48 protein-coding genes and 2 tRNA genes are annotated in these 57,098 nt (G+C 72.5%); 18 read left to right on the top strand and 32 right to left on the bottom strand.

The features are described from left to right. Positions 1-34: 34 nt before the first annotated feature. A complete protein-coding gene (locus tag ABTZ91_RS06695) occupies positions 35-793 on the bottom strand; it encodes an IclR family transcriptional regulator C-terminal domain-containing protein (protein ID WP_352076031.1) in 759 nt (252 codons plus the stop codon). A gap of 308 nt (positions 794-1,101) precedes the next feature. Between ABTZ91_RS06695 and ABTZ91_RS06690 the strand changes: the two genes are divergently transcribed. After that, positions 1,102-2,166, top strand: coding sequence for an LLM class flavin-dependent oxidoreductase (locus tag ABTZ91_RS06690; protein ID WP_352076030.1), 1,065 nt, complete (start codon positions 1,102-1,104; stop codon positions 2,164-2,166). Positions 2,167-2,414: 248 nt separating this feature from the next. Then, positions 2,415-4,115 (top strand): glycosyl hydrolase family 18 protein, encoded by a 1,701-nt coding sequence (locus ABTZ91_RS06685; protein ID WP_352076029.1) that lies wholly within the window; start codon positions 2,415-2,417, stop codon positions 4,113-4,115. A 130-nt stretch (positions 4,116-4,245) separates the two neighbouring features. Here the strand turns inward: ABTZ91_RS06685 and ABTZ91_RS06680 are convergent, their stop codons facing one another. Then, the gene (locus ABTZ91_RS06680; protein WP_407077901.1) at positions 4,246-6,000 is read right to left on the bottom strand and encodes a putative bifunctional diguanylate cyclase/phosphodiesterase; all 1,755 of its coding nucleotides are present in this window, start codon (positions 5,998-6,000) and stop codon (positions 4,246-4,248) included. A gap of 624 nt (positions 6,001-6,624) precedes the next feature. Here ABTZ91_RS06680 and ABTZ91_RS06675 point away from each other — a divergent pair. Next, positions 6,625-7,884, top strand: coding sequence for a M6 family metalloprotease domain-containing protein (locus ABTZ91_RS06675; protein ID WP_352076028.1), 1,260 nt, complete (start codon positions 6,625-6,627; stop codon positions 7,882-7,884). An 86-nt stretch (positions 7,885-7,970) separates the two neighbouring features. Here ABTZ91_RS06675 and ABTZ91_RS06670 read toward each other — a convergent pair. The 4 genes from ABTZ91_RS06670 to ABTZ91_RS06655 all read right to left on the bottom strand — a co-directional run bounded on the left by ABTZ91_RS06670 (position 7,971) and on the right by ABTZ91_RS06655 (position 10,331). Beyond that, positions 7,971-8,044, bottom strand: a tRNA-Lys gene (locus ABTZ91_RS06670). Further along, positions 8,035-8,664 carry a bifunctional DNA primase/polymerase gene (locus ABTZ91_RS06665; protein WP_352076027.1) on the bottom strand — a complete coding sequence of 210 codons (630 nt, stop codon included), beginning with the start codon at positions 8,662-8,664 and terminating at the stop codon, positions 8,035-8,037. The genes ABTZ91_RS06670 and ABTZ91_RS06665 overlap by 10 nt, the downstream gene beginning before the upstream one ends. Before the next feature lie 131 nt (positions 8,665-8,795). After that, positions 8,796-9,152, bottom strand: a complete 357-nt coding sequence (locus ABTZ91_RS06660; protein ID WP_352076026.1) for a hypothetical protein — start codon at positions 9,150-9,152, stop codon at positions 8,796-8,798. Between the two features lie 126 nt (positions 9,153-9,278). Further along, on the bottom strand, positions 9,279-10,331 hold the full coding sequence (locus tag ABTZ91_RS06655) for a tetratricopeptide repeat protein (RefSeq protein ID WP_407077908.1): 1,053 nt from the start codon (positions 10,329-10,331) through the stop codon (positions 9,279-9,281). Between the two features lie 341 nt (positions 10,332-10,672). On the opposite strand from ABTZ91_RS06655, the gene ABTZ91_RS06650 reads away from it, so the two are divergent. The 4 genes from ABTZ91_RS06650 to ABTZ91_RS06635 are packed head-to-tail and all read left to right on the top strand — an operon-like array spanning position 10,673 to position 13,997. Further along, complete coding sequence (locus ABTZ91_RS06650; protein ID WP_352076024.1) at positions 10,673-11,017, top strand: hypothetical protein; 345 nt, start codon at positions 10,673-10,675, stop codon at positions 11,015-11,017. 18 nt (positions 11,018-11,035) lie between these two features. Next, a complete protein-coding gene (locus tag ABTZ91_RS06645; protein ID WP_352076023.1) occupies positions 11,036-12,526 on the top strand; it encodes a pyridoxal-dependent decarboxylase in 1,491 nt (496 codons plus the stop codon). Further along, a complete protein-coding gene (locus ABTZ91_RS06640; protein WP_352076022.1) occupies positions 12,523-13,188 on the top strand; it encodes a hypothetical protein in 666 nt (221 codons plus the stop codon). Before ABTZ91_RS06645 ends, ABTZ91_RS06640 begins: the two co-directional genes overlap by 4 nt. Then, complete coding sequence (locus tag ABTZ91_RS06635; protein WP_352076021.1) at positions 13,185-13,997, top strand: phosphotransferase; 813 nt, start codon at positions 13,185-13,187, stop codon at positions 13,995-13,997. The genes ABTZ91_RS06640 and ABTZ91_RS06635 overlap by 4 nt, the downstream gene beginning before the upstream one ends. Before the next feature lie 193 nt (positions 13,998-14,190). On the opposite strand, the gene ABTZ91_RS06630 is transcribed toward ABTZ91_RS06635, so the two are convergent. The 4 genes from ABTZ91_RS06630 to ABTZ91_RS06615 are packed head-to-tail and all read right to left on the bottom strand — an operon-like array spanning position 14,191 to position 19,103. Then, on the bottom strand, positions 14,191-15,522 hold the full coding sequence (locus tag ABTZ91_RS06630) for an AAA domain-containing protein (protein ID WP_352076056.1): 1,332 nt from the start codon (positions 15,520-15,522) through the stop codon (positions 14,191-14,193). 11 nt (positions 15,523-15,533) lie between these two features. Further along, complete coding sequence (locus tag ABTZ91_RS06625; protein WP_352076020.1) at positions 15,534-17,117, bottom strand: hypothetical protein; 1,584 nt, start codon at positions 17,115-17,117, stop codon at positions 15,534-15,536. Then, entirely contained in the window at positions 17,108-18,229 is a 1,122-nt protein-coding gene (locus ABTZ91_RS06620) for a hypothetical protein (protein ID WP_352076019.1), read from the bottom strand. The genes ABTZ91_RS06625 and ABTZ91_RS06620 overlap by 10 nt, the downstream gene beginning before the upstream one ends. Further along, the gene (locus tag ABTZ91_RS06615) at positions 18,162-19,103 is read right to left on the bottom strand and encodes a phosphatase PAP2 family protein (protein WP_352076018.1); all 942 of its coding nucleotides are present in this window, start codon (positions 19,101-19,103) and stop codon (positions 18,162-18,164) included. The genes ABTZ91_RS06620 and ABTZ91_RS06615 overlap by 68 nt, the downstream gene beginning before the upstream one ends. Before the next feature lie 144 nt (positions 19,104-19,247). Here ABTZ91_RS06615 and ABTZ91_RS06610 point away from each other — a divergent pair, with 144 nt between their 5' ends. Then, complete coding sequence (locus tag ABTZ91_RS06610) at positions 19,248-19,844, top strand: histidine phosphatase family protein (RefSeq protein ID WP_352076017.1); 597 nt, start codon at positions 19,248-19,250, stop codon at positions 19,842-19,844. A 60-nt stretch (positions 19,845-19,904) separates the two neighbouring features. Here the strand turns inward: ABTZ91_RS06610 and ABTZ91_RS06605 are convergent, their stop codons facing one another. Continuing rightward, positions 19,905-21,200: a tetratricopeptide repeat protein gene (locus ABTZ91_RS06605; protein ID WP_352076016.1), complete on the bottom strand. Its 1,296-nt coding sequence runs from the start codon at positions 21,198-21,200 to the stop codon at positions 19,905-19,907. A gap of 223 nt (positions 21,201-21,423) precedes the next feature. On the opposite strand from ABTZ91_RS06605, the gene ABTZ91_RS06600 reads away from it, so the two are divergent. Together ABTZ91_RS06600 and ABTZ91_RS06595 are read left to right on the top strand one after the other, a co-directional pair. After that, positions 21,424-21,897, top strand: a complete 474-nt coding sequence (locus tag ABTZ91_RS06600; protein ID WP_352076015.1) for a hypothetical protein — start codon at positions 21,424-21,426, stop codon at positions 21,895-21,897. A 192-nt stretch (positions 21,898-22,089) separates the two neighbouring features. Beyond that, positions 22,090-22,956 (top strand): fused MFS/spermidine synthase, encoded by an 867-nt coding sequence (locus tag ABTZ91_RS06595; protein ID WP_352076014.1) that lies wholly within the window; start codon positions 22,090-22,092, stop codon positions 22,954-22,956. Between the two features lie 50 nt (positions 22,957-23,006). Here ABTZ91_RS06595 and ABTZ91_RS06590 read toward each other — a convergent pair whose 3' ends face one another. Then, entirely contained in the window at positions 23,007-23,591 is a 585-nt protein-coding gene (locus ABTZ91_RS06590) for a hypothetical protein (RefSeq protein WP_352076013.1), read from the bottom strand. Between the two features lie 34 nt (positions 23,592-23,625). Between ABTZ91_RS06590 and ABTZ91_RS06585 the strand changes: the two genes are divergently transcribed. Together ABTZ91_RS06585 and ABTZ91_RS06580 are read left to right on the top strand one after the other, a co-directional pair. Next, on the top strand, positions 23,626-24,336 hold the full coding sequence (locus ABTZ91_RS06585; RefSeq protein ID WP_352076012.1) for a response regulator transcription factor: 711 nt from the start codon (positions 23,626-23,628) through the stop codon (positions 24,334-24,336). Further along, on the top strand, positions 24,333-25,718 hold the full coding sequence (locus tag ABTZ91_RS06580; protein WP_352076011.1) for a HAMP domain-containing sensor histidine kinase: 1,386 nt from the start codon (positions 24,333-24,335) through the stop codon (positions 25,716-25,718). Before ABTZ91_RS06585 ends, ABTZ91_RS06580 begins: the two co-directional genes overlap by 4 nt. A gap of 391 nt (positions 25,719-26,109) precedes the next feature. Here the strand turns inward: ABTZ91_RS06580 and ABTZ91_RS06575 are convergent, their stop codons facing one another. The 6 genes from ABTZ91_RS06575 to ABTZ91_RS06550 form a co-directional block, all read right to left on the bottom strand. Then, positions 26,110-26,937: an alpha/beta fold hydrolase gene (locus ABTZ91_RS06575; protein WP_352076010.1), complete on the bottom strand. Its 828-nt coding sequence runs from the start codon at positions 26,935-26,937 to the stop codon at positions 26,110-26,112. Between the two features lie 116 nt (positions 26,938-27,053). Further along, positions 27,054-28,700 carry a bifunctional aspartate transaminase/aspartate 4-decarboxylase gene (locus tag ABTZ91_RS06570; RefSeq protein WP_352076009.1) on the bottom strand — a complete coding sequence of 549 codons (1,647 nt, stop codon included), beginning with the start codon at positions 28,698-28,700 and terminating at the stop codon, positions 27,054-27,056. A gap of 87 nt (positions 28,701-28,787) precedes the next feature. After that, positions 28,788-30,470 (bottom strand): aspartate-alanine antiporter, encoded by a 1,683-nt coding sequence (gene aspT / locus ABTZ91_RS06565; protein ID WP_352076008.1) that lies wholly within the window; start codon positions 30,468-30,470, stop codon positions 28,788-28,790. 137 nt (positions 30,471-30,607) lie between these two features. Next, positions 30,608-31,432: a carbohydrate ABC transporter permease gene (locus ABTZ91_RS06560; protein ID WP_352076007.1), complete on the bottom strand. Its 825-nt coding sequence runs from the start codon at positions 31,430-31,432 to the stop codon at positions 30,608-30,610. After that, complete coding sequence (locus ABTZ91_RS06555; RefSeq protein ID WP_352076055.1) at positions 31,432-32,469, bottom strand: sugar ABC transporter permease; 1,038 nt, start codon at positions 32,467-32,469, stop codon at positions 31,432-31,434. Before ABTZ91_RS06555 ends, ABTZ91_RS06560 begins: the two co-directional genes overlap by 1 nt. A 158-nt stretch (positions 32,470-32,627) precedes the next feature. Next, positions 32,628-33,938, bottom strand: a complete 1,311-nt coding sequence (locus ABTZ91_RS06550) for an extracellular solute-binding protein (protein ID WP_352076006.1) — start codon at positions 33,936-33,938, stop codon at positions 32,628-32,630. A 203-nt stretch (positions 33,939-34,141) separates the two neighbouring features. Between ABTZ91_RS06550 and ABTZ91_RS06545 the strand changes: the two genes are divergently transcribed. Continuing rightward, entirely contained in the window at positions 34,142-36,838 is a 2,697-nt protein-coding gene (locus ABTZ91_RS06545; protein WP_352076005.1) for a cellulose binding domain-containing protein, read from the top strand. A 68-nt stretch (positions 36,839-36,906) separates the two neighbouring features. On the opposite strand, the gene ABTZ91_RS06540 is transcribed toward ABTZ91_RS06545, so the two are convergent. From ABTZ91_RS06540 to ABTZ91_RS06525, 4 genes are all read right to left on the bottom strand, one after another. Next, positions 36,907-36,979 (bottom strand) — tRNA-His (locus tag ABTZ91_RS06540). Positions 36,980-37,096: 117 nt separating this feature from the next. After that, complete coding sequence (gene orn, locus ABTZ91_RS06535; RefSeq protein WP_352076004.1) at positions 37,097-37,711, bottom strand: oligoribonuclease; 615 nt, start codon at positions 37,709-37,711, stop codon at positions 37,097-37,099. Positions 37,712-37,830: 119 nt separating this feature from the next. Then, positions 37,831-39,009, bottom strand: a complete 1,179-nt coding sequence (locus tag ABTZ91_RS06530; RefSeq protein ID WP_352076003.1) for a helix-turn-helix domain-containing protein — start codon at positions 39,007-39,009, stop codon at positions 37,831-37,833. A 307-nt stretch (positions 39,010-39,316) separates the two neighbouring features. Then, positions 39,317-39,811: a hypothetical protein gene (locus ABTZ91_RS06525; protein WP_352076002.1), complete on the bottom strand. Its 495-nt coding sequence runs from the start codon at positions 39,809-39,811 to the stop codon at positions 39,317-39,319. A 344-nt stretch (positions 39,812-40,155) separates the two neighbouring features. Here ABTZ91_RS06525 and ABTZ91_RS06520 point away from each other — a divergent pair, with 344 nt between their 5' ends. Both ABTZ91_RS06520 and ABTZ91_RS06515 read left to right on the top strand, forming a co-directional pair. After that, positions 40,156-40,677: a universal stress protein gene (locus ABTZ91_RS06520; protein WP_352076054.1), complete on the top strand. Its 522-nt coding sequence runs from the start codon at positions 40,156-40,158 to the stop codon at positions 40,675-40,677. 297 nt (positions 40,678-40,974) lie between these two features. Beyond that, complete coding sequence (locus tag ABTZ91_RS06515; protein WP_352076001.1) at positions 40,975-41,538, top strand: GPR1/FUN34/YaaH family transporter; 564 nt, start codon at positions 40,975-40,977, stop codon at positions 41,536-41,538. Positions 41,539-41,791: 253 nt separating this feature from the next. On the opposite strand, the gene glmS is transcribed toward ABTZ91_RS06515, so the two are convergent. Together glmS and ABTZ91_RS06505 are read right to left on the bottom strand one after the other, a co-directional pair. After that, the gene (gene glmS / locus ABTZ91_RS06510) at positions 41,792-43,609 is read right to left on the bottom strand and encodes a glutamine--fructose-6-phosphate transaminase (isomerizing) (RefSeq protein WP_352076000.1); all 1,818 of its coding nucleotides are present in this window, start codon (positions 43,607-43,609) and stop codon (positions 41,792-41,794) included. Between the two features lie 44 nt (positions 43,610-43,653). Beyond that, positions 43,654-43,929, bottom strand: a complete 276-nt coding sequence (locus ABTZ91_RS06505; protein WP_345488104.1) for a hypothetical protein — start codon at positions 43,927-43,929, stop codon at positions 43,654-43,656. A 249-nt stretch (positions 43,930-44,178) separates the two neighbouring features. Between ABTZ91_RS06505 and ABTZ91_RS06500 the strand changes: the two genes are divergently transcribed. Further along, entirely contained in the window at positions 44,179-45,801 is a 1,623-nt protein-coding gene (locus tag ABTZ91_RS06500) for a family 20 glycosylhydrolase (protein WP_407077907.1), read from the top strand. An 87-nt stretch (positions 45,802-45,888) separates the two neighbouring features. Next, complete coding sequence (locus ABTZ91_RS06495) at positions 45,889-46,851, top strand: hypothetical protein (RefSeq protein WP_352075999.1); 963 nt, start codon at positions 45,889-45,891, stop codon at positions 46,849-46,851. On the opposite strand, the gene ABTZ91_RS06490 is transcribed toward ABTZ91_RS06495, so the two are convergent. From ABTZ91_RS06490 to ABTZ91_RS06460, 7 genes are all read right to left on the bottom strand, one after another. Next, positions 46,841-47,458, bottom strand: a complete 618-nt coding sequence (locus ABTZ91_RS06490) for a hypothetical protein (RefSeq protein ID WP_352075998.1) — start codon at positions 47,456-47,458, stop codon at positions 46,841-46,843. The genes ABTZ91_RS06495 and ABTZ91_RS06490 overlap by 11 nt on opposite strands. A 189-nt stretch (positions 47,459-47,647) precedes the next feature. Beyond that, positions 47,648-49,432, bottom strand: coding sequence for an IucA/IucC family siderophore biosynthesis protein (locus ABTZ91_RS06485; protein ID WP_352075997.1), 1,785 nt, complete (start codon positions 49,430-49,432; stop codon positions 47,648-47,650). Then, positions 49,429-49,977 carry a GNAT family N-acetyltransferase gene (locus ABTZ91_RS06480; RefSeq protein ID WP_352075996.1) on the bottom strand — a complete coding sequence of 183 codons (549 nt, stop codon included), beginning with the start codon at positions 49,975-49,977 and terminating at the stop codon, positions 49,429-49,431. Before ABTZ91_RS06480 ends, ABTZ91_RS06485 begins: the two co-directional genes overlap by 4 nt. Then, positions 49,974-51,257, bottom strand: a complete 1,284-nt coding sequence (locus tag ABTZ91_RS06475) for a lysine N(6)-hydroxylase/L-ornithine N(5)-oxygenase family protein (protein WP_352075995.1) — start codon at positions 51,255-51,257, stop codon at positions 49,974-49,976. The genes ABTZ91_RS06480 and ABTZ91_RS06475 overlap by 4 nt, the downstream gene beginning before the upstream one ends. Next, positions 51,244-52,683, bottom strand: coding sequence for an aspartate aminotransferase family protein (locus ABTZ91_RS06470; protein WP_352075994.1), 1,440 nt, complete (start codon positions 52,681-52,683; stop codon positions 51,244-51,246). Before ABTZ91_RS06470 ends, ABTZ91_RS06475 begins: the two co-directional genes overlap by 14 nt. A 149-nt stretch (positions 52,684-52,832) precedes the next feature. Next, a complete protein-coding gene (locus ABTZ91_RS06465; RefSeq protein ID WP_352075993.1) occupies positions 52,833-53,720 on the bottom strand; it encodes a siderophore-interacting protein in 888 nt (295 codons plus the stop codon). 3 nt (positions 53,721-53,723) lie between these two features. Then, positions 53,724-54,776 (bottom strand): ABC transporter substrate-binding protein, encoded by a 1,053-nt coding sequence (locus tag ABTZ91_RS06460; RefSeq protein ID WP_352075992.1) that lies wholly within the window; start codon positions 54,774-54,776, stop codon positions 53,724-53,726. A gap of 262 nt (positions 54,777-55,038) precedes the next feature. On the opposite strand from ABTZ91_RS06460, the gene ABTZ91_RS06455 reads away from it, so the two are divergent. Next, complete coding sequence (locus tag ABTZ91_RS06455) at positions 55,039-56,598, top strand: hypothetical protein (protein ID WP_352075991.1); 1,560 nt, start codon at positions 55,039-55,041, stop codon at positions 56,596-56,598. Between the two features lie 64 nt (positions 56,599-56,662). Here ABTZ91_RS06455 and ABTZ91_RS06450 read toward each other — a convergent pair. Beyond that, a partial coding sequence (locus ABTZ91_RS06450; protein ID WP_352075990.1) for an FG-GAP-like repeat-containing protein occupies positions 56,663-57,098 on the bottom strand: 436 nt, incomplete at its 5' end.

The following is a 57,098-nucleotide window of genomic DNA, read 5'->3' as shown; positions in this document are numbered from 1 at the left end:
CCGGGACGGGCCCGCTCTCGCCCGGCCGCCGGCCTCAGATCGCCAGCGAGAGCACCACCGGAGCCGCCCTGCGGTTGAGCGTGTCGGCCGCCGAGCGCAGCCGGTGCGCGTGCTCGATCGGCAGGGAGAGCGCCAGGCAGCCCACGGCCGCGCCGGCCGTCAGCGGCACCGCCGCGCAGACCGTGCCCACCGCGTACTCCTGGAGGTCGAGGACCGGGACGGTCGGCGGCTGGCTGTCCAGCTTGGAGAACAGCACCTTCTCGTTGGTGATCGTCCGGGAGGTCAGCCGGGCGATCTTGTGACGGGAGAGGTGGTCCCGGCGTCCGTTCTGGTCGAGCTGCGTGAGCAGGCACTTGCCGACCGCGCTGGCGTGGGCCGCCGAGCGGAAGTCCACCCACTCGTTGACCTTCGGGGTGCGCGGGCCGTCGGCGAACTGGGTGATCTTCACCTCGCCGTCGATGTACCGGCTGATGTAGACGGCGGCGCCGACCGAGTCGCGCAGCTCGGTCAGGGTCTCCTGGAGCTTGCGTTCCAGGGCCTCGCGGCGGGTGGTGCCGGAGCCCAGGAGGACCAGGGAGTCGCCGGTGACGTAGGCGCCGTCGGAGACCTGCTCCACATAGCCCTCGCGCCGGAGCATCAGGAGCAGGGACGACAGATGGGCGACCGGCAGGCCGGTCTCCCGTGCGATCTGCACGTCCGTCACGCCACCGCCGTGCCGTGAGACCGTCTCAAGCACGCGCAGGGCGTATTGCACCGAGTGGAACGGTGCGGTGGGCTCGGGCTTCAGCGCCACGGTTTCCCCCTACCAGGTTGTGACCGCAAGCTTCCGTACCACGATAGCCGCCAAGGCCCCGCTGCGGGGCGGCTGTTGGCGAGAATGATGCGGTGCGCAGGCGCCGTACGCTGGGCCGCGCCACTCTGGCATATGCCATGGTCACAGCCCTTCGGCAGAGACTGAGGTCAGGGCCGTGCGCGGGCTCGTCCGCACGAGCGTTCGGAGCCGTTCCGGACGTGAAGATTTTTTCGGGGAATAACCGGAGACACCCTCCTGTTTGTGGTTTCCGTACGTACTGAGGTCACTGCGCAGGAAGGCACCCCACGGTGAGCGACGCGATTCGAGGAGAGGCGCACGGTACCGCGCCCGTACCGCTGTCCGTGCTGGATCTGGTGACCGTCGGCAGCGGGCACACCGCGAGCCGGGCCCTCGCCACCAGCGTCGGGATCAGCCGGCTCGCCGAGCGGCGCGGCTACCACCGCCACTGGGTGGCCGAGCACCACTCCATGCCCGGCGTCGCGTCCTCCTCGCCCGCCGTGATCCTCGCCCATCTCGCCGCCCACACCAGCCGCGTCCGGCTCGGCTCCGGCGGCGTGATGCTGCCCAACCACGCCCCCCTGGTGATCGCCGAGCAGTTCGGCACCCTGGAGGCCCTCGCCCCGGGCCGGATCGACCTCGGCCTCGGCCGCGCGCCCGGCACGGACGGCGCGACGGCCGCCGCGCTGCGCCGCACCGACACCCTGAACGAGGGCGCCGACGACTTCCCCGAGCAGCTCGCCGAGCTGACCCGCTTCCTGGACGACGACTTCCCCGACGGGCACCCCTACGCCCGGATCCACGCGGTGCCCGGCCCCGTGCAGGGGCCGAAGGGCCGGCCGCCGGTCTGGCTGCTCGGCTCCTCCGGCTTCAGCGCGCGCCTGGCCGGCCTGCTCGGTCTGCCCTTCGCCTTCGCCCACCACTTCTCCGCGCGCAACACCGTCCCGGCCCTCGACCTCTACCGGGACTCCTTCCGGCCCTCGGCCGTGCTCGACGCGCCGTACGCGCTGATCGGCGTCGCCGCGCTCGCCGCCGACGACGCCGCCGAGGCCCACCGCCAGGTGCTGACCGGCGCCCTGTCGATGCTGCGCCTGCGCACCGGCCGCCCCGGCCTGATCCCGACGCCGGAGGAGGCGGAGGCGTACGGATTCAGCCCGGCCGAGCGCGAGTTCGCCGACGGCTGGCTGGCGAACGTCGTGTACGGCACGGCCGACGAGGTGCGCGAGGGTCTGGACGCGCTCCAGAAGCGCACCGGCGCCGACGAACTGATGATCACGGCCAATGTGCACGGCGGGGAGGCCCGGCTGCGGAGCTACGAGCTGATCGCCGACGCGTACGGGCTGCCGGAGGCGTAGAAACCGGGGGAGTGGCGGGCGGGCTGGTCCACCTCGGAGGGCGGCCCGCCCGAGCGCCATAAGTGAACCTTAAACCGCTCGTCACCGATGGTGGCGGGCGGTTCTTTCGTGTGCGGAACCTCTCTGACAAGGGCTTTCTCGCGTCAATTGGTCTAGTCCTCAATCTGGTTCAGACCATTGACGCACTGTTCTTCCGCCGGATATCACTGCTCCAACTTCCGTACCGCCACCCCTCCCGGAGGCCGCACGTGCACCCCCGCAGACCACTGATCGCCGCACTCCTGAGTTCGGCCCTCGCCGCCGGCGCGCTCGCCGCCACGGCCTCCCTCGGCTCCGCGCAGGCCGCCGACACCACCCCCACCGCCGCCACCGCCTCCCCGGGCGGCGTGCGGATCGCGTACTACGACCAGTGGAGCGTGTACGGGAACGCCTTCTACCCCAAGCACCTCGACACCCGCGGCATCGCGAGCAAACTGGACGTCATCAACTACTCGTTCGGCAACATCCACCCCACCGACCTCACCTGTTTCATGGCCAACAAGGCCGCCGGTGACGACAACAACCCCAACGCGGGTGACGGTGCGGGCGACTCCTACGCCGACTACCAGAAGTCCTTCAGCGCGGCCGACAGCGTGGACGGCGTCGCCGACAAGTGGGACCAGCCGATCGTGGGCGTCTTCAACCAGTTCAAGGAGCTGAAGGCGAAGTACCCCCACCTGAAGATCAACATCTCGCTCGGCGGCTGGACCTACTCCAAGTACTTCCACGACGCGGCGAAGACGGACGCGAGCCGCAAGAAGCTCGTCTCCTCCTGCATCGACCAGTACCTGAAGGGCAACCTGCCCGTCGAGGGCGGCTTCGGCGGTCCCGGCACCGCGGGCGGCATCTTCGACGGCATCGACATCGACTGGGAGTACCCCGGCTCCTCCGGCGGCCACCTCGGCAACCACTACGGGCCCGAGGACAAGCAGAACTTCACCCTCCTGCTGGCCGAGTTCCGCAAGCAGCTCGACGCCTACGGCACGGCCAACGGCGGCAAGAAGTACCTGCTGACCGCGGCGCTGCCGGCCGGCCAGGACAAGATCAAGCACATCGAGACCGACAAGATCGGTCAGTACCTCGACTACGCCAACATCATGACGTACGACATGCACGGCGCCTGGGACGGCGACGGGCCGACGTACCACCAGTCCCCGCTCCACCCCTCCCCGAACGACCCGACCGACCCGATCGCGCCGGGCACCGAGAAGTACAGCATCGACAACGCCATCGACTCCTGGATCGACGGCAACCCCGCCTACGGCATCGCGGGCGGCTTCCCCGCGAACAAGCTGACGCTCGGTTACGAGTTCTACTACCGCGGCTGGAAGGGCGTCCCGGCCGGCACCACCCACGGCCTCGCGCAGACGGCGACCGGCGGCTCGGCCGCCCGCCCGCTCAGCCAGCAGGCCGGCATCGCGCACTACAAGGAGCTCGGCGGCATCGTCGACAACGCGGCGACCACCTTCTGGGACGACCAGTCGAAGTCCTCGTACTTCTACAAGGACGGCGAGTTCTTCACCGGTCTGAACCAGCGGTCCATCCAGGCGCGCGTGGACTACGGCAAGCAGCGCGGTCTGGCCGGCGCGATGATGTACTCGCTGCTCGGCCTGGACGAGAACGCCACCCTCCTGAAGCAGATCAACGACGCCCTCGGCGGCACCACCGTGCCCCCGACCACCCCGCCGACCACGCCGCCCACCACGACTCCGCCGACGACCGCCCCGCCCACGACCCCGCCGCCGTCCGGCAGCTGCACCGCCCCGGCGTACGTGGCCGGCCAGGTCTACACCGGCGGCTCGCTCGTCTCGCACAAGGGCCGCACCTGGAAGGCCCAGTGGTGGACCCAGAACGAGGAGCCGGGCACGACCGGCGAGTGGGGCGTCTGGAAGGACCAGGGCGCCTGCTGACCCTCGGCTGAACCCCGTACGACCACGTACGACCATCTACGAAGTCGTACGACCCCGTACCCACCGCGCGCACGACCACTGCCCCCGCCCGGAAGGTCCCTCCGGGCGGGGGCAGTTCCCTGTCCGATCCCTACCGCGCCCGTACGGACGACGGCGCGACGCCGATGAGGGCGGCGATGCCGTCCGGGGGGACCGGGCGCGAGTACAGCCAGCCCTGGCCGGTGTCGCAGCCGATCCGGCGCAGGCGGGTGGCCTGCCCCGCGGTCTCCACGCACTCGGCGGTGACCGTGAGGCCGAGGCGGTGGGCGAGCTGGACGAGTGCCTCGACGATCAGCTCGTCCGCCGGGTTGGCGTGCTCCTCGTCCTGGAAGCCGCGCACGAACGAGCCGTCCAGCTTCAGCACGGAGACCGGCAGCCGGCTCAGATAGGCGAGGTTGGAGTAGCCGGTGCCGAAGTCGTCGATCGCGATCCGCACGCCCATGTCGCTCAGCGCCTGCAGCGCCTGGAGCGGGCGGCCCGCCGAGCCCATCACCGCGGACTCGGTGAGCTCCAGTTGGAGCAGATGCGGGGCGAGCCCGGTCTCGGAGAGGATGCCGGCCACGTCGGCCACCAGGTCGGAGTCCCAGACCTGACGCACCGCCACATTGACGCTGACGAAGATCGGCCGGTCGCGCGGGTGATCCTTCTGCCACTGCCGTGCCTGGTGGCAGGCGGTCCGCAGCACCCAGCGCCCGAGCTCGACGATCGTTCCGTCCTCCTCGGCGATCCCGACGAACCGATTCGGCGCCAGGCTGCCGAACTGCGGGTGGTGCCAGCGCACCAGCGCCTCGACCCCGCGTACCGACCCGTCCGCCAGGTCCACGAGCGGCTGGTACTCGAGGGCGAACTCCCCGCGCTCCACGGCGGGCCGCAGGGTGGAGGAGAGCGCCTGCCGGGTCATCCGGTGGGCGTTGCGCTCGGGGTCGAAGAGCGTCCAGCGGGCCTTGCCGTCGGCCTTGGCCCAGTACAGCGTGGTGTCGGCGGCCTGCATCAGACAGGTGGCGGAGGAGCCGTGGGCCCGTCGCTCGACCACGCCGATGGAGGCGGAGACGGACAGGCGCTGCCCGGACAGGTCGAAGGGCTCCTGGAGCGCGGTGAGGACGGACTGGGCCAGATCGGCGAGCTGCTCGGTGCCGGTGGAGTCCTCGACCAGGATGGCGAACTCGTCCCCGCCGAGCCGGGCCACGAGATGGCCGCCGCCCCGCGTGTAGCCGTAGCTGTCGGCGCACTCGGTGAGCCGGCCGGCGACGGCGGCGAGCAGCCGGTCGCCGACCCGGTGGCCGAGGGTGTCGTTGACCGCCTTGAAGCCGTCGAGGTCGAGGTAGCAGATGCCGATCCGCCCTGTTCTGCCATGCCCGTAGGACTGGTACGACTCGTACGACCGGTCCCGGGCGTCCTCGTCGGCGGGCTCCTCCGCGGGGTCCGCGGGGCCCTCGGCGGCGGCGGTCTCCAGGGCGGCGGTGAGGCGCTCGAAGAACAGGGTGCGGTTGGGCAGCCGGGTGACCGGGTCGTGCATCTGGAGGTGGCGCAACCGGGCCTGGAGTTCGCGCCGGTCGCTGATGTCGGCGACCGAGAGCAGGACGCGCGGGCGGTCGGGCACGGGGGAGACGGTCACCTCGGCCCACAGGGAGCGGCCGTCGGGGTGCTTGAGCCGGCGGGTGCAGCGGAAGCGGGAGCGGCGGCCGCGCAGCACCTCGCGGTAGGCGTGCCAGGTGCGCCCGTCGGACCCGAGGTCGACCAGGTCGGCGGCGGCCTGCTCGCACAGCGCGGCGGGCTCGGTGCCGAGCAGGGTGCCGAGGGCCTCGTTGGCGGCGACGACGACGCCGTCCCGGTCGACCACGGCCATCGCGAGCCGGGCGGCGCGGAAGGCGGCGCGGTAGTCACGGAGTTCGGGGGCGAGGTCGGGATCGGGGCCGGGACGGGGGCCGGGACCGGGGCCTGGATCGCGACCGGGGTCGCGACCGGGATCAGGACCGAGGTTGGGACGGGGGCCAGACTCCGGACCGGATTCCGGACCGGGTTCCGGACCGGGTTCGGGATCGGATGCGGATGCGTGACGCTCTGTGAGCACCGGCTCCGCCGACGGGTGCACCGGTACTTCGGGGGTTCCGCTCACCGCTCGCTCCCGTAGTGCGTTCGGGCCGTACAGATGTGGTCGGAATGGTCGGCCAGGGAAAGTGTGCCGATCATAGAGGCTGGCCCGGGGGCCGTTCCAGCTCCCAGGCCCGCCGTGCGGCCCCGGCGGGCTGTGAGGCTTCCCACCCGCTCACCCGGCCGATCGTTTCTGCGCGGGTCTGACACGGGTCGACGGAGGTCTGACCGAATGTGACTTTCCGTGAGCTGTCGTGCGTCCGTGTCGCGTCGACCCGGCGCGTCCCGCTCACCCGACCGGGGCAGCGGAAAGGTGCGAAACATTACAAACCACCACAAGGTGGGTGTGGTGTCACGCTTTCCGGAGCCGGAGGTCCACGTGAGGGGTCAGCAGCCACCCGGGGGAGTGCAACGCTCGCGCCTGCGTGCCGGCGCGGCTGCCTTCACCTCGCTCGCGGCGCTCGCCGCGACCGGGCTCGTCGCCGGTCCCGCCGTCGCCGCGCCCTCCGCGGGCCCCTGCGCCCTGCCCCGTACGACCGCCCATCACTCGCTCGGCCTCGACACCTGGAACGGGTCCTATCCGCGGCCCACCCGCACCCTCGACGCCGTCATGGTCTTCCTGTCCTTCCCGGACTCCGACCCGCTGATCACCCCCGCCGAGCTGGCCGCCGACCACTTCCCCGGCACGGCCGAGTTCTTCGAGCGCGCCTCCTACGGCCGGTTCTCGCTGCGGGTCCATCCGCAGGCCGGCTGGACCCGGATGCCGCAGGACTCCGGCACGTACGCGATACGGCGTGACTGGAGCGCCGAGCACCGGGCGGCCTATCTGCGCGACGCGATCCGGGCGGCCGACGACTCCGTCGACTTCTCCCGCTACGACATCGTCTATCTGGTCGCCGACCCCGACGCGCCCGGCGTGGACTCCGACGCCACCAAGGTGGTCAACCTGGAGCAGCCGCTGGAGGCCGACGGTCAGGAGATCAAGCGGGTGGTCACGGTCTTCGAGCGCCACCCGCCGGACCGCAATGTGCTCGCCCACGAGACCGGCCATGTCTTCGACCTGCCGGACCTCTACCACCGGCCGTCCGACGGCAAGGGCGACTGGGACACCCATGTCGGCGACTGGGACGTCATGGGCAGCCAGTTCGGCCTCGCCCCGGACCTCTTCGCCTGGCACAAGTGGAAGCTGGGCTGGCTCGACCGCTCCCAGGTGGCCTGCGTCCGCGACCCCGGCACCCATGTGATCGGCCTGGAGCCGGTCGCCGCCGCGCCCGTGGCGGGCGGCACCCTCGGCACCCGCCTGGCGGTGGTCCGCACCGGCGAGGGCAGCGCGCTGGCGATCGAGGCCCGCTCGGCGACCGGCAACGACCAGGACACCTGCACCGAAGGCGTGCTCGTCTACCGGGTCCGCAACGAGGCGGCCTCCGGCGAGGGCCCGGTGGAGGTCGTGGACGCCCACCCGCGCACGGAGGCGTGCTGGGAGCGCTCGGTCTACCCGCCGCTCGCGGACGCGCCGCTGGCGGAGGGCGAGTCCTTCACCGTGCCCGGCACGGGCGTACGGGTGGAGGTCGCCGAGCGGACCCGGGCGGGCGTGTGGACGGTCCGCGTCACGGGCCCCCGGGCACAACCGGTGGAGTGAGCGCGACCTGTGCCGTGATCCCGGACCGGTCCATGGACGCGGACACGAAGAAGCCCCCCGCTTGCGCGAGGGGCTTCTTCCGTCTGTGCGCCGCCAGGGACTCGAACCCCGGACCCGCTGATTAAGAGTCAGCTGCTCTAACCAACTGAGCTAGCGGCGCCTGCTGACGTCGTAGACATTAGCATCCGGATCCGCCGAAGCAAAAATCGATACCCGCACGTCGGCCGCCGAAACCATCCGGGCGGCCCGGACGCAGGCCCAGAGGAGAACCTCGGGTCCGGGCAGCCACGGCCCGAGGGTGTCGGGGGCGACCAGCCAGCGCGGACCCGAGGTGTCCTGCGGGGTCAGCGGGGGCACGGTCACGGCGTCCCCGGTGCCGTGGCAGAGCGGCCGCGGCACGGTGTCCCCGTACTCCTCCCAGTCGAGCAGCGCCGGTAACCGCTGGGCCGTACCGGGCGCGGCGAAGAGCAGCATCCGGCCCCTGTGGACGGCGACGGGCCCGGAACCGGGGCCCTCGGCCCAGAGCCGGTCCAGCATCCGGCGCCCGAAGATCGGCTCCACGTTCACCACGTCGAAGACGCGGCCGCAGGACAGCACGGCCGGGGCGGTGGGCCGCTCCTGCCAGCGCGCGAGCGTGTCGCACGGGCGGGCGGTGGCGGAGGCGAGCCAGGCGGCGCCTTCCTCGGTGACCCGCGCGGGCTGGTGCCGCTCCTCGTCCGGGTCCCGCAGGAAGCGGAAGATCTCGTACGGAGTCGTCTCGTCACGCAGCCACGTCGTCATACGAGAAGGTCTACCGGCTGTGACCGTTCCGTTTCAGCGGGTTGCCGGAAACCCGGACAGGGCGGGGCCGGGGGGAGTATCGTGCGCCCCGGCATATGCCAGTGCGCTGGGCGGCCCGGGTGTCGGGCGGCTCACTCCTCCAGGGCGCGGCCGCCCGTACGGATCAGATCGCGGCCGAACTCGATCATCTTGCGGGCGTAGTCCTCCGTCCACTCCGCCCGCTCGGCCACGTCCGCCGCCGTCAGCCGGTCGAAGCGGCGGGGATCGGCGAGCTGGGCCGCCGCGATCGCCTGGAACTCGACCGCCCGGTCGGTCGCCGCCCGGAATGCCATCGTCAGCTCGGTCGCCCGGGCGAGCAGCTCCCGCGGATCCTCGATCGACTCCAGGTCGAAGAAGTGCTCCGGGTCGGCGGTCGCCTCGGCAGGCTCGAAGACCAGCGGCGCCGGCCTGACCCGCCGCTGCCCACTCCGCTCAGCCGGTTCCGCCATGGTCCTTCTCCTCCTCGCACACACACGGCCCGGACACCCGGGCCACCTCCCATTCTCCCGCGCCTGGCAAGACCACCCCAGGGCCAGAGCCCAACCGACGCTCACGGCGACGGGAGGTGGAGTCCTTCACATGCCGAGTGCGTCGAGTGCTTCGTAAACCGGCACGTCAGGGGCCGTCCGCCCGAGGCGTTCCTTCAGGTCCTGTGCTGCGGTGTTCACCCGGGCCGACTGGACACCTTGCGCGAAGGCGACGAACTCCTCAGCCGAGGCCACGGCGCCGTCCAGGTCGCCCTGCCGCATCTGTACGGTGGCGAGGTCGGCCAGCACCATGGCCCGGGTCCGCCGTCTGTCGATGCCGTGAATGTCCAGGGACAGGTGCAGCAGCTCTTCCGCGGCCGCCTGGTCGCCCAGCCGAGAGTGGATCTTGGCGGACTCGTGCGCCCAGCGGCCGGCGCTGTAATGCGATGCCCACGAGTCGCCCGGTGAGGCGGGAGCCCGCCCGATGGCCTCCTCGGAAGCCGCCAGCATCGCCCGAGCGGTCCGGACGTCGAGGTCCGCTGCTGCCGCCCGGGCGAGGGTGTTGCGGTAGTAGGCGAGGGCCCTGGGGTTGTCGAGCTTCTCTCCCCATGTCACGCACCCCTCGGCCAGGCGGACTCCCGATGCGAGGTGGCCGAGGTCCACAGCCTGATCGGCCAGACCGCGCAACGCGGTCGCCGCTGCCTCACTCTCTCCGGCTTCGGCAGCCAGCTTGAAGGAGTGGACGAAGTACCGCTGGGCCAGTCCTTCGTTCCCCTCGTCCTTGGCCATCCATCCGGCGAGATGAACCAGTTCCGCCGCAGCCGCGAAGAGTTCTCGGCCGACCGCCTCCGTGTAGGTGCCGTCGAGCCAGCGCTGTACGTCCTCGGTGAGGTAACGAACGGTCAGGTGGCGGGCATGTCCACCACCCAGCTCGGAAGCGGCATCGCCGAGTGTCCTGATCATGTGCCGGATGGCATTGACCTCGCCCAACCCCACACGCACGCCGCTGCTTCCGGACGCGCGGCGAGTCACGGCAGCGGCATCGGGGATGTCCAGCGCGGACAGCCCCACGGCGGCGGAAGCCGCTAGGAATACCCGGCGCTCCACGTCATCCCTCCCGAGGCGCATGACTGATGTCACCGTATCGCTTCCGTCCGGCATCTTCTCCTGCGAAAGATCGATGCCTAACACCTGTTCGATGAATGGCAGCCATTCCGTGGGGTGACGCTTCCCGGCCTCCCACCGGTACACCTGCTGGCGATCACAGAACCCCGCCGCCCCCCACCGCGCCATGGAAAGCGCATCCGCCAGGCCTTGCTGGCTCATGCGCGGCCGCCGCGCTCCGCGTGCGGCTCGGATTCGCTCTCCTATCGACATAGCTGTCCGATCCGTCGTCGCCTGGTTCACCGATGGCCTACATCTGGCAGACAGTGCGGCATCTGTCAACGGAACGTCATCGGCGATTGACTCACTGCGACCAATTCCCGACGGAGGAGGATGCCGTGCCCGAGGTCACCCACGAAGACGGTGCTGAGTGCCCCGACCCGCCGCCCGGCGCGCCGAGCCGTGCCCTGCGGCTGCGGGCGGCAGACGGCTGGGAGAGGTTTATGCGCCGTGCCGCCGCGCGACCCGGCCCTGAGAGCGAGGGCCGCGCGGATCGTGGGGGCGACGAGCCGCACCCCCTCCTCGGCAGCCGAGTCCGCGACATCGCGAGCGGAGGCGAGGGCGTGCTCACCGTCGTCACGCACGACGTGCACTCCGGCGGGCGCGAGGCCCACATCGCGCATGTCCGCGCCGCTTCCGGTGTGGAGTGGACCACCGCTGTCGACAACATCCGGATCCCCTGAGAAGTAAGGAGTCACACCATGCCTCTGCTCCATGAGGTGAGCCGCTCCAAAACCCTCGCACTCCTGGGTCGACTCCTCGCCGTCGGCGTCGACTTCAAGCTGGACGATCAGGTCACCCGCAGGCGGCTCGCACCGAGCGAGATGCGGGATCTCCTCGTCACGGATCTTCCGGACGAGTCGACCGGGGTCGACGAGGTCGTACGGGAGCTGGTCGACACCGTCCTTCCGGCGTGCAACAACGAGGCATCGCCCCGATTCCTCGGCTTCGGCCACACCGGTGCCGATCTCGCGGCGCTCGCCGGCGGTCTGCTCGCTCTGTTCGCGCAGCAGAACCTGATCAACCAGTCGTTCGCCGCGCCTTCGGCGACATTCACGGAGATCGCCGTCATCCGGTGGCTTCGTCAGCTGATCGGGTATGCCAACCGGCCCGTGTCGGACGTGACCACGGTGTGGGATGTCGGCGGCGTCGCGACGTACGGCGGCACCGGCTCCAACACCACGGCCATGATGCTGGCCCGCGAGAACATCGCCCCGGGCACCCTGCACCAGGGAGTCGGCGACGTGGCTCGGATGCACATCGTCGTGCCGTCCGGGATCGGCCACTACAGCGTCAAAAGCGCGCTGCAGTGGCTCGGCTGTGGAGACCGGATCATCGAAGTGCCGACCCGCGGATACCGCTTCGACCTCAGGGCACTTGAACAGACGCTGAGGGAACGGCGGGACGAGATCATGGCCGTCGTGGCGTACGCAGGGGACAGCCGTACCCACACGGTGGAGAACCTGTGCGCCGTCCACGACGTCACCCGGGCCGCCGACCCCCGTATCTGGCTCCACGCGGACGCCTGCTGGGGGCTGATGTGCGCCTTCCTGCCGGAACTCGCCCCCAGGCTGGCCGGGATCGAGGCCTACGACTCCGTCACTGTCGACCCGCACAAGGTCATGGACATTCCTTACGCGATGTCCGCCCTCCTCGTGCGCGAGCCCGCCGTGCTGCGCTCCATCTCCTCGTACTCGGACCTGATCATGCAGGAGGACTTCGCCTTCGGCCAGGTCACGCCGTTCATCGGCACCAAAGAATGGTCCTCGGCCAAGCTGTGGACCATGATGCGCGCGCACGGCCGTCGTGGTCTCGCCGACACGATGCGCCACCGACTCGTCGTGACCCGTACCTTCGCAGGCATGGTCGACGACCATCCGCGTCTCCTGCGGCTGAACGACCCGGACATGACCGCCGTCGCCTTCCTGTACCTGCCCGTCGACCACGACCCCGGGCATCCGGACGTCGACCGGATCAATGCCATCAGCAAGCGCATCCACGCCCGCATCCTGGAGGAGGGGCGCTGGCACTTCCACCAGTTCTCGCTCCCCGACGACACCGGGCGCATCCGGCGTGGCGCGACGCTTCACCCGCTCCGATTCATGGGCAACAACCAGCGGATCACCGAGAGCCACATGCGTGACGCACTCGCCTACGTCATGGGTCTCGGCCGCGCGTCGGAGCAGGGATGAACGCGCTCTTCGCCGCCGCCGCTGCGCTGCATCCCGTTCGTGGCGGTTATGCGCTCGCCTACGGCTCCCATGCGAGCCGTCCCCGACCCGCGTCCGATCTCGACCTCTTGTTCACCGGAACCAGGCTCCTGCCTGGCCGCGCTCTCGCACGGCTCATCGACGGTGTGAAGCAGCTCCACATCGACCACGGACTGCCGTTGGACGAAGAGGTCGGCTACGCCTCCAAGCTGTATGCCACCGAACGGGAGATCGCCCGAGCCGCACGACTGGACGGCTTCCTCGGCGTAAGCGATTACGCCGCGCCGGTGGGCGACCCGGACGCCTTGAACGCGCCGGCGTTCAAACTGCGACTCGTCCTCAACGCCCTCACCACACCGCACGTCTTCCTCACCGGTGACATCGATCTCTACCGGCGTCAGACCGCGGACGCCGAGCGAGGCTGCGCGCTCCTCGCACTGCGGATCGCCGCTGCCCGAAAAACCACGCTGGGACAGGCCACCGACGCCCTACTGTCGTCTCCCGAGGGGCTGACGGGAAAGCACTTCCTGGGCTATCGGCCTGGCCCGCACCTGTACGCGGTCGTTCGCCGGGGCATGGCACACCTCGAACGGGAGCACCTGGTCGCGATCGACCGCGACACGATCACCTGGAGGCCGACGTGACCAGCCGCGTCTGGGACGACCTTCCCCCCGCCGTGCGCCGCCGCCTCGCCGACCGGCTTGCCGCCGTCGGGCCGGCCGTAGCCGTCACGGGTGGCTTCACCCCCGGCGTACGGGTGCGGATGAGGGCGGCGTTCGGCCGCGACGTGTTCGTGAAGGCCATCCCCGCGACGGATCCGCTGGCTTCGATGTACCGCGCGGAGGCGGCGGTCAACAGAGGCCTCCCGCCAGGCGTCGGCCCTCGACTGCTGGCGGTGCTGGATGCGGACGGCTGGGTGGTTCTGGCGTTCCACTACGAGGAAGGGCGCCACCCCGATCTGTCACCGGGGTCCTCCGACCTGGCGTCCCTCATGGACGCCGTCGCGGCACTTCACACCACCCTCACCCCCTCGCCGTTCCCCTTGGCGCCGGACTTCGTGTCCCACCCCGTGGCCGAGCGTGCCGCCGGCCATCACGAGGCGATGCGTGGCGACACCCTGCTGCACTGTGACATCCGCTCGGACAACGTCCTGATCGGCGACCGCGTTCTCTTCGTCGACTGGGCCCTGGCCCACCGGGGGGCCGCCTGGCTCGACGTGGCGCTGATGGTTCCGCAACTGATCATGGCCGGACACGGCCCGGAGAGTGCGGAGGAGTGGGCGGCCAAGGTACCCGCTTACGCCGCCGCTCCCCAGGCAGCTGTGACGGCCTTCGCGTCGTCGATCACCGGCTACTGGGCGCAGCGTCTGGACCAGGGGGTAAAGGAACTGCGCCAGTACCGGCGACGCGCCGTGGAGGCCGGCCGCGCGTGGCAGGCATGGCGCAACGCCTGAGCCTTCTCGGGGCCGCCTCACGGCGTCCAGCTCACCCGGTGTTCCGCCAGGTGGGACAGCACCGCGTGGTTGGCCTCCCAGCCGTCCGGGGCTGTGTTCCTTGGCGCCTCCGGCGGCGTGCCGGACTCCGTCCGGCGAAGGGAGCCGGTCGCCGGGCCCGGAGGCATCGGGGGTTCGCGCGGCCATGCCCGCCTCACGGCGCCCAGCTCACCCGGTGTTCCGCCAGGTGGGAGAGGACCGCGTGGTTGGCCTCCCAGCCGTCCGGGAACTTCACCGTGACGCCCAGCTGGACCGGTTCCGTCGACGGGTGTTCGTCGAGGAGGTCGGCGACGCCCGCGCGGCAGACGACGACGCAGGCGTGGCGGTGCCGGGAGGCGAGGACGCAGAGGCGGCCGGTCTCCAGGTGGAAGGCGGTGGCGTCGGGGCGGCCGGAGAGGGGGTGCAGGACGACCGTGACGTCGTACTCGCGGCCCTGGAGGCGGTTCGCCGTGTCCACGGTCACACCGGAGACGCCCAGCTCGGCGAGGGCCGCCCGGACGGCCGCCGCCTGGTCGCGGTGGGCCGTGCCGACCGCGATCCGGTCGGGGGTGAGCGGCACCGGGTCGGGGGAGCGCTCGCTCACCGACACCCCGCCGCGGTCCAGGAGACGGCGTACGACCAGGGCGACCGCCCGGACCGCCTCCGGATCGGTCCGGGGGGTGTGCCGGGCGGGCAGTTCGAGCAGCCCCCAGCCCGACTCCGCCGCCTCGTCCAGGACCCGGTCCGGGCCCGAGCCGTCCGAGGGCACCCCGAAGGAGAGCCTGCGGTCGCCGTGGCCGGTGCCGCTGCGGAACGGCGTGTACGGATAGAAGGCGTCGGACACCAGCGGGGCGGCCGACGCCGGAAGCCGCCAGGACACCGGCAGGCGGTGCTGCGGCAGGTCCGGGTTGTGGGCGAGGAGGGTGCTGACGGCGGAGGCGGACGGGTCGTACGACAGGCCCGCCCACTGATCCGCGCCCACCACCGAGAACGGGTCCAGCTGCCCCGGGTCGCCCACGAACAGCGCCCGCTCGAACAGGCCGGCCACGGCGAGCAGCGCGTCCGAACGCATCTGGTACGCCTCGTCCACGATCGCGTGCGCCCACGGCTCCACGTTCTTCACGTGCGCCCACTTCGCGGCCGTCGACACCACCACCGGCAGCCCGGTCAGATCCGCCGCCTTCGCCGACTTCCGGACCTGCTCCAGGCCGTCGAGGGCCTTGTCGTACGGATCGGAGTCGTTCGAGTGGAGCCGCCCCACCGGCAGGCCGGGCCGCTTCTCCGCGATCCGCAGCACCAGATCGTCGACCTGCGCGTTCGTCTGCGCGACGACCATCAGGGGGCGGCCCGCGTCGGCCAGTTCGAGGGCGGCCCGCACCACGAGCGTCGACTTGCCCGCGCCCGGCGGGGAGTCGACGACCACACCGCGGGCGTCCCCGTACAGGGTGCTCGCCAGGATGGCGTCCGTCGCCCGCGCGGCTTCCGCGGACGGGTCGAAGGCGGTCACGGAACGGCGGCTCACAGCAGGTCCTCGGGGGTCACGGCATCGGGCGGTTCGACGGCGTCCGCGCGCGGCGGGCCGCCGTGGGTCCAGGGGGTCTCCTCCGGGTCCGGCAGCTTGGCGCCCACCCGCTGGTCGTGCTCGAACAGCGTCCAGACGATCCGCTCGCCCTTCTCCGGCACCGAGCCCTCCGCCGGCTCCTTCGCGCGGCCCATCCTGTCCGTCAGCCGCAACACCAGGGACCCGTCGGGCTCGCGCTCCACGAACTCGGCCGTCTGCGGCTTGCCGTCCAGCGACCGGTACACCTTCACGCCGCCGCCCAGGTGCGGCCGGTCGTCCGTGCGGACCGTGAGCAGCGGGCGCGGACGGTTCTTCTCCGTGTACGCCGGGGTGACCTCGACGACCTCCGCGACGAACGCCTCGCCCGACAGCCGCCGCCCCGCCATCACCAGCGGGTCGTCCAGCGCCTCCTGCGCCTCCAGCCGGCCCTGCGCCTGCTCGCGCGCGGCCAGCTTCTGCGCGGCGGTCACCGCGTCGTCCCGGCGCGGCTGCGGCGGCTCGCCCGCAGCGATCCGGTCCCGGTGGCCGGTGAACGACCAGCGGTCGCGCGTCCAGCGGTCGGCGACCCGCGCGCCCTCCGGCAGCTCCCGCAGCAGGTCGAGCGCCCGCCACACCGCCTCCCACGTGGGCTCCAGCTGGGACAGGACCAGCCGGCGGATCTCCCGCTCGGCCCGGTGCAGCGCGGCGAGGCCGTCCTCCGCCGCCCCGCCGTCCTCGGCCGCGCCGAGTGCCTGCCGGGCCCGGTCGTAGGCCTCGATCGCGGGGGCGAGCAGCTTGTTGTCGAAGGCCGGGTCGGTCGCCGGACCCGCCGGCGGGCACAGCAACTGCCCCCGCGCGTCCCGCCCGAGCTCGGCGCGCAGCGCCGCCTCGGCGCCCGACTCGCCGGCGGGCGGGTCGATCCAGGCGAGCAGCGCGCCCAGGTGCTGGTCCTCCAGAGAGGACTGGCCGGTGGCCCAGTGCCGGTTGAGCAGGTCCGTCGCCGCGACCAGCAGCGAGGAGCCCGGCACCCGGGCCCGCTCGCCGAGATGGGTCAGCCAGCGGCCGAGCAGCGGCACCCGGGGCGGCGCCGGGAAGGGCGTGTCCGGGTCCTGCTCCGCCGTCCGCCGGAACCGGGTCGACCGGCCGAGCAGGCGTACGTACTCGATGCCCGCCCGGCTCGGCACCACCACCTGTGGCGCGTCCGCGCACAGCTCGACCTCGACCTTGACCTTCTTCCCGGTCTCCGGGTCGGTCTCGTTCCTCTCCGCCGCCTCGACGTCCTCGGTGAAGGAGTCGACGTACGGCAGGACCTCGTCGGCCAGCTCGGCGAGGAACGCGAACCGCAGGTCACGATCGCGCGGCTGCGGTACGACCAGCAGCCGGGGCTCCCGCGGATCCGTGCCCACCAGGGCCCCGAGCGGCGCACCCGCCTCGCCCGCGGTCGTGAGCGGCACGAGGACCAGGGGCCGCCCGGACAGGTGCCGGTGGCGCACGGTGGCCAGCGGCTGCGCCCGGCCCGCCTCGACGGCCTCCATCCGGGCCAGGGTGGAGATCAGCGACATGCCGCCGCCTCCAGCGCCTCGGCCCGCAGCGCCCGCGCCCGGCGCAGCGCCCCGACCGCCGGGTCGTCGGGGTCGCCCGCCTCGCCCCGCGCCGCCGCCAGGACCGCGCCGATCGTCGTCAGGCCGCCCAGCTCGCCCCGCACCGACCGGCCGAGCGTCGCGACCACGTCCGCGGCCCGCGCCCGCTCCCGGCAGTGGAAGGCCAGCTCGCAGGCGGACAGGCACTCCGGCGCGTACGCGTGCGGCACGCACTCCACCGCCGCCGCCAGCTCCTCGGCCGAGCACTCCGCCACGTCGAAGGTCACGCCCTCCGGCAGCGTGTCCGCGATCTCCTCGATGCGGGTGAGCCGGGCGAGCTGGCGCCGGGTCACCGACAGCTGCTTGCGGACGTCCACCGCCGAGGCGGTCGGCAGGTTGGAGAAGTCCTTGGGGCAGACCAGCAGCACCGCGTGGGCCACCGCCGCGCCGTCCGTGACGGCGGCGACGTGCTCCAGGGCGAGCACGTAGACCGCCGCCTGACGGGCCGCCGCCCCGACCTTCGACGCGTCGGCGGAGCCGTCGATCATCGGGAAGGACTTGATCTCCACGACCGTCCACCGCCCGTCGGGGTGCACCACCACCGCGTCGGGCTCCAGATAGACGGGAGAACCGGCGACCTCCAGGGCCAGCATCGGATGGTCGAGGAGCGCCCAGCGGCCGGCCGCCGTCGCCTCGCGCAGCGCGAGCGCCGTGCGGGCCGCCCGGCCCTCGGGCCCGGCCGCCGCGAGCTCCGGCAGGTCCACCTCGGAGGGCTCCTCGATCCCGAGCAGCCGCAGCAGCTCCCGGCCCCCGTCCGCCTTCACCTTCGCCTCGAACGCGTTGCCCCGGGCGATCGCGAACTGCGACTGGCCGAAGCCCGACGGGGCGCCGAGCTTCGCGGCGAGCGCGGTCTTGTCGACCCCGGCGCCGTCCAGGATCGCCCGTCGCCGGCAGCCGGGATTGGCGGCCAGCGCGGCCAGTGCCCGCGCGTCCAGCGGACGCGGCACCAGGGCCGGTCCGCGCAGCTCAGCGAGCCGATGCCGGAGTGTCGTCTGCGGCGGCCGGTGCGGGCCGCTGCCCAGGGATGCGCTCACCCGCGGAAGTCTCCCATCCGCCACTGACAAGCGGGGAGTTTCGGCGGGATTCGCCCCTGAACATCCCGCCGGACGTCCCGTCGGGCCCACCACGGGACATCCCGCCGGACGTCCCGCCGGGCCCACCACCTGTCATCCCACCGGACGTCCGGTCGAGCACGCGGTCGGCCAGGCGCGTCGCGTACGGCGCGAGCAGCAGGCCCGCCCCCATCACGGCCGCCCCGGCGACCGCGTCCAGGAAGTAGTGGTTGGCCGTGCCCATCACCACCAGGACGGTGAGCAGCGGGTAGGCGACGCCGAGTGCCCGGAGCAGCGGCGTCCGCCCGTACCGCCACAGCATCACCCCGCACCACAGCGCCCAGCCGACGTGCAGGCTGGGCATCGCCGCGTACTGGTTGGTGAGCCCGCCGAGACCGCGCGGCGCGCTCGCCTCGCCGCCCCACCAGCCGTACGCGCTGAACCGCGCCATCGTGTCGACGAAGCCGTGGCCCGCGTCGAGCAGCCGGGGCGGGCAGGTCGGCAGCAGGGTGAAGCCGACGAGGCCGAGGAGGGTGGAGACCGTCAGCCAGGTGCGGGCGGCCCGGTAGTGCGCGGGACGGCGGCGGAACAGCCAGACGAGGACGGCCGGGGTGACCAGGTAGTGCAGGGAGGCGTACGCGAAGTCGGCGGGGATGCCGAGGGCCGGGGTCGAGGTGAAGAGACGGTTCAGCGGGTGCTCGGCGTCGATGCCGAGGGACTGCTCGAAGCGGAGGATGGCGAGGCCGTGGTCGACGGCGGCTGCCACGTCCCCGCGGGCGAGCAGCCGGCCGCAGGAGTACGCGGCGTACACCAAGGCGATCAGTATGAGCTCCGTCCACCAGCGTGGCCTGCGCATCCGTGATTCCCCCCGCTCGTCGCCGACCGTGGAAGGACGCCGGACAGCGGGCGGAGGTTGCCCGGAGGCCACCGGGAATTCGGCTGGAGGACGGGTGGGCGATGATGGAGGTGCACCTGTTCCGTGGACCCCTGGAGAGCCTTCATGGCACCGCGCATCCTGCTCGCCCGGCACGGCCAGACCGAGTGGTCGCTGCTCGGCCGTCACACCGGCAGGACCGACATCCCTCTGCTCGACGAGGGCCGGCGCGGCGCGAAGCTGCTCGGCGAGCGCCTCGGGCGCGGCCCGTGGGCCGGCTTGGAGGGCGTCGAGGTGCGCACCAGCCCGCTGGTGCGGGCCCGGGAGACCTGCGAGCTGGCCGGTTTCGGCACGCGGGCGGAGAACTGGGACGCGCTGATGGAGTGGGACTACGGCGCCTACGAGGGCCTGACCCCGGCGCAGATCCAGGAGCTGCGTCCCGGCTGGCTGATATGGCGCGACGGCGTCCCGGAGGGAGAGACGCGCGCCGAGGTCTCGGCCCGCGCCGACCAGGTCGTGGAGTGGGCCCGCTCGGCCGACCGTGACGTCCTCGTCTTCGCCCACGGCCACATCCTGCGCACCATCGGCGCCCGCTGGCTGGGCGAGGACATCTCCTTCGGCGCCCGCATCCGCCTCGACCCGACCAGCCTGTCGGTCCTGGGCTGGGCGTACGGCGCCCCCGCGATCGAGCGCTGGAACGACACCGGTCACCTGGAGCGGTAGCCGGTCACCCGGAGCGGTGGAACGCCTCTCCGGTGATCCCTGCCGCCGTGGCGCGGCGGGTCAGTACGCGGCGAGCACCCGGCGGGTCTCCGACAGCATCCGCCGGATCCGGGCGGACTCGACGCCGTCGAGGGAGTCCTCCACCCGCTCCACCTCCGCCGCGGCCTCCTCGGGGCGGCCCGCGTGCGCGAGGTCGCCGGCGAGCTGGGCCCGGTAGAGGGCCAGGTTGCGGGCGAAGTGGGGGTTCTGCAGCACCGTGGCGCGCCGCGCGTGGCGGGCGGCGCGGGACCAGTCGCCGAGCAGCGACCAGCACTGGGCCTCCAGGGCCTCCAGCTCGGGCTCGCCGAAGAAGGACATCCACTCCGGGTCGCGGTCGCCGGGGCCGCGCTCGAAGAAGGAGTGGGCCCGGCCGAGGGCCTGCGCGCAGGCCGAGCGGTCGCCGAGACCGGCCCAGGCCCCCGCCTCCCGCAGGGTGAGCAGGGCGAGCAGCCGGGCCGAGCCGAGCGGCTCGGCGGCCCGCAGTCCGGCCTGCGCGGCCCGTACCGCCTCCCGGTACCGCCCGGAGTCCCTGGCCAGGAACGAGGTGTTGCAGAAGGCGTGCGCCTCCAGGGCCGCGTCCCCGGCCACCCGGGCGGTGGCCAGCGCCTCGGCGTAGTGGGAGCGGGCGTCGTCGAGGCGGCCCGAGTCGTGGGCGAGCCAGCCGACGGAGATGGCCAGCTCGCCCGCGCCGTGGTGCAGCCGGTCGGCGGTGGAGCGGCGGGCGGTGACGCCCGCGTCGAGCAGGGCGTAGGCGGTACGGAGCGGCTGGGTGGCCCGCCGGTAGAGGCCGTCGGCGCCGTGCCGGTCGTCGAGCAGCCGGATCTGCCGTACCGCGTCCTCGACGGCGCGGACCTCGGCGTCGCCGACACGGTGGACGCCCCGGGGGGCGGGGATGGCGGCGGCGGGGCCGCCGAGTCCCAGCGAGGCGGCCGCCACGGTGACGGTGCCGCCGGTCATGAACGCGCGACGCAGCACGTCGCTCTCCTCATCGTTCCGGGTGGTGATGGCGAGGGGCGGCGGTCCCCCGGCCGCCGCCGCCACGGCGGCCGGCCGCCGGCCGCGCACGGCCTCCCGCGCCGAGAACCCCAGGTCGGCGAGGCTGAGCCCGGGGAACATGTGCAGGAAGACCCGCTCGTACGCGTAGTTCGGGCAGCGGATCTCGCCCGCTTCCACGCGCCCGATGTAGCGGGCGTCGCATGCGACCTGCTCGCCGATCTCCCGCGCCGCCCGGCGGACGAGCGCGGCGAACTCCGCCGGTGAGCGCTGCCCGCGGAGCCTGCGGAAGGCGAGATTGGGAACTGCCCGTGACAACGCCATGGCCGAGCCCTCTCCTGGTGCTGCCGGTGTTCCGGCGGGCAAGAACGTACCTGCTGTGACCGCTCGCACACGCGGAGTTTGGCAACAAATCGGATATCTCGCCCGCGATCTGCCATGAACTGCCATCCTTTGCGGCGGCGTGCCGCCGTAGCCGTTGACGCGCACGGGCGTTGAACCATGCGGAGAGACGGAACGTGTCTCCTCAGGAGCGAGGAGGGGTCCCATGGTGGAGACCGGAGCGATCGGGGTGACCGGATCGCAGTCGACCGAGCGGCACACGCCCACGCAGGACGTCAGCGCGTCCCCCGCGTCCTGCGCCTTGGTCGGCGAGCCCTGTGACCTGGTGACCGTGCCGGCCCGGCAGGGCCTGGAGGCCGTGGATATCCTGCGCCGCGGCGGCGCCCCGGCGGTCGGCCCGGTGCTGCACGACGGCGCCTGCGACACGCTCGGCTTCCTGGTGCCGCCCGGCACGGCCGCGGCCTGGGACATGCCGGGCAGCGCCTGTACGAGGACGGACGGCCGCGGGCTGCGGCTGCCGCACGCGCCGGAGCTCCCCGGCCCCGACGGCGCCACCCCCCGCCCGGCCGACTGGCTGCTGCCGCCCGGCGACAGCGGCCAGGTCACCGACCCCACGATGCTCCGCGAGGCCCTGGGCCAGGCGGCCCGCCTGATCGAGGCGGCGGACGGCTGCCACTAGCCCGGCCCGGTCCCGCTCCGCGACTTGATCGGCACCGTGCACGGCCCGGCCCGGCCCGTTTCCGTGTGCGGCTGTCTCCGTGTGCGGCTCGGCTCGGCTCCGTACGCGGCCTGGACCGGCTCCGTCTGCGGCTCCCGTACGGTCCCGGGGCTCGTCGGGCGGGTGATTTCCCCGTGCGCCGATAATGGGCTCGTGGCAAGGAACAAGCAGCGGGAGCGGGCGGCGGGAGCCGTCGCGGTCGTGGAGACCGTCGACGGGGGACTCGCCGAACTCATACCCGACCGGGAGCGCCCCCGCGGGTGGACGCTGCTCATCGACGGCGCGCCGCAGTCGCACGTCGACCTCGACGACCCGGCCCACCTCTCCTTCGAGTACCAGCGGCGCCTCGGCCACATCGCCGATCTCGCCGCCCCGCCGAACAAGCCGATCCAGGTCGTGCACCTCGGCGGCGGCGCCTTCACCCTCGCCCGGTACGTCGCGGCCACCCGCCCGCGCTCCACCCAGCAGATCGTCGAACTCGACGGCCCGCTGGTGCAGCTGGTCCGCCGGGAACTGCCGCTCGACTCCGCCGCCCGGATCCGGGTCCGCTCCACCGACGCCCGCGCCGGGCTCGGCAAGGTGCCGGACGGCTGGGCGGACCTGATCATCGCCGACGTCTTCAGCGGAGCCCGTACGCCCGCGCATCTGACCAGTACGGAGTTCCTGGCCGAGGTACGGAGGGTGCTGCGGCCCGGCGGCTTCTACGCGGCCAACCTCGCCGACGGCCCGCCGCTGGCCCATCTGCGCGGCCAGATCGCCACCGCCGCCACCGTCTTCCCCGAACTGGCGCTCGCCGCCGACCCGACCGTGCTGCGCGGGCGCCGCTTCGGCAACGCCGTCCTGCTGGCCTCGGACCGCGAGCTGCCGGTGGCCGAGCTGACCCGCCGGGTGGCGACCGACCCGCACCCGGGGCGGGTCGAGCACGGGCGGGCGCTCGCCGACTTCACGGGCGGCGCGACGCCGGTCACCGACGCGAGCGCCAAGCCCTCACCCGTACCGCCCGCGTCCGTCTTCCGCTGAGCCCCCGTCGCGCCCCTCGGCGGGCGGGTCAGCGCCCGGCCGGCGCTCGGTCAGCGCTCCTCGATCTCCACGCGGGGCGCCGTGTCGTGCCACACGCAGAAGACGGAGATCTCGCGGCCGTCCTTGGTGAAGGTCACCCGGATCCAGGTCGGCTGCTTCCACACCTGCATCTGCCAGCCCGCGCCGGGCGTGGCGGAGACCAGCTCGGCGGAGGAGGGCCCGAGGTCGAACACCACCCGGCCGCCGTCCGTGCCGTAGCTCTTCACGTTTCCGCTGCCGCTGCCGCTGGTGGTCCTGGAGCCGCTGCCGGGGGTGCTCGCCGGGGACTTCGGCCCGGTGGGCCGGGGGGAGGGGTTGGCGGACGGTGACGTCGCGGGGCGGGCGGTGTCCGCCGGCGCGGACGGGGTCGGGGCGGACGGGCGGGCGCTGTGGGGGGCGGAGGCCAGGGGGTCGGTGCCGGTGCCGCCGGAGTCCGCGGCGACGGTCGTGCCGGACGGGATGGGCAGGGCGCGCGGCGGGTCGTAGACCGTGCCGGCCAGCACCGTGTGCACGCCCCACCAGGAGAGCGTGACCGCCGCGCCCGTGGCGAGCGACCACGCCAGCGCGTGAACCAGTCCTCTTCGCATCCGGCTCATCCTGCCATCCCCCGAATGGCGTACGGTGCCGCCCATGGCAAGTGTGCTCGTGGTCGAGGACGACCAGTTCGTGCGCTCCGCCCTCATCCGGCACCTGACCGAGGCCTCCCACACCGTGAGGAGCGTCGGCACGGCCCTGGAGGCGCTGCGCGAGGTCGCCCATCACCGTTTCGACGTGGTCATCCTCGACCTCGGACTGCCCGATCTGGACGGGGCCGAGGCGCTGAAGATGCTGCGCGGGATCACCGACGTACCAGTGATCATCGCGACGGCCCGCGACGACGAGACGGAGATCGTCCGGCTGCTCAACGACGGCGCGGACGACTACCTGACCAAGCCGTTCTCGGTGGAGCACCTGTCCGCCCGGATGGCCGCCGTGCTGCGGCGGGCCCGGTCGGGCGCCGGTGAGGCACCGCCCTCCCGGGAGATCCGCGTCGGCGGCCTCGCCATCGACCCGCTGCGCCGGCAGGCGGTGCTCGACGGCACCGCCCTCGACCTGACCCGCCGCGAGTTCGACCTGCTGGCCTTCCTCGCCGGGCGGCCGGGCGTGGTCGTCTCGCGCAGGGAGCTGCTCGCCGAGGTGTGGCAGCAGTCGTACGGGGACGACCAGACCATCGACGTCCACCTGTCGTGGCTGCGCCGGAAGCTGGGCGAGACGGCCGCCCGGCCGCGCTATCTGCACACCCTGCGCGGGGTGGGCGTGAAGCTGGAGCCGCCCCGGGAGCACGTGGAGCCCCGGCTGTGAGATGGGCGCTCGTCAAGGTGTCGCTGGCCGTGACCGTCATGGTCGTGGTCGCGTTCGCCGTGCCGCTCGGCCTGGTCGTCAAGGAGATGGCCCGCGACCGGGCGTTCTCCAACGCCGAGCGGCGCGCCGCCGGTCTCGCGCCGGTCCTCGCCATCACCACCGACCGCGAACAGCTGGAGCGGGCCGTCGCCACCACCGACGACGGGGCGGAGGGCCGGCTCGCCGTCCACCTCCCGGCCTCCGGCGAACCGGGCGGCCGGGGCGAGGAGATCGGCACCGGCCGGGTCAGCGAGGAGGACCTGGCCACCACCCGGGCGCTCGGCCGGGCCACCATCGCCGAGGTGCCGGGCGGCTCCGCGCTGCTCCAGCCCACCGCCGTCAGCTCCGGGCGGGTCGCGGTCGTCGAACTCTTCGTCCCCGAGGGCGAGGTCACCAACGGCGTCGCCACCGCCTGGCTGGTCCTGGCCGCGGTCGGTGCCGCCCTGATCGTCGGCTCCGTGGCCGTCGCCGACCGGCTCGGCGTGCGGATGGTCCGGCCCGCCCAGCGGCTCGCCCGCGCCGCCCACGAGCTGGGCGAGGGCGAACTGGGCGCGCGGGTCCCGGAGGAGGGGCCGCCGGAGCTCAAGTCGGCCGCCGTCGCCTTCAACTCGATGGCCGACCAGGTCGTGCGGCTCCTCGCCAACGAGCGGGAACTGGCCGCCGACCTCTCCCACCGGCTGCGCACCCCGCTGACCGTGCTGCGGCTCAACGCGGCCTCCCTGGGCTCCGGCCCGGCGGCCGACCAGACCCGGGCCGCCGTCGAGCAGCTGGAGCGCGAGGTCGACACGATCATCCGCACCGCGCGGGAGGCGAAGCCGCAAACCGGGGCCACCGCGCCGGTCACCGGCTGCGACGCCGCCGAAGTGGTGCGCGAGCGGATGGGCTTCTGGTCGGCCCTCGCCGAGGACGAGGACCGCAAGGTCCGGGTCGCGGGCCTTGAGCGGCCGGTGCGTATCCCGGTCGCCCGGCCCGAACTCGTGGCCGCGCTCGACGCCCTGCTCGGCAACGTCTTCCGGCACACCCCGGTGGGCACCGCCTTCTCGGTCGACCTCCACAACGGTGACGACGCCGTGATCATCCTGGTCTCGGACGCGGGACCCGGCATCGCCGACCCCGCGGCCGCCCTCGCCCGCGGCGCTGGCAGCGGCCGGGACGGCTCCACCGGGCTCGGCCTCGACATCGTGCGGCGCATGGCCGAGTCCACCGGCGGCGACGTGCGGATCGGCCACTCGGTGCTCGGCGGCACCGAGGTCCGCATCTGGATCGGCCTCGACGGCCGCCGCACGACCGGCACCACCGGCCGCCGCACCCGCCGCGCGCCCACGCGCCGCCAGAAGACCTGACCGGCGGAGTCCGGCCGTCGCCGGACGAAGTCCTGACGGGCGGAGGTCAGCCGTCGCCGGAAGACCTGACCGGCGGAGGGAGGCCGCCGTTCCGGCCTCGCTCGCGGCCCGACCTTTAACCGGGTCCGATGGCTGCCTTAAGCGGAGCCTAAAAATCCTCAACCCCGGCCCCCTCATCGGCATTTGTCCGTTTCCCGCTCGCTAGCGTGCTGCCGCACCCCACCGGCCAGTACGTGATCACCTAGGAGACCTCCAGCGTCCGGTCGGGGGGCTGGACGCTGGAGCTCGACCTCCCCGGGCACCGCGATCAGCTCCCTCCGAACGCCCTGCCGGGCCCCAGTTCGCGCGCCCCTGCCGGAGCCACCCCACCCTCCGGCCGGGGCGCGCTCCGCTATCCCCGGACCTCCTCCAGGAACGCGGCCATCAGCTTCCCCCACACCTCCGGGTTCTCCGCGAACGGAGCGTGTCCCGTGGCCAGTTCCGTCAGGCGGGCGCCCGGTATCGCGGCGGCGACCCGGCGGTGGAGGGCGGGGGAGACCAGGCGGTCCTCGGTGGTGGAGAGGACGAGGGTCGGCACCGTCAGGCGGGGCAGGTCCGCGCGGACGTCCGCACGGGCCACCAGGTCGGCGTGTTCGGGTGTGCCGGGCGGGACCGACTCGGCGGTGAGGCGGACGGCGGCCTCGACGGCCTCCGGGGCCATCGGCTCCAGCGTGGCCGCGCCGAAGGCGAGCGGGACCAGCAGGCGGGCCACCAGCTCGGGCCGGTCGCCGTCCGCGAGGTCCCGCCACAACAGGGCGGTCTGGCGCAGGGCGTGGTCGGCCAGGGCGAAGGGGGCGGTCAGGACGAGCGCGCCGACCCGCTCGGGGTGCCGGGTCGCGGCCCGTACGGCGACGGCCGCCCCCAGCGAGTAGCCGGCGACGGCGAACCGGGCGAGGCCCGCCGCGTCGGCCGCGGCGACGAGGCCGTCGGCCAGCGCGTCCAGGCCGAGCGGTGCCGTCGCCCGGGGCGCGGCGCCGGTCCCGGGCAGGTCGAAGCCGACGACCCGGCGTCCGCCGGCGGCCAGGGCCTCGCGGACCGGCCCGAAGTTGGCCTCGATGCCGCCGCCCGCGCCATGCGCGAGCACCAGAGGCAGCGGCTCCCGGGCGGGCTGCCTCAGGGCGTGCGTGGTCGCGTCCGCGGTGTCGTGCGTGGCGGCGTGCGCGGTGTGGTGCGTGGTCATGGAGGGTCCCCCCGTCTCCCGCCCGCAGGGCCTTCCATTTCTGTAGCGGGCGTTACGAAATCAACGTACCCACCGTACCACTTTCCTTAACGTGCGCTACAGAAAAAATGGAGAGGCTAGCGGGCGGCCCGCCACTCCTCCGCGTAGCCGTCGAAGATCGCCCGCAGGTGGTGGCCGATCTTCAGGTAGTCCAGGTCGTCGAGGTTGGCGAGCGACACCCGCACCGACCACTGCGGTCCGTCGAAGCCGCCGCCGTTCAGCAGCACCACCCGCGTCTGCTCGGCCAGCCGGAACAGCGGGTCCACCGGCTCGTAGCTCTTCTCCAGGAAGTCCGCGAAGTCCTTGCCGTGCACCCGCTCCGCCTCCGCGAGCAGGTCCAGCTCGATGTAGTAGGCGGCCCGCTGCCCGTCCTCGGCGATCTTCATCTGGGCGCCTTCGAGAAGCAGGTCCAGCCTCTGGCGCACGATCCCCCGGATCCGCTCCTTGTACGCCTGGCCCTCCTCCAACATGTCGAAGAGGGAGAAGAGGGTCATCATGACCTGCTGCGGCAGCGAGAGCCCGGCCGTGTGGTTCAGCGCCACCTGCCGGGAGTCCGCGACCAGCCGGTCGATGAAACGGATCTTCTCCGGTTCGAGCGACAGCGTGCCGTACCGCTTGTCCAGCCGCTCCTTCTCCGCCGGCGGCAGCTCCGCGATCATCCGGTCGATCACGTTGTCGTCGTGGAGCCCGATCACGCCGAGCCGCCAGCCCGTCGCCCCGTAGTGCTTGGAGTAGGAGTAGACCAGCACCGTGTTCCGGGGCAGGTCCGCGGCGATCGAGCGGAAGCCGGGCACGAAGGTGCCGTAGACGTCGTCCGTCACGATCACCAGGTGGGGGTTGTCGGTCGCCACGATCTCCTTGATCTGGGTCGCGACCCGCTCGCTCAGCGCCAGCGAGGGCGGGTTGGACGGGTTGACCAGGCAGAGCAGCTTGATCGACGGGTCGGCCAGCTTGGCGACCTCCTCCGCCGGATAGCGCCACTCGCGCACGCCCGTCTCCGCGAAGAGCGAGGCCTCGATCGGGACGACCTCGAACTCGAACGTGTCGAGCTCGGGGATCTCGATGTACGGCGTGAACACCGGCACCATCAGGGCGATCCGGTCGCCCTTCCTCAGGATCCCGTTCTTCATCAGGGAGTCGAAGACGTAGCACATCGCCGCCGTGCCGCCCTCGGTCGCGAAGTACGACATCGTCCCGGCCGGCGGCCGCCCGTCGAACAGCTCGTCCTCCACGTAGCCGCGGACGATCCGCTCGGTGTGGGGCAGGATCCGGTCCGGCACCGGGTAGTTGTCGCCGATCGAGCTGTCGGTCAGCTCGTGCACGAAGGCGTCCTTGTCGAAACCGAAGCGCTCGACCGCGTACGCGACGCTCTTGCGCAGGAGTTCGATCCCCGGCAGGTCCGGGTGCTGCCGTACGAAGGTGTCGAACCGCGCGCCCGCGCCGGCCGCCTCGGGCATCCCGCCGAGGTCGTCGGCGGTCCACACGCGGCGCGACTCGGAGAGCGCGAAGTAGCCGAGCGCGAGGAAGGCCTCGCGCGGCCCGGTCGCCGTCCAGTTCGGGTTGCCGCGGCCCGCGTTGAGCATCTGGACCTGCGTCTTGCCCTTCTGGCCGGGCTCGTCGGCCTGCGCGGAGGTGGCGATCCGGATGAACGTGTCCTTCAGCTCGAAGGGGGAGAGCTGCGCGAAGGACTTGATCTCGTCACGGGTGAAGCTGGTCTTCGGCACGGCGGAACTCCTCGGAGATCGGGTGGACCGGAACGGACGACAAAGGGGGGAAGGTCCGCCGGTGCGCTGCGGCCCGGCGTCGACGGCTCATGCCCCGAGGATCCCGACGAGCAGCGGGCCGGTCAGGGGCAGCAGGAAGTTCGACAGGGCGTAGGTGATCGTGTAGCCGAGCATCGGCACCGAGCTCTGGGCGACCTGGGTGACGGAGGTGATGGCGGGCGTCGAGCACTGCTGGCCCGCGATGGCGCCGATCAGCAGCGGCGGCTCGATCCGCAGGAACCGGCGCCCGACGATCAGCGAGAGCGTGGCGGGCACGACGACCATGGCGATGCCCGCGACCGGCAGCAGCGCCCCGTACTCCTTGAGCAGCGGCCACGCCTGCGGGCCGGAGACGAGACCGGTGCAGGCGATGAAGACCGCGAGGCCCATGTCCTTCAGGGTGGTCGCGGCCTGGGGCGGGAAGGCGCCGAAGGTCTGGCTGCGGGAGCGGAACCAGCCGAAGAGCAGCCCGGAGATCAGACAGCCGCCGCCGGTGCCGAGCGACAGCGGCACGTCGCCGAACTTCACCACGAGCTGGCCGATCAGCGAGCCGACCGCGATGCCGGCGCCCAGGTAGATGAAGTCGGTGGCGTCGTTCTTCACCACCGAGCCGATCTTCGCCACCAGCCGGCCGAGGCCGGACCGGGCACCGACCAGGGTGAGCACGTCACCGCGCTGGACGACGGTGTCGGGGTTGGCGGGCAGCACCTGGTCGCCGCGGAGCACCTCGGTGACGTAGACGCCGCTGGTGGCGAACTCCGGGTGCTCCTTCTGGAGCCCGTCGAGGGACTTGCCGGAGACGGAGGTGTCGGTGAGGGAGACCTGGGTGGTGGCGAGCGGGGTGTCGAGGCCGGGCACCGCCGGGGTCTCGGGGCCGATGATCCGCCCCGCCTCGATGATGTTGGCCCGCCGGCCGACGGTGAGGACGAGGTCGGAGAGGGTGAGCTCGAAGTCCGGCGGCGGGGGAGTGAACACCTGGCTGCCCCGCTTGACCGCCTCGACGGTGATCCGGTTGCCGAGCGAGGACTCCAGGTCGTCGACCGTGCGGCCGTCGGCCTGGGTGACGAGGAAGGTCCGCCCGACCATGCCCGGCAGGGCCTCGCGCTCGTCGGCCTCCAGGCCGCCGCTGCCGCCGCGCATCCGCTCCCACAGCTCGCGCGAGGCGTCGCGGAGGTTGATCCGCAGGATCATCGGCATGAGCTGGCTGGTGTAGATCACGATGGTGACCAGGCCGAAGAGGTAGCAGACGGTGTACGCGGTCGCCACATGGCCCTGGTACGTGGTGATCTGCTCGGCCGTCAGGCCGTCCAGCTTGCCGATGGCCTCGGTGGCCGTGCCGACCACGGCGGACTCGGTGGCGGCGCCGGCGAGGAGCCCGGAGGCGGTGCCGACGTCGAGGTCGAAGGCCTTGGCGAGGCCGTACGCGATGCCGACCACGCAGACGAGCTCGATGCCGCAGAGCGCGAAGAAGCGCAGGCTCTTCCTGTTGAGGTTGGCGAAGAACTGGGGCCCGGCCATGTAGCCGAGGGCGAAGATGAAGATCGCGAAGAAGACCGTCTTCACGTCGCCGTCGACCTGGACCCTGGTCCAGGCGCCGAGCAGGAGCGAGACGATCAGCGTGCCGCAGATGCCGCCGAGGGTGATGGGGCCGACCCGCAGCTTGCCGACGAGATAACCGGCACCGAGGCAGAGGAAGACGGCGAGTTCCGGATGGTCCTTGATCACTCCCACCGGGCCTCACCGGGCCCGTGGGTGAAGGAAAGTGGCGATACGGGACATAAGCGGACGCTAACAGGGGTGTACGGGCCAGGCTGGCCGCCTCGGCCGTACGGGTGAGGCGGGTGAGGCGGCGCGGGTGACGGGCGGCCTCAGCCCTTCACCGCGCCCCGCATGATCCCGCCCACGATGTGCCGGCCGAGCACCGCGAACACCACCAGCAGCGGGACCGTCCCGAGCAGCGCCCCCGCCATCACCACCGACTGGTCCGGGATGTAGCCGCGCCCGAGCCCCGTCAGCGCCACCTGCACCGTCGGGCTGCCCGTCTGCGTCAGCACCAGCACCGGCCAGAAGAAGTCGTTCCAGGCCGCCACGAACGACAGCGTGCCCAGCACCGCCATCGCCGGCCGCGCCGCCGGGAACACCACGTGCCACACCACCCGCAGCGCCCCCGCCCCGTCCACCCGCGCCGCCTCCACCAGCTCGGCCGGCAGCGCCCGCAGCAGGTGCTGGCGCATGAAGAACACCCCGAACGCCGAGACCAGCCCCGGCAGGATCACCGCCTGCAACTCGTCGGTCCAGCGCAGCCGCGCCACCAGCAGGAACAGCGGCACCACCCCCAGCTGTGGCGGGATCAGCATCGTCCCCACCACCAGCGCGAGCAGCGCGCCCCGGAAGCGGAACCGCAGCCGGGCGAAGGCGAACCCGGCGAGCGTCGACACCAGGACCGTGCCCACCGCGACCGTCCCCGCGACCACCAGCGTGTTCGCGAGCGCCGCGCCCAGGTGGGCGTCGGTCCAGGCGATCTCCAGATTGCGGGGCAGATTCCGGCCGAAGCGCAGCGGGGGCGGGGTGTGCGCGAGCCGGGTCGTCGTCCGGGAGGCCGCGACCGCCGCCCACAGCAGCGGGAAGAGCGAGGCCGCGGCGAAGAGGAGCAGGAGGGCGTACGTGCCCCAGCCGGCCCGTACCGTACGCATCAGGCCGCCCTCCCGCGCCGCACGAGCCGCACCGCGGCGAACAGGACGAGCAGGATCAGCAGCATCACCCAGGCGATCGCCGAGGCCCGCCCCAGATGCAGGTTCACCCACCCCTGCTCGTACAGATAGAGCCCGAGCGTCTGGAACTGGTGGTCCGCGCCGCCCGAGGCTCCCGCCCCGGCTCCGAACAGCAGCGGCTCCCCGAACAGCTGGGTCGCCCCGATCGTCGACACGACCACGGTGAACAGGATCGTCGGCCGCAGCCCCGGCAGGGTCACGTGCAGGAACTGCCGCCACCGCGAGGCGCCGTCGAGCGCCGCCGCCTCGTAGAGCTCGCGCGGGACGGTCTGCATGGCGGCCAGGTAGATCAGCGCGTTGTAGCCCGTCCACCGCCACACGACGATCGCCGAGACGGCGGCCTTGGAGGCCCACGGCCCGTTCTGCCAGTCCACGGGCGCGAGCCCGACGCTCGTCAGCGTCCAGTTGACCAGGCCGTGGTCCCGCCCGAAGAGCAGCGCGAAGACGAGCGTCGCCGCGGCCACGGAGGTGGCGTACGGCGCGAGCGCCACCACCCGGAAGAACGCCCGCCCCCGCAGCCGCACGTCGAGCAGGTGCGCCACCGCGAGGGCGAGCAGCAGCTGCGGCACCGTCGACAGGACCCCGATCGCGAAGGTGTTGCCGAGCGCGTTCCAGAAGAACGGATCGTCGACCAGCCGCGCGTAGTTCCCGAGCCCCACCCACCGCGGGTGCTCCAGGTCGGTCAGCTCCACCCGGTGGAGGGAGGCCCAGCCGGTGTAGAGCAGCGGGAAGAGCCCGAAGGCCCCGAACAGCGCGAAGAAGGGGGCGACATGGGCGTACGGCACCCAGCGCGCCGGCCCCGTGCGACGGCGTCCCTTCGACGCGGCGGGCGCGGGCGCGGCCTCGGGATCGGGCTCGGGCTCGGGCGAACGCCCCGGCGCAGGAGCGGTCCCACGCGCGGGTGCGGTCCCACGCGCGGGTGCGGGTGCCGGTGCGGGCGGGCGGACGGGCGCGGCCACGCCGGTCAGGTCGCCGGGGCCGCCCGGCTTCGTCAGGTCGTCCGGGCTGCCCGGTCCCGTCAGGTCCTCCGGGCCACCCGTTCCCGGCAGGTCCTCGCCCCCGCCCGGTTCCGTCAGGTCCTCCGGGCCGCCCCGTTCGGTCAGATCCGTCACGGCCCTCACCGGTCCAGCGCGTTGTCGATCGACTTCAGGGCCGCCGCCCAGGCCTCCGCCGGGTCGCGGCCCGTCTGGTCGACCTGGAGCATGCCGACGTCGGAGAGGTGCTGGGCGACCAGGCCCTCCTTCGGGCCCACCGGGGCCTTCGGCACGCCACGCGCCGCCGCCGTGAAGATCGCGCCCACCGGCGCGTCGCCGAAGTACGGGTGACGGGCGGCGGCCACGGCCGGCAGGGCGTGGGCGGCGGAGGCGCTCGGGAAGCTGCCGCGCAGGGCGAAGACCCGGGCCTGCTGGGCGGGGGCGGTCAGCCAGGCGGCCAGGCGGGCGGCCTCCGTCCGGTGCCGGCCGGCCTTCGGGACGACCAGGAAGGAGCCGCCCCAGTTGCCCGGCCGGGGGGCCGCGGCCACGTCCCAGCGGCCCCGGCCCGCCGGTCCCGCCTTGTCCTGGATGTAGCCCAGCATCCACGCGGGGCACGCCACGGTCGCGAAGGCGCCGTTCGCGAAGCCCTGGTCCCAGCCGGGCGTGAACTGCTGGAGCCGCGCGGTCAGCCCGTCGCGGGCGAAGGAGGCGGCGATGTCCCAGGCCTCCCGCACGGCCGGGTTCGTGCCGACGACGAGGGTGCCCCGCTCGTCGTAGAAGCGCAGGCGGCCGCTGCTGACGACGGCGGCCAGCACCCCGGACGCCGAGTCGGTGAAGGCGGCGCGGTCCGGGGTCCGTTCGGCGAAGCGCCGGCCCACCGCGAGGAACCGCCGCCAGTCCCCGGCCCACAGCCGCCCCACCGCCTCCCGGCCGGTCGGCAGTCCGGCCCGCGCGAACAGGTCCTTGCGGTAGCAGACGGCCTGCGGCCCGATGTCGGTGCCGAGCGCGACGGTACGGCCGTCCCGTCCCGTGCCCTGCGCCCACTTCCACGGCAGGAACGCCCGCCGGTCCACCCCCGGCACCGCGCCCAGGTCCTCCAGGCGGTGCCCCTGGGTGGCGACGACCTCGGCGATGTTGCCGACCTCGACGGCCTGGACGTCGGCGAGACCGGAGCCGGTGACGAGGTGGGTGAGCAGCTGCGGGTAGTAGTTCTCGTTGCGTTCGATGGAGGTCTGACGGACGGCGATGTCCGGGCGCAGCCGCATGTACGTGTCGTACAGCCCGGCCTCCTTGAGGCCGAAGGAGCCGAAGACCCCGACGGTGAGGGTGACCGGCCGGTCGCCCCCGTCCGCGTTCCGCGCGTAGCGCGGGCCCGGAGGGTCGGTCGCGCAGCCCGCGGCGAGGAGCGCGCCCAGGAGGAGGGCGAGTGCGAGGGTGGGTGTGCGCCGCCACATGGGGCCCGACCGTAGCGGCGCGTGCCTGCGGCGGGCGGCGGGGCGCGTGGGTCACCCGGCCGGACCACCCGCGCGGGTGACGCGGGCCGGTCCGGGGTGACGCCGCCGGTGTCGAACGTCTTCGACGGTTCGCGAATCTTGACCGTGTCCCGACAGGCTGCTGATAGTGGGAGCGCTCCCAACAGCCTTCCGACGGGATACCCATGCGCAGAACACGACACCTGCTGGCCGGGCTCGCCCTGACCGCCGGGCTCCTCGCGGGCGCCGCGTCCCCCACGGCCGCCGCGAAAGCCGTGCCCCCGGCCGAGGCCGCCGCACAGGCCCTCACCCCGGCCCAGGCCGCCGCCCCGCCCGCCGCCGACACCGCCACCACCAGCACCGCCGCCTCGTACACCTGGAAGAACGTGCGGATCGACGGCGGCGGCTTCGTCCCCGGGATCGTCTTCAACCGCACCGAGAAGAACCTGATCTACGCCCGCACCGACATCGGCGGCGCCTACCGATGGGAGCAGGCCACCAAGACCTGGACCCCGCTGCTCGATCACGTCGACTGGGACCACTGGGGCCACACCGGAGTCATCGGCCTCGCCTCCGACCCCGTCGACCCCGACCGCGTGTACGCCGCCGTCGGCACCTACACCAACGACTGGGACCCCGGCAACGGCGCCGTCCTGCGCTCCGCCGACCGCGGCGCCACCTGGCAGCGCACCGACCTGCCCTTCAAGCTCGGCGGCAACATGCCGGGCCGCGGCATGGGCGAACGCCTCGCCGTGGACCCGCACGACAACCGCGTCCTCTACCTCGGCGCCCCCAGCGGCAGGGGCCTGTGGCGCTCCACCGACGCGGGCGTCACCTGGGCCCAGGTCACCGCCTTCCCCAACCCCGGCGACCACCAGGAGGACCCGACCGACACCAGCGGCTACCGCTCCGACCGGCAGGGCATCGTCTGGGTCACCTTCGACGAGTCCACCGGCACCGCCGGCCGCCCGACGCGCACGATCTACGTCGGCGTCACCGACAAGGCCAACGCCGTCTACCGCTCCACCGACGCGGGCGCCACCTGGACCCGGCTGCCCGGCCAGCCCACCGGCCACCTCGCCCACAAGGGCGTCCTCGACACCCGCGGCGGCCACCTCTACCTCGCGTACAGCGACACCTCCGGCCCGTACGACGGCGGCAAGGGCCGGGTCTTCCGCTACACCACCGCCACCGGCGAGTGGAAGGACATCAGCCCGGTCGCCGAGGCCGACACCTTCTTCGGCTTCAGCGGCCTGACCGTCGACCGGCAGCGCCCCGGCACGGTCATGGTCTCCGCCTACAGCGCCTGGTGGCCCGACACCCAGTTCTTCCGCTCCACCGACAGCGGCGCCACCTGGACGAAGGCCTGGGACTACACCGCGTACCCGGACCGCGCCGACCGCTACACCATGGACGTCTCCTCCGTCCCCTGGCTGACCTGGGGCGCAAGCCCCGCGCCGCCCGAGCGGACCCCCAAGCTCGGCTGGATGACCGAGGCGCTGGAGATCGACCCCTTCGACTCGAACCGCATGATGTACGGCACCGGCGCCACGGTCTACGGCACCGAGGAGCTCGGCCGGTGGGACACCGGCGGCACCTTCACCATCAGGCCGATGGTCAGGGGCCTGGAGGAGACCGCCGTCCTCGACCTCGCCTCGCCGGCCGCCGGCGCCCCGCTGATCAGCGCCCTCGGGGACATCGGCGGCTTCCGCCACACCGACCTCTCCGCCGTGCCCGCGATGATGTTCACCGGCCCCAACTTCACCAGCACCACCTCCCTCGACCACGCGGAGACCGCTCCGGACCGGGTCGTGCGGGCCGGGCACCTCGACGGCGGCCCCCGGGTCGCCTTCTCCTCCGACAACGGCGCCCACTGGACGCCCGGCCAGGAACCCTCCGGTGTCACCGGCGGCGGCACCGTCGCCGCCTCCGCCGACGGCACCCGGGCCGTGTGGAGCCCGGACGGCGCCGCCGTCCACACCGCCGCCTGGGGCGGCTCCTCCTGGACGCCCGCCACCGGGATCCCGGCCGGCGCGACGGTCGAGTCCGACCGGGTGGACCCGGCCGTCTTCTACGGCTTCAAGGCCGGCACCTTCTACGCCTCCACGGACGGTGGCCGGAGCTTCACCGCCCGCGCCACGGGCCTGCCGGCCAAGGGCAACGTCCGCTTCAAGGCCGTCCCCGGCCGCACCGGGGACGTCTGGCTCGCCGGCGGCGCCGCCGACGCCACGTACGGCCTGTGGCACTCCACCGACGGCGGCGCGAGCTTCACCCGCGTGGCCGGTGTCGAACAGGCCGACACCATCGGCTTCGGCAAGGCCGCGCCCGGCGCCGCCTACCCCGCGCTCTACACCAGCGCCAAGATCGGCGGGGTGCGCGGCATCTTCCGCTCCACCGACGCCGGCGCGAGCTGGGTGCGGATCAACGACGACGCCCATCAGTGGGGCTGGACCGGCGCCGCGATCACCGGTGACCCGCGCGTCTTCGGCCGCGTCTACATCGGCACCAACGGCCGCGGGATCGTCTACGGCGACACCGGCGAGCCCGGCGGCGGGGGCGGCGGCACACCACCGCCCGCGCCCGCGGGCTGCACCGCCACGTACACCGTGCAGAGCCAGTGGAGCGGCGGCTTCACCGGCCAGGTCACCGTCCGCAACACCGGTACGGCCCCGCTGAGCGGCTGGAAGGTCACCTGGGACTACCCGGCCGGCCAGCGGATCGGCCAGGCGTGGAACGCGGGCGTCACCCAGAGCGGCACCGCCGTGACGGCGGTGAACCTCTCGTACAACGGCACCGTCCCGGCCGGCGGCACCACGAGCTTCGGCTTCAACGCCTCGTGGACCGGCACCAACCCGCCCCCGGCCGCACTCACCTGCTCCTGAGACGGGCCCGCGGGCATACGGAAACGACCGAGGCCCCGGTTCTCCCGAACCGGGGCCTCGGCCCTCAGGGTGAGTAACGGGACTCGAACCCGCGACATCCTGGACCACAACCAGGTGCTCTACCAGCTGAGCTATACCCACCACGACCGGCGGTTTTCCCGAAGGTTTCCCCGACCGGCCGAGAAGAAGTCTACAGGGTCCCGGAGGGTGCTCGCGCACACGTTTTCCCCGGAGGGGCGACGGGCGCGAGCGGGCCCCCTACGCGGGGTGGGTCAACCCGGGGATGACGTGACGGGCCGCGATCTGCTTCGCGGTGTCCGAGTCCGGGCCGGGCTGCGGGACGAAGATCGCCTCGCGGTAGTAGCGCAGCTCCGCGATGGACTCGCGGATGTCGGCGAGCGCCCGGTGGTTGCCGTTCTTCTCCGGACTGTTGAAGTACGCCCTCGGGTACCAGCGGCGGGCCAGCTCCTTGACCGAGGAGACATCGACGATCCGGTAGTGGAGGTGGCTCTCCAGGGCCGGCATGTCACGGGCGAGGAAGCCGCGGTCGGTGGAGACCGAGTTCCCGCACAGCGGAGCCTTCCCGGGCTCCTTGACGTGCTCGCGGATGTACGCGAGCACCTGGGCCTCGGCGTCGGCGAGGGTGGTGCCCTCGGCGAGCGCGTCGAGCAGTCCGGAGGCCGTGTGCATCTGGCGCACGATCTCCGGCATGGTCTCCAGGGCCGCGTCCGGCGGGCGGATCACGATGTCCACCCCTTCGCCGAGCACGTTCAGTTCCGAGTCGGTGACCAGCGCGGCCACCTCGATGAGTGCGTCGTCCGTCAGCGAGAGCCCGGTCATCTCGCAGTCGATCCACACCATGCGATCGTTCATGCGTCCTACCTTATGGCCGAAGGAAGGCCGCGGGCCCCTCTGGGAGGTGTCCCAGAGGGGCCCGCGGTTTCTCGGTGCGCGGCTTGTGGCTCGCGCGGTACGGGTGCCCGTGCGCCGGGCTACGGGGCGCTGCGCTGTCCCGGCAGCGCCGGGCGGCCGGAGGCGAAGACGTCCGAGGACGGCTTGCCGTGGTCCAGCGGATACGGCTGACGGCGGGCGCCCGCCGGGACCTGGGCCTGGGCCGGGACGACCGAGTCGAGGACCGCCGTGCCGCCCTCGCCCTGCGGACGCCTGGCCCGGTACGCCGCCCGGTAGGCGGCCGGCGAGGAGCCCAGCTGCCGCCGGAAGTGCCCGCGCAGCGCCACCGGGGACCGGAAGCCGCAGCGGCCGGCGACCTCGTCGACCGAGTAGTCGGAGGTCTCCAGGAGCCGCTGTGCCTGGAGCACCCGCTGGGTGATCAGCCACTGCAGCGGGGCGGAGCCCGTCAGCGAGCGGAAGCGGCGGTCGAAGGTCCGCCGTGACATGTACGCGCGCGCCGCCAGGGTCTCCACGTCGAACTGCTCGTGGAGGTGCTCCAGCGCCCAGGCGACGACCTCGGCCAGCGGGTCGGCGCCGATCTCCTCGGGTAAAGACCTGTCGAGGTAGCGCTCCTGACCGCCGGAGCGCCGCGGCGGGACGACCAGGCGGCGCGCCAGGGCGCCCGCGGCCTCCGTGCCGTGGTCGGTCCGCACGATGTGCAGGCACAGGTCGATCCCGGCCGCGGTGCCGGCCGAGGTCAGCACGTCGCCGTCGTCGACGAAGAGCTCCCGCGGGTCCACGTGGACCGACGGATAGCGCTTGGCGAGCGTCGGCGCGTACATCCAGTGCGTGGTCGCCGGGCGCCCGTCGAGCAGCCCGGCCGCGGCGAGGACGAACGCGCCGGTGCACAGACCGACGATGCGCGCGCCCTCCTCGTGTGCCCTGCGGAGCGCTTCGAGCGCCTCCGGGGGCGGCGGCGAGGTGATCGAGCGCCAGGCGGGCACGACGACGGTGCCGGCCCGGCTGATGGCCTCGAGGCCGTACGGTGCGGAGAGTTCGAGCCCGCCGGTGGTGCGCAGGGGGCCGTCCTCGCCGGCGCAGACGAGCAGCCGGTAGCGGGGCACGCCCGCGTCCTGCCGGTCGATGCCGAAAACGGAGAGCGGGATGGAGCTCTCGAAGATGGGGCCACCGCTGAACAGCAGTACCGCGACGACTTCGCGACGGCGGCGCCCGGACAGCTTCCGTGCCGCCTCCGGTGCGGCGGAGTGGTCCTGGCTCATGACGCTAAGCCCCCCTCGGTGTTGGCGTCTCCCTGGTCGTGTCGCTGTGCCACGTTTCCCCTCGGTTTTGCACGAGACCCCAGTCTTCGGTACCCATGATCGAATCTACTGCGTCGCGCGGCACCGGCGTGACACGTTCTCGCCCCGGCACATTGTCGACATGGCAACTTGGCGCGAAGCATTCGATCGCCGAGAGTGGTCCGGAACGGCCATGCCTGGCCGTACGCGGGGTGAGCGGGCTTCGGTCAAGGGCGCGCCGAGCGATGGAACTTGGCCGAAAACATACGGGATCGGCTGTGCGACCCTGTCAACTCCGCGAGTGGTTCCCGGCCGGGCGGGGGCGTCCACGGCCACCGTGCGACCCCGCGCGGGGCCCGGCGTGCGCCTCGGCGCGCAGCCCGCGCTCGGACCGGCGCAGCAGCACCCGGCAGACGGCCGTCACGGCGGCGAGCCCGAGGGCCGCGCCGGCCGCGCCGCCGACGGACGTCCCGTAGACGAGGAGGACGACCGGGACCAGGACGCAGGCGAAGACCGCCCAGCGCACGACGTCGCTCACCGCGTCCGCCCCCGGCCCGCCCGCCGCGCCGCCCGGCGCCCCTCGCCCGCCCGGTTCCGTCGGCTCCGGTGCCCGACGGCGCCCGCGCGGCCCCGCGGTCCGGCCCGCCGGGTCGGTGCGGGGCGGCACGAAGACGGCGGTGACGGTCTCGGCGGAGGCGAGGGCCGCGGCGCGGGCGGCGGCGGAGGCGGTGTCGGGGTGCGTGGGGGTCTCGGTGTCGGTGCCGGTGGGCGACGGTGCGGGCACGGGCGAACTCCCTGCGACGGTGGCGTGACCTGTGGGAACGAGGAGCGGAACGTTCCGGTCACTGCGCGGGGCGTCCGTTCGGGCCCCGTACGGACACCTGTAGGGCACATCCGGCATTGCGCTACGGCGCGGGGCTCGTGCATGCTCCCTGGAACGCCGTACGGACCCTGCTGCGGCGCCACCGAGGGCCGGCACAGCGGCCCTGGGCACGAGAGGAGTGTCGCCGTACCCTTGGGGGTATGGGCTTGGGAAGATGATTCCCGGACACAGCTCCGCCGCCAACCGTTGTTCCGCTCCCCGTCCTTTCCGTCCCTCCCATGAGGACCCTCTTCGCCGAGACACCGATGGCCGGTCACGAATTCCCCGAACCCGCGGACCGCAAGCGCGTCGCCGACTCCACGGTCGACCCCCTCGCGGTGGAACAGCCACGTCACGCCTGCGACCCGGCCTTCCGGCACGGAGTGGTCGTCGGCTTCGACGGCTCCACGTCCAGTGAACGCGCCCTCGCGTACGCCATCGGCATGGCCCGCCGCTCCGGCTCCGGCCTGATCATCGTGCACGTCGCCAACCGGCTGCCCACCACCGTGTGGGCCGGCTGCGAGCCGCCGGTCTTCGTCGACGTGCCGGACCACCGCACCGAGGTCCTCGGCCTGGAGCTGGCCTGCGCCGAGCACCTCTCCGAGGTCCCCTGGATCCTCGTCGAGCGCGGTGGCGACATCTGCCACGAGCTGGAGGAGGTCGGCCGGGAGTACGCGGCCGACGCGATCGTGGTCGGCTCCACGCACGGCATCGTCGGCCGGATCTTCGGCTCGGTGGCCGGACGCCTCGCGCGGCGCGCCCAGCGTCCGGTCGTCGTCATCCCGTAGCGCGCCGTCGTCCCGGAGCGCGTTGTCGTTCCGTAGCGCGCCGTCGTCCCGTAGAGCGCCGTCGTCCCGTAGGGCATCGCCGTCCCGGGCGTCGTCGTCCGTAGGGCGGACCCTCGCCGCCGCTCCGAGGCGCGACCCGGCCGCACCGCCCGTCCCTCGGGTCTTCTTTCTCAACTCCCTTGATACGGCCATAATTTCGGCCTTCCTCAGGTGAATTGTGCGCTTGTGAAGGGTACATAAAGTCCACCGGAACAAAGCAGCCCAAGCGGCACAACCGCACACTGAAGGGAGCCCGCCGTGGACAACGACGTCGCCGCGGGAAACGCCACCGCCACGCTCGGACGCCTCGCACTCGGACTGACCCTGCTCGCCTTCGGCCTCGGCTCCACCGGCGTGATCGACCACGTCGGCGCGGCGGACGCGGCCGGGCTCGCGACCTGGGTCGGCGGTGTGACCCTCTTCCTCGTCGGCCTGCTCGCCCTGCGCGCGGGCAACACCGCCGAGGGCACCGCCTCTTCGGCGCTCGGCGCCTTCTGGTTCACCTGGGGCACGGGCGTCGGCGACGGCGGCTCGGCCGAGGCCGCCGGACTGTTCCTGATGCTGTGGGCGCTGCTCGCGCTCACCCTGACCGTGGCCGCGAAGGGCAGCGGGCTCTTCGGCCAGGGCGTCCACGGGCTGCTGTTCGTCGCCCTGCTGCTCATGGGCACAGGCGCCCTCGCCGAGCACGCGGGCCTCGGCAAGGCGGGCGGCTGGGTCGCCGCGGTGGCCGGCCTCGCGGCCTGGTACGGCGCGACGGCGGCGGTGGCCGGCTGGCCGACCTCCCTGGCCCGCCGCAGCCGCGGCGCGGCGACGGCTGGGTGACCCCGAGGGCGAGTGAGCCGAAGGGGCGCGCCGGGGGAACAGTGACGAGCGCGCGCAGCCTCCCGAGGAACGAGGGAGGCGAGCACGCACGGCGCTGTGAGTCCGGCTCAAGCGCCCCGGAGGCGAACCGAGCCCAAAAAAAGAGGGCGGTCCCTGTGCTCCTGGGAAGCACAGGGACCGCCTTCGTGTCCGGTCGACCGCCGGGGGACAGGCCCGGCGGGCGGGGCTCCGGGGGACAGGCCCGGGGCCGCCGCTACTCGACCGTGACGGACTTGGCCAGGTTGCGCGGCTTGTCGATGTCGCGGCCCATGGCGAGCGCCGTGTGGTACGCGAGGAGCTGGAGCGGGATGCCCATGAGGATCGGGTCGAGCTCGTCCTCGTTCTTCGGCACGACGATGGTGTGGTCGGCCTTCTCCTGCGGCTGGTGGGCGACCGCGAGGATGCGGCCGCTGCGGGCCTTGATCTCCTCCAGGGCGGCGCGGTTCTTCTCCAGCAGGTCGTCGTCGGGGACGATGGCGACGGTCGGCAGGGCCGGCTCGATCAGGGCGAGCGGGCCGTGCTTCAGCTCGGAGGCAGGGTAGGCCTCGGCGTGGATGTAGGAGATCTCCTTCAGCTTGAGGGAGGCCTCCAGGGCGACCGGGTAGCCCCGGACGCGGCCGATGAACATCATCGACTGGGCGCCCGCGTACTCCTGGGCGAGCTTCTTGATCTCGTCCTCGGTCTTGAGGATCTCCTCGATCTGGCCGGGCAGCTTGCGCAGGCCCTCGATGATCCGCTTGCCGTCGGTGACGGACAGGTCGCGGATGCGGCCGAGGTGCAGGGCGAGCAGCGCGAAGGCGACCACCGTGTTGGTGAAGCACTTGGTGGAGACGACGCAGACCTCGGGTCCGGCGTGCACGTAGACGCCGCCGTCGGCCTCGCGGGCGATGGCCGAGCCGACCACGTTGACGACGCCGAGGACCCGGGCGCCCTTGCGCTTGAGCTCCTGGACGGCGGCGAGCACGTCGTAGGTCTCACCGGACTGGGAGACGGCGATGTAGAGGGTGTCGGGGTCCACGACCGGGTTGCGGTAGCGGAACTCGGAGGCCGGCTCGGCGTCCGCGGGGATGCGGGCCATGCCCTCGATGAGGGAGGCGCCGATGAGACCGGCGTGGTACGAGGTGCCGCAGCCGAGGATCTTGATCCGGCGGATGGAGCGGGCCTCGCGGGCGTCCAGGTTGAGGCCGCCGAGGTGCACGGTGGAGAAGCGGTCGTCGATCCGGCCGCGCAGCACGCGGTCGACCGCGTCGGGCTGCTCGGAGATCTCCTTGTGCATGTACGTGTCGTGGCCGCCCATGTCGTACGAGGCGGCCTCCCACTCCACGGTCTCCGGGGTGGCGTTGGTGGACGCGCCGGTCGTGGTGTAGGTGCGGAAGTCGTCGGCCTTGAGGGTGGCCATCTCGCCGTCGTCGAGGGTGACGACCTGGCGGGTGTGGGTGACGAGGGCGGCGACGTCGGAGGCGACGAACATCTCCTTCTCGCCGATGCCGAGGACGACCGGGGAGCCGTTGCGGGCCACCACGATGCGGTCGTTGAAGTCGGCGTGCATGACGGCGATGCCGTAGGTGCCCTCGATGTGCTTGAGCGCCTCGCGGACCTTCTCCTCCAGGGAGTCGGCCTGGGAGCGGGCGATGAGGTGGGTGATGACCTCGGTGTCGGTCTCGGAGGCGAAGACGACGCCCTCGGCCTCCAGCTTGGCGCGCAGCTCGGCCGCGTTGTCGACGATGCCGTTGTGGACGACGGCGACCTTGTTCTCGGGGTCGAGGTGCGGGTGGGCGTTGACGTCGCTCGGGGCGCCGTGGGTGGCCCAGCGGGTGTGCGCGATGCCGGTGGTGCCGGCGAAGCGCTTGGGGACCCGGGCCTCCAGGTCACGGACCCGGCCCTTCGCCTTCACCATCTTCAGGCCGGCGGCCTTGGGGCTGGTGACGACGATGCCGGCGGAGTCGTAACCCCGGTACTCCAGGCGCTGCAGGCCCTCGAGGAGCAGGGGAGCGACGTCACGCTTGCCGATGTAACCGACGATTCCGCACATAAAGGTGTAAACCCTCCAGGTAGTCAGGTGTGCCCGGCCGGTGCTCAGCCGTAGACGATCCGGCGCAGCTGCCGGAGGGAGAGCTCCGGTGGCGCCACGGCGCGGTGCGGCAGTTCGGCCGCGATCCGCTCGAAGATCTCGGCGTTCACCGAGCCGCCGGACTGGAGTTCGCGGTGGCGGCGCCGGACGAACTCCTCGGTCGACTCGTCGAAGTACGCCAGCACGTCGAGCACCACCCGGGCGGCCTCACCGCGCTGGAGCGCGGTGCTGCGGACCAGATGGTCGATGAGGTCGTCGTGCGACGGTCGGCGTTCGAGCACCCGTGAATACTGAGGGGTATCGCGGGCCCATTGCAAGAATCCTGCCCGATATCGGGCAGCAGCGGTCTTGATCACCCCCCTGGATGGGCCGATTGGTCTACACCTTGACCGTGGATCGCGGGGCGCGGTACGGATGGTGACCGTTCGGACACGACCTGCTCGCCACCGCACTCCCATCGAAGGGACCTGCCCGTGAGACAGCGCAGCACGTTTCCGCGCCTCCTCCGCCCGCGCCTCCTCCCGCGTCTCCTGCGTCCGCGCCCGCTCCGTCCGCGCCTGCTCCGCCCGTTCCTCCTGCTCGCCGTCGGCCTCGCGACCCTCGGCGCGACGGGCACGCCGCCCTCCGGACCCGCCCCCACCCCGGCCTCCGCCGCCGACGTGACGCCGCTCGGCGCCGTCATCCCCGCGCCCGCCTCCGTCACCCCCGGCGGAGCGCCGTACACGCTCACCCGTGCCACCGCCGTACGCGTCGACTCCGCCGACCGGGAGGTCCGGGACATCGGCCGCTACCTCGCCGGCCTGCTCCGTCCCTCCACCGGCTACCCGCTGCCCGTCGTCGACGACGACGCGGCCCGCGGCGGCATCCTGCTCCGCATCGACCGCGGCGCCACCGCCCTCGGCGACGAGGGCTACGAGCTGCGCTCCGCCCGCGCCGGGGTCACCCTCACCGCCCGCGCGCCCGCGGGCCTCTTCCGCGGCGTGCAGACACTCCGCCAGCAGCTGCCGGCGGCCGTGGAGAAGCGCACCGCGCAGCCCGGCCCCTGGAAGATCGCCGGCGGCACCGTCACCGACGTCCCGCGCTACGCCTACCGGGGCGCGATGCTCGACGTCTCCCGCCACTTCTTCACCGTCGAGCAGGTCAAGCGGTACATCGACCAGCTCGCCCTCTACAAGATCAACAAGCTGCATCTGCACCTGAGCGACGACCAGGGCTGGCGCATCGCCGTCGACTCCTGGCCCCGGCTCACCACCCACGGCGGCTCCACCCAGGTCGGCGGCGGCCCCGGCGGCTTCTACACGAAGGACGACTACCGGGAGATCGTCCGCTACGCCGCCTCCCGCCACCAGGAGGTCGTCCCCGAGATCGACATGCCCGGCCACACCAACGCGGCCCTCTCCTCCTACGCCGAACTCAACTGCGACGGTGTCGCCCCTCCCCTCTATACGGGCACGGACGTCGGCTTCAGCTCGCTGTGCGTGCGGAAGGAGATCACGTACGACTTCGTGGACGACGTGATCCGCGAGCTGGCCGCGCTCACCCCGGGCCGCTACCTCCACATCGGCGGCGACGAGGCCCACTCCACCAGCCACGCCGACTACGTCGCCTTCATGGACCGGGTGCAGCCGGTCGTCGCGAAGTACGGCAAGACCGTCATCGGCTGGCACCAGCTCACCGCCGCCCGGCCCGCCGAGGGCGCCCTCGCCCAGTACTGGGGCCTGGACCGCACCTCCCCGGCCGAGAAGGAGCAGGTCGCGGCCGCCGCGCGGGCGGGGACGGGGCTGATCCTCTCCCCGGCCGACCGGGTCTACCTCGACATGAAGTACGACAAGGACACCCCGCTCGGCCTGTCCTGGGCCGGATACGTGGACGTGCGCCGCTCCTACGACTGGAACCCCGGCGCGTACCTGGCCCACGTGCCGGAGGCGGCGATCAGGGGCGTCGAGGCACCCCTGTGGACCGAGACCCTCTCCACCGGCGCCCACCTCGACCGGATGGCCTTCCCGCGCCTGCCGGGCGTGGCCGAACTGGGCTGGTCACCGGCGTCCACGCACGACTGGGAGGCGTACCGACTGCGCCTGGCGGCGCAGGGGCCGCGCTTCGAGGCGCTGGGCATCGACTTCCACCGGTCGGCGCAGGTGCCGTGGGAGTAGGCCGGTCGGCCCGTAGGCCGGTGGACCGGTAGGCCGGTTGGCCCGGCTCTGCGTGCGGGGCGGTGCGGCGGTGCGGAGACTGACGGCATGACCGAGCCGAGGGAGGAGCCGTCCCGTCCGGAGACGCCGACGCCGGCCGCCGGCCCCGCGTCGCCGCCACCCCCGATGGGGACGTTCTTCGACAAGGCGGCGTACGTCGTGGCGCCGGGGACCGCTGCCATCGGCCTGCTGTACTACTTCGGCAGCGTGTACACCGACGCCTATTACGCGACATTCGGCGTGCCGGCGGCCGACCTCCAGCTCTCCGTCCAGGCATATCTGGCGAGGAGCCCCGAGGCGGTTTTCGGCCCGGTGTGGTTCCTGCTGGTCTGCGGACTGGCCGTGATGCTGGTGCTCGGCCGGGTCGGCCACGTGCTGGCCCGCCGGGGCAAGGAGCGCCGGCGCCGGATGGTCAGCCGGTGGTTCCTCGCCGTCGGCGTCCTCATGGTGCTGTTGGGGTTTCCGCTCTTCTTCGAAGCGTTCTCCCTTCCTCTCCCCGAGAGCTGGTGGATCACGCCGGTCGTCCCGTCGCTGGTGGCGGCACTGGGCGCCACCCTGGCGTTCTTCTCCGTGCAGCAGCGTCTCCAGTGGAGCGCGGAGGACCCGGCCCGACGCGAAGGGACCGCCGATCGCATGTGGTCCACGGGTGGCGCCCTGCTGATCGGGCTCCTTGCCATGAGCCTGTTCTTCGGCACGACCCGGTACGTGGCGCTGCAGGGAAACACCCACGCCTGGGAAGAGATCCAGGCGGGTTATCCGGAGAGCCTGCCGGTGGTGGTGTATTCGCGCATCCCGGTCGTCCACAACGCGACTGCCATCACCCACCAGGACATGGGCGGCGACAAGGGACCGTACCGGCACAGGTACACCGGATTCCACCTGCTCGTGAAGTCTCCGTCCCGCTTCTACCTGGTCTCCTATGCCACGCGGCACGACAACTATCTGACGGTCGTGCTGCCCGACGACGACTCCGTGCGTGTCGAGATGACCTCACCCTCGCTCATGGGTTGATCTCGGTCTCCGTCCCGGAGTCCTCCGTCGGGGTGTCGGTCGGCGTGATGTCGGGCGTCTCCGTCGGATCGGTGGGGAGCGGGGTGGGGGTCGTCGGCGACTCGGTCTGCGTGGGCCCGTCCCCGACCGCCTCTCCGGAGAAGGGCACATGGAGCGTCTCGCCCTGTGAGGTGTCGATGGTCAGCGTTCCGCCGTACGAGCCGGGGACGTACGGCGTCACATCGAGGTAGACCTCGCACTCCTCGCCGGGAGCCAGTGTTCCGGTGCAGGTGCCGAGGTCCGCAGAGGCGTCGCCCTGGTCGGGGTCGTCCATTTCCGCGCCCTCGAGGTCGAAACTGATGTTCTGATCGGGGTGGTCGCTGCGTACCTTGACCGGCACGCGCTTCCGCTCACGTACCTTGGCCGTCGGCACGCGCACCGGGGCCGACCGGCCGCCGCCCTTGCCGGGGAAGAGGTTCACCGAGCCGCCCGGCTCCTGGCTCCCTGTCGGCGTCTCGGTGGTCTCCGTCGGGTCGTCCGTCGTGTCGTTTCCGCCCCCGCAGGCGGCCGTCCCCGCCAAAGCCAGGATCACTGCCGTCGCGGCCAGGCCGCGGGCGATTCGAGTCATCACCGCGCAAACCTGACACGGCGCCACCGTGTGACCGGCCCTCTTCCTCCCGTGACACACGGTGATCGCCCGAACGGCGGGGAGCGGTCACGCGCAAGAGCGGGCGCACTCCCGAGGGACCGTCCTCGGGAGTGCGCCCGCTCTGGATGCTGCCGGCCGGCGAGGGCCTGGTGACGCCGGCCGGCCGTCTCAGTGGGCGAACCGGGCGATCGGGTTCACCAGGTCGCCGACGAGCTGGAGCGCCGCCGACGGGTCGGCGAGGTCCACCATCTGGCGGTTGTTGCGCAGCTGGAGCCGGTTGAGCGCGGACAGCGCGAAGGTCTCCGTGAACATGTCGTACTGCGCGAACCGGTCGGCCAGCTCCGGCTTGGAGGACTGGTAGTCCTTCACGCACTCGGCGACCGTCCGCCAGAACACGTCCTCGTCGAGGACGCCCTCGGCGGCCAGGGTCGCGCCGAGGAAGCGGAGGAAGCAGTCGAAGACGTCCGTGAAGACGGACAGCAGCTTCATGTCCTCGGGGACGTCTGCGCGGATCCGCTCCACCGCGGGCGGGAGCACCGCGTCCGGGTCCATGACGCAGATCTCCTCGGCGATGTCCTTGAAGATCGCGCGGGCGACGGCGCCCCGCTCGTCGAGGACGAGGATCACGTTCTCGCCGTGCGGCATGTAGACCAGGTCGTACGCGTAGAAGCAGTGCAGCACCGGCAGCAGGTAGGCGTCCAGGTAACCGCGCAGCCACGCGGCCGGGGCGAGGCCCGACTCCTTGACGAGGGCGCCGGCGAAGGACGCTCCCGCGTGGTCGACGTGCAGCAGCGAGGCCATGGTCGCGAGCCGTTCGCCCTCGGCGAGGGAGGCCACCGGGGACTCGCGCCACAGCGCGGCCAGCATCTTGCGGTAGGGCGAGTAGCGGTCGGTGGCGGCCTCGTACTCCAGGTGCCGGTAGCCGACGGCCGCCCGCTCGCGGATGATCGAGAAGCGGGCCGCCTTGAGGACGGAGTCGGCCTCGATCAGGCCGGCCAGCCAGTCGTTGATGGCCGGCGTGGCCTCCATGTAGGCGGCGGACAGGCCCCGCATGAAGCCCATGTTGAGGACGGACAGGGCCGTCTTCACGTAGTGCTTGGCGGGGTCGGAGGTGTTGAAGAAGGTACGGATGGACTGCTGCGCCAGGTAGGCGTCGTCGCCCTCGCCCAGGTAGACCAGCCGCTGCTGGGCGACCTCGGCGGCGAAGGTGACGGACAGCTTGTTCCACCACTGCCAGGGGTGGACCGGCACCAGCAGGTAGTCGGCGAGGTCCAGGCCCCGCTCGGCGAGGGTGGCGGCGAAGCCGTCGACGGCCTTGTCGCCGAGCTCGGCGCGGATGAAGGCCTCGTACTCGATGCCGGCGCCGGCGGTGAAGGTGGTGCGGTCGCGGTGCGCGGCCAGCCACACCAGGTGGATCGGGGTGGCCGCCTCGGGGGCGTAGGCGCGGTACTCGTCGACGCCGAAGCCGAGCCGCCCGTTGTTGGCGACGAAGCAGGGGTGGCCCTCGGTCATCCCGGTCTCGATGGCCTGGAAGTCGGCCCGGGCCAGCTCGGCGGCGGTGACGCGCGGCTTGGTCGCCTTGTACGCGGTGCCGGCCAGGGTGGAGGAGATCTCCTCCAGGTAGACCGGCAGGATCTCGTCGCTCAGGCCGAGGGAGCCGCGCAGCTCGGTGATGAACTGCAGGGCGTCGAGCGGGAGCTGCTCGTCGCCGCGGTGGCGGCTGATGGAGTCCGGGTAGACCTGCCAGTGGTCGAGGGCGAACCGGTCGGCGGTGAAGCGGTACTCGGTGCGGCCGTCGTCGCTGAGGACCCGGTAGCGGCTCTCGCCGAGCTCCTGCGGGTCCAGCAGGCGCTCGTGGGTGAATTCGGCGAGGCCCTTGCGGATCAGGGCGCGGTTGGCCTCGGCCCAGCGCTCGGGGGTGAGGTGGGCGACGGGGTCGGCGAAGGTGCTCATGCGGCGACTCCGGCGGCGGCGGTGGCGGCCTCGAACTGCTCGCGGGTGCAGAAGCTCAGCAGGGCCTTCTTCTCCGGCTTCTGGATCTCGCGGTCGGGCACGAAGCCGACGGCCTCGTTGAGCGCGTGGACGGCGGTGTTGCGGACGTCCGGCTCGACGACCACGCGCGCGGTGGCCGGGTCGGCGAACAGCTCGGCCATGACGGCGGTGATCACCCTGCGGGTGAAGCCGTGCACCGGGGTTTCGGTGGGGGCGACGAGGAAGTGCATGCCGACGTCGCCGGGCTGCGCCTCGTAGAGCCCGACGAGCTCGACCTGCGCGGGGTCGTAGCGCTCCATGAGGAAGGCGGGCTCGCCGTCCACGCTGCCTATGTAGGCGTCGTGGTGCGGGTTCGCGGCGATCGCCATGTACTCGCGCTCGACGTCCTCGAGCTTGAAGCCCTGCATCATCCAGAAGGCGGCCTTGGGGTCGGTGACCCAGGGGTGGATCAGTTCCGCGTCCTTGAGCGGGTCGAGCGGGCGGAAGCTGATGTCGTGGACGGTCATACGGCGAACTCCTGGAACGCGATGGTCTTCTCGACGGGGTAGTACTCGCGACCCAGCATCTCTCCGATGATGTAGGCGTTCCGGTACGGGCCCATGCCCAGGTCGGGCGAGGTGATCGAGTGGGTGTGGACGCCGGCGTTCTGCAGGAAGACCCCGCGGCCGGTGGTGTCGACGGAGTAGTTGCGGGCCACGTCGAAGCGGCCCTGGGAGTCCCAGCGGAGGCGGTCCCTGACCGGCTCCAGGAAGGCGGGGACGCTGTACTTGTAGCCGGTGGCGAGGATCAGGCCCTCGGTGTCCAGCTCGAAGTCCTTCTCCTGCTCCTCCTGGCGGAAGCCGAGCGTGTACGTGCCGCTGGTCTCGTCGTACGCGGCGGTGTGCAGCGCGCAGTTGGTGAGCAGGCGGGTGGGGACGGGGCCGGCCAGGTTCTTCTGGTAGAGCAGGTCGAAGATGGCGTCGATGAGCTCGCCGTCGATGCCCTTGAACAGGCCCTTCTGCTCCGTCTCCAGGCGGTAGCGGGTCCGCTCGGGGAGCGCGTGGAAGTAGTCCACGTACTCGGGGGAGGTCATCTCCAGGGTGAGCTTGGTGTACTCCAGCGGGAAGAAGCGCGGGGAGCGGGTCACCCAGTTGAGCCGGTAGCCGTGTACGTCGATCTCGCTGAGCAGGTCGTAGTAGATCTCGGCGGCGCTCTGGCCGCTGCCGACCAGGGTGATCGACTTCTTCTTCTGCAGCGCCTCCTTGTTCGGGAGGTAGCGCGAGTTGTGGATCAGGTCGCCGCCGAGGTCCCGGCAGGACTCGGGGACGTACGGCGGGGTGCCGGTGCCGAGCACGAGCTTGCGGGCGCGGAACGTCTCTCCGGCCGTGGTGGTGACCACGTACTCCTGCGCGGCCTCGTCGAAGGCGACGGAGGAGACGGTGGTGGAGAAGCGGATCGAGGAGAGCTTCCCGGCGGCCCAGCGGCAGTAGTCGTTGTATTCGGTCCGCAGCGGATAGAAGTTCTCGCGGATGTAGAACGAGTACAGCCGGCCCTTCTCCTTCAGGTACTGCAGGAAGGAGTAGGGGGAGGTCGGGTCGGCGAGGGTGACGAGGTCCGACATGAAGGGCGTCTGGAGGTGGGCGCCCTCCAGGAACATGCCGGAGTGCCACTCGAAGTCCGGCTTGGACTCGATGAAGAGGCCGTTCAGCTCGTCGATGGGCTCGGTGAGGCAGGCGAGGCCGAGGTTGAAGGGACCGAGCCCGATGCCGATGAAGTCGTACGTGCCGGTCGTATCAGGCGTGGACAAGGTTCTCTCCCAGGTACTGCTCGGCGTGGCCGGCTATCAGATCGAGGACGGCGGCGATGTCGGCGACCGTCGTCTCGGGGTTGAGCAAGGTGAACTTGAGGTACTGCTTGCCGTCGACCTTGGTGCCGGCCACGGCGGCCTCACCGGAGGCGAACAGGGCCTTGCGGGCGTAGAGGTTGGCGCGGTCGATCTCGGCGGGCGAGGTGACGGACTCGGGGATGTAGCGGTAGACGAGGGTCGACAGCTGCGGCTCGACGACCACGTCGTAGCGCGGGTCGGCGGCGAGGAGCTCGAATCCGGCCCTGGCCAGGTCGCAGACCTCGTCGAAGAGCTCGCCGACGCCGTCGGCGCCCATCACGCGCAGGGTCATCCACAGCTTGAGCGCGTCGAAGCGGCGGGTGGTCTGGAGCGACTTGTCGACCTGGTTCGGGATCTGCTCGGCCACCGTGCGGCGGGGGTTGAGGTAGTCCGCGTGGTAGGTGGCGTGGCGCAGCGTGGAGCCGTCGCGGACCAGCACGGCCGAGGAACTGACCGGCTGGAAGAAGGACTTGTGGTAGTCGACGGTGACGGAGTCGGCCTGCTCGATGCCGTCCAGGAGGTGGCGGCGGGTGGGCGAGGCGAGCAGTCCGCAGCCGTAGGCCGCGTCCACGTGCATCCAGGCGCCGTACTCGGCGGCCAGCGCGGCGATCTCGGGCAGCGGGTCGATGGAGCCGAAGTCGGTGGTGCCGGCGGTGGCGACGATCGCCATCGGGACCAGGCCCTCGGCGCGGCAGGTCTCCAGCTCGGCGGCGAGGACGACGGACTGCATGCGGCGGTGGCGGTCGACCGGGACGGAGATGACGGCGTCGGCGCCGAGGCCGAGGAGGGTGGCCGACTTCTGGACGCTGAAGTGGCTGCACTCGGAGGAGAAGATCCGCAGTTTCGACAGGTCCTTGGTGCCGGTCTCCTCGCGGGCGAGCAGCAGCGCCTGGAGGTTGGACTGGGTGCCGCCGCTGGTGAAGACGCCGTCGGCGAGCGGGCCGAGGCCGATCCGGCCGGCGGTCCAGTCGATGAGCTTGCGCTCGATGAGGGTGCCGCCGGCGCTCTGGTCCCAGGTGTCCAGGGAGGAGTTGACGGCGGAGAGCACGGCCTCGCCGAGGACGGCGGGGATCACCACCGGGCAGTTGAGGTGGGCCAGGTAGCGGGGGTGGTGGAAGTAGACCGCGTCGCGGAGGTAGACGTCCTCCAGCTCGTCCAGGGCGGCGGAGGCGTCGCCGAGCGGCCGGTCGAGGTCGACGGCGTCGACGACGGGGGCGAGCTCGGCGGGGGTGACGCCGGTGAACGGGCCGCGGGTGGAGGCGAGTTTCCGCGCCACGCGCTCCACACCTTCGGTGACGGAGCGTCGGTATGCCTCCGCCGTCGTGTCGTTGAGCAGGTGGGAGCGCATGTGGGGGCCCTTCCGGGATGAGGGGTACGCGGGCGGGGGACCGAAACCCCGCGAGGTCAAAGTAAGGTTAGCCTAACCTAAGTTCCATGCACAACGGCCCCCCGGTCCTTGAGGACCGAGGGGCCGTGCGCCCTGTGGGGGTGGGGGAGTTACGCCTGCGCCGGGGCGTCCGTGCGGTCGTCGTCCCGCGTGTCCTCCTGGGTCTCGTCCGGGACCTCGCGCAGGGCGTCCTCGGACAGGCCCTTGCGCCAGTAGCCCACGAACGTCACGCGGCGCCGGTCGAGACCGCGCTCGCGCACGAAGTGGCGGCGCAGCGCCTTCACGACACCCGACTCGCCCGCGATCCAGACGTACGGGTCCTCGCCCGGCAGCTCCGCGGCCGCGATCGCCTCCACGGCCGACGGCGCGCCCTCCTCCCGGACCAGCCAGGTGACCGTCGCGTCGGCCTCGGTCGCCAGCTCCACGCGGTCGCCGGAGTAGGGCACTTCGAGGTAGACGTGGGCGCGGGTCTCGGCCGGCAGCCACTGAAGGATCGCGGAGGCGGCCGGCAGGGCCGTCTCGTCGCCCCAGATCAGGACCGAGTCCGCGTCCTCGGGCAGCCGGAAGCGGACACCCGTGTTCTCGGCCACGGCCGGACCGAGCACGACCACCCGGTCGCCGGCCTTGGCGTGCTGCGCCCAGCGGCAGGCGGGGCCGCCGTCCTCGTGCACCGCGAAGTCGATGTCGATCTCGGCGACCGGCTCGGTGCGCTGCTCGCGGACCGTGTACGAGCGCATGACGGCCCGTTCGTCGTGCGGCATCGCCCGGTAGGCGCCCAGGATCGCGTACATGTCCGGGTTGTCGAGCGGCGGCAGCACCGGGGCGTCCTGCCCCGGGTGCGGCAGGAAGAGGGACAGCGACTGGTCGCGGCCACCGGAGGCGAAGCGCTTCAGGTCCTCACCCGTGAACGTGACCCGGACCAGCGACGGGCCGAGCCGCCGCGTCCGGTCGACCTGGAGCGAGAAGAACTGGAACGGGGCGGTCTCGGCGTTCGTCATGGGTCAGGCAACCTTCTTGGCGTTCTCGAGGGCCTTGGCCAGGTCCTCCAGGAGCGGGGCGCACTTCGCGTACGAGTAGATCGGCTCGGTCACGCGCGGGATCACCTGGCCGGCCTTGACGGCGGGCAGCGCGGCCCAGGTCGGCTTGGCCTTCAGGGCCTCGGGCTGCAGGGCCGAGGTGCGGTTGTCGAGCATGATGACGTCGGCCTGGTACTTGTCGACGTTCTCCCAGCTCAGGCCCTCGAACCAGCCGCCCTGGTCGAGCTTGGTGGGCGTGACGATGGTGACGCCCAGCTCCTTGAAGTAGAGCGTGTCGGTCGGGCGGACCGGGGTGGAGACGTAGAAGAGGTCCGGGGAGCCGGAGCCGATGAGGACCTTGATGTCCTTCTTGCCCTGGGCGGCCTTGCGCAGGCGCTCGGCGGCGGCCTCGAAGCGGGCCTTGTCCGCCTTGATCCGCGCGGTCTGCACGTCGGCGCCGAGCGAGGCGGCCAGGTCGGCGTGGCGCTGCAGGACGGCGGGCATCGAGTGGTCGGCTGCCCACAGGGCGACGCTCGGGGCGATCTTGAGGATCTTGTCCTTCTGCTCCGCCGGGACGTACCAGAGGTCGTTCTTCTCCCACATGTCCGTGATGAGGAGCTCGGGCTGGAGCTTGAGGTACTCCTCGATCTTGAACTCGCCCCAGACGTTGCCGATGACCTTCACCTTGGCGATGTCGAGGTCGCCGGCCTGGACGTCCGGCTTCTTCGCCTTGGTCTTCGGGTCCTCGACGTAGGTCGGGCCGAAGACGCCCTTGACCTCGATGCCGAAGTCCTTCAGGGCGGCGGCGGTGCCGGTGAAGGCGACGATGTTCTTCGGAGTGGTCTTGGCCGTCACCTTCTGGCCACGGTCGTCGGTGAACTCCCACGGGCCGGTCTTCCCGCCCGCCTTGGTGGAGTCGCCGTCCTTTTTGCCACCCTTGTCGCCGCAGGCGGCGAGCGCGGCGCCGAGCCCGAGGGCGCCGCCCGCGGCAAGCAGGCCGCGGCGGGTGAGGGAAGTGGCTCGGGCGTTGCTGGGCATGGCGGAGTCGCTTTCGGTACGTGCCGGGGTCGGCCTGGGCAAGTCGAGGGTAGGTTAGCCTAACCTCATCGCGATCAACAGGGCGGGGATGGCCGAAAACGAGTGAGACCCGCCACCCGAGGCCCCACCCAGGCGCAGCCGGGGCACCACCCGGGACGGACCGTCAGCCCGCCCGCCCCACAGGCCGCTGACGGAGTGACGCCCCCGGACCGCACGGTAAGTCGCCTGGTCGTCGGGCACCGGCCGCACCAGCGTGGACCGGATGAACAACCCCCTCACCGTGCCCGTGCCCAGACCCTCCGCCGCCGACTCCCGCCGCCCACGCACCACCGGATTCCGGCCACCGCCCGCCGCCCTCTGGCCGGCCACCCTCGCCGTCCTGTTCACCGCCGTCCAACTCGCCCTCGTCGTCCCCGGATCGGGGATCGGCTGGGACGAGGCCGTCTACGTCAGCCAGGTCGGCGGCAACGCCCCGCCCGCCTTCTTCAGCGCCCCCCGCGCCCGCGGCATCACCTACCTCGTCGCCCCGGTCGCCGCCCTCACCGCCTCCACCACCGCGATCCGCGTCTACCTGGCCGTGCTGTCCGGAGCCGCCCTGTTCGGCGCGCTGTGGGTGTGGCGCCGGATCGTGCCCGTGCCCGTGCTCACCGCCGCCGGCGCCCTGTTCGCCGGACTGTGGATCACCCTGTTCTACGGCCCGCGCGTGATGCCCAACCTGTGGTGCGCGTTCGGCGCGCTGGCCGCCGTCGGCTGCTTCCTGCACGCCGTGAGGACCGCCGACAGGACCGGCGAGGGCACCGTCGGCGGACCACCCTCCAGGGCCCGGGCGTCGCTCGCCGGCCTCGGCGCGACCGTCTGCGCGGTCACCCTGCTGCGACCCGCCGAGGGCCTGTGGCTCGCCCTGCCGCTCCTCGCCGCCGCGCTGCTGGTGCCCGCCTGGCGCCGCCGCCCCGCCGTGTTCCCCGTGCTCCTCGCCGGTCCGCTGCTCGGCGCCCTGCCCTGGATCGCCGAGGCGTACGCCCACTACGGGGGCCTCGGCGCCCGGCTGCGGCGCGCCAGCGAGATCCAGGGCTCCCTCGGCTGGTACCTGTCCGTCGACGACCACGTCCGGGCCCTGGCCGGCCGCACCCTGTGCCGCCCCTGCGACGTGCCCTGGCAACACCCGGTCACCGCCCTGTGGTGGTTCGTCCTGCCGCTCGCCGTCGCCGCCGGCATCGCCGCCGCCCACCGCGCCGGGCGGGGCGCCCCCGCCGTGCTCGCCACCGTCACCGCGCTCTCGCTCGCGGGCCCGTACCTCTTCACCGTCGGCTACGCGGCCCCCCGCTTCCTGCTGCCCGCCTACGCCCTGCTGGCCGTGCCCGCCGCCGAGGCGCTGATCGCCCTGGTCCGGAAAGTGGGCGGGGCCGGGCGGCCGGCGGCCCTGGGGCTGCTCACCGGGCTCCTGCTCGGCCATCTCGCCATCCAGTACGGAGTGCTGGCCGGGGCCACCGCCAACAGCCGGGCCGCCCAGGCCCACTTCACGTCGATCGCAGGCGCCCTGCACACCGCCGGCGTCCGGCCGCCCTGCCTGGTCAGCGGCAAGGAGTACGTGCCGGTCGGCTACTACACCGGCTGCACCTCCCGCGCCGTCGGCGGCCACGACGCCGCCATCACCCCGGGCGGCATCACCGCGGCCGCCCGCCGCATGCCGGTCGCCGTCCTCGTCCCGGCGGGCGCCGCCCCGCCGGCCCACGCGCGGGGCTGGCGGCACGTGCCGCTGCCGGCGGGGCCGGGGTGGGACCGGTACGACGCGTACGTGTCGCCGGGGGCGGCAGGGGCGTGAAACAGGGCGTGCCCGCCGCACCGGGAGGGGTGCGGCGGGCACATTCGGCGGGGGTGCTGGGGGCTCAGGCGAGGTCGCTCGCCAGCCAGTTCCAGCTGCCGGAACCGGCGGCGCTGTCCCAGGACATCACCGGGCCCGCGAAGTCAGTGCCGGTGCTGGTGAACTTCCACAGGCCGGTGCGGTTCGTGAAGTCGGCCTGGTTGCCGTAGTTGTAGAGGACGCCGACGTCGGTCTTGCCGTCGCCGTTGAAGTCGCCCGAGGTCACCTTGCTGGCCTGGCCGTTCCAGCTGCCGGTGCCGGAGTCCCACTTCTTGGAGGGGTTGGTGAAGTCGGTGCCGGTGCTGGCGAGGGTCCACAGGGCCGAGACGTTACGGCCGTCGGACGCCTTCCCGTTGTCGTACAGGATGCCGATGTCGGTCCTGCCGTCGCCGCTGAAGTCGCCGGCCACCATCTTGGAGCGGTCCCAGTTCCAGGAGCCGAAGTTGGTGGAGGCGTTGTCC

It is taken from the genome of Streptomyces sp. NPDC126499, from assembly GCF_040302485.1.
In the GTDB taxonomy this organism is placed as follows: Bacteria; Actinomycetota; Actinomycetes; order Streptomycetales; family Streptomycetaceae; genus Streptomyces.
This window is presented reverse-complemented; position numbering and strand designations above follow the sequence as displayed.

Coding starts and splice junctions, on each gene's coding strand:
- ABTZ91_RS06560 (WP_352076007.1), bottom strand. CDS start 31,432: ATGCGTACGGTACGGGCCGGCTGGGGCACGTACGCCCTCCTGCTCCTC.
- ABTZ91_RS06480 (WP_352075996.1), bottom strand. CDS start 49,977: ATGACCGTCCACGACATCAGCTTCCGCCCGCTCGACCCGCTCAAGGAC.
- ABTZ91_RS06520 (WP_352076054.1), top strand. CDS start 40,156: ATGGCCGGTCACGAATTCCCCGAACCCGCGGACCGCAAGCGCGTCGCC.
- ABTZ91_RS06625 (WP_352076020.1), bottom strand. CDS start 17,117: ATGTCGCTGATCTCCACCCTGGCCCGGATGGAGGCCGTCGAGGCGGGC.
- ABTZ91_RS06645 (WP_352076023.1), top strand. CDS start 11,036: ATGCCTCTGCTCCATGAGGTGAGCCGCTCCAAAACCCTCGCACTCCTG.
- ABTZ91_RS06545 (WP_352076005.1), top strand. CDS start 34,142: ATGCGCAGAACACGACACCTGCTGGCCGGGCTCGCCCTGACCGCCGGG.
- ABTZ91_RS06465 (WP_352075993.1), bottom strand. CDS start 53,720: ATGACGAACGCCGAGACCGCCCCGTTCCAGTTCTTCTCGCTCCAGGTC.
- ABTZ91_RS06470 (WP_352075994.1), bottom strand. CDS start 52,683: ATGCGCTCCCACCTGCTCAACGACACGACGGCGGAGGCATACCGACGC.
- ABTZ91_RS06460 (WP_352075992.1), bottom strand. CDS start 54,776: ATGCCCAGCAACGCCCGAGCCACTTCCCTCACCCGCCGCGGCCTGCTT.
- ABTZ91_RS06490 (WP_352075998.1), bottom strand. CDS start 47,458: ATGACTCGAATCGCCCGCGGCCTGGCCGCGACGGCAGTGATCCTGGCT.
- ABTZ91_RS06655 (WP_407077908.1), bottom strand. CDS start 10,331: ATGCCGGACGGAAGCGATACGGTGACATCAGTCATGCGCCTCGGGAGG.
- ABTZ91_RS06495 (WP_352075999.1), top strand. CDS start 45,889: ATGACCGAGCCGAGGGAGGAGCCGTCCCGTCCGGAGACGCCGACGCCG.
- ABTZ91_RS06660 (WP_352076026.1), bottom strand. CDS start 9,152: ATGGCGGAACCGGCTGAGCGGAGTGGGCAGCGGCGGGTCAGGCCGGCG.
- ABTZ91_RS06610 (WP_352076017.1), top strand. CDS start 19,248: ATGGCACCGCGCATCCTGCTCGCCCGGCACGGCCAGACCGAGTGGTCG.
- ABTZ91_RS06640 (WP_352076022.1), top strand. CDS start 12,523: ATGAACGCGCTCTTCGCCGCCGCCGCTGCGCTGCATCCCGTTCGTGGC.
- ABTZ91_RS06550 (WP_352076006.1), bottom strand. CDS start 33,938: ATGTGGCGGCGCACACCCACCCTCGCACTCGCCCTCCTCCTGGGCGCG.
- ABTZ91_RS06530 (WP_352076003.1), bottom strand. CDS start 39,009: ATGAGCCAGGACCACTCCGCCGCACCGGAGGCGGCACGGAAGCTGTCC.
- ABTZ91_RS06680 (WP_407077901.1), bottom strand. CDS start 6,000: ATGGCCGTGGTCGACCGGGACGGCGTCGTCGTCGCCGCCAACGAGGCC.
- orn (WP_352076004.1), bottom strand. CDS start 37,711: ATGAACGATCGCATGGTGTGGATCGACTGCGAGATGACCGGGCTCTCG.
- glmS (WP_352076000.1), bottom strand. CDS start 43,609: ATGTGCGGAATCGTCGGTTACATCGGCAAGCGTGACGTCGCTCCCCTG.
- ABTZ91_RS06575 (WP_352076010.1), bottom strand. CDS start 26,937: ATGACCACGCACCACACCGCGCACGCCGCCACGCACGACACCGCGGAC.
- ABTZ91_RS06485 (WP_352075997.1), bottom strand. CDS start 49,432: ATGAGCACCTTCGCCGACCCCGTCGCCCACCTCACCCCCGAGCGCTGG.
- ABTZ91_RS06615 (WP_352076018.1), bottom strand. CDS start 19,103: ATGCGCAGGCCACGCTGGTGGACGGAGCTCATACTGATCGCCTTGGTG.
- ABTZ91_RS06600 (WP_352076015.1), top strand. CDS start 21,424: ATGGTGGAGACCGGAGCGATCGGGGTGACCGGATCGCAGTCGACCGAG.
- ABTZ91_RS06605 (WP_352076016.1), bottom strand. CDS start 21,200: ATGGCGTTGTCACGGGCAGTTCCCAATCTCGCCTTCCGCAGGCTCCGC.
- ABTZ91_RS06455 (WP_352075991.1), top strand. CDS start 55,039: ATGAACAACCCCCTCACCGTGCCCGTGCCCAGACCCTCCGCCGCCGAC.
- ABTZ91_RS06665 (WP_352076027.1), bottom strand. CDS start 8,664: ATGACGACGTGGCTGCGTGACGAGACGACTCCGTACGAGATCTTCCGC.
- ABTZ91_RS06590 (WP_352076013.1), bottom strand. CDS start 23,591: ATGAGCCGGATGCGAAGAGGACTGGTTCACGCGCTGGCGTGGTCGCTC.
- ABTZ91_RS06585 (WP_352076012.1), top strand. CDS start 23,626: ATGGCAAGTGTGCTCGTGGTCGAGGACGACCAGTTCGTGCGCTCCGCC.